Source organism: Streptomyces sp. NPDC015661 (assembly GCF_043077765.1).
Taxonomy (GTDB): domain Bacteria; phylum Actinomycetota; class Actinomycetes; order Streptomycetales; family Streptomycetaceae; genus Streptomyces.
Genome location: NZ_JBIBST010000008.1, coordinates 55719 through 112200 on the forward strand (window position 1 = coordinate 55719; position 56482 = coordinate 112200).

50 protein-coding genes, 1 tRNA gene and 2 pseudogenes (2 of these 53 only partly in view) are annotated in these 56482 nt (G+C 72.5%); 22 read left to right on the top strand and 31 right to left on the bottom strand.

Annotated features, from left to right (window positions below; genetic code table 11):
* The 6 genes from ACF07V_RS22235 to ACF07V_RS22260 form a co-directional block, all read right to left on the bottom strand.
* Window positions 1-1191, bottom strand: partial view of a multifunctional oxoglutarate decarboxylase/oxoglutarate dehydrogenase thiamine pyrophosphate-binding subunit/dihydrolipoyllysine-residue succinyltransferase subunit gene (locus tag ACF07V_RS22235; RefSeq protein ID WP_392156515.1) — the start only. It extends 2595 nt beyond the left edge of the window; the window shows 1191 of its 3786 coding nt (coding positions 1-1191); its start codon is at window positions 1189-1191; its stop codon lies off the left edge, out of view.
* 332 nt (window positions 1192-1523) lie between these two features.
* Window positions 1524-2606 carry an ATP-binding protein gene (locus ACF07V_RS22240; protein ID WP_392156516.1) on the bottom strand — a complete coding sequence of 361 codons (1083 nt, stop codon included), beginning with the start codon at window positions 2604-2606 and terminating at the stop codon, window positions 1524-1526.
* Window positions 2607-2632: 26 nt separating this feature from the next.
* A complete protein-coding gene (locus tag ACF07V_RS22245) occupies window positions 2633-3370 on the bottom strand; it encodes a response regulator transcription factor (protein ID WP_030688813.1) in 738 nt (245 codons plus the stop codon).
* 71 nt (window positions 3371-3441) lie between these two features.
* The gene (locus ACF07V_RS22250; protein WP_392156517.1) at window positions 3442-4113 is read right to left on the bottom strand and encodes a spermidine synthase; all 672 of its coding nucleotides are present in this window, start codon (window positions 4111-4113) and stop codon (window positions 3442-3444) included.
* Between the two features lie 84 nt (window positions 4114-4197).
* Entirely contained in the window at window positions 4198-5262 is a 1065-nt protein-coding gene (surE, locus tag ACF07V_RS22255) for a 5'/3'-nucleotidase SurE (RefSeq protein WP_392156519.1), read from the bottom strand.
* A 276-nt stretch (window positions 5263-5538) separates the two neighbouring features.
* Window positions 5539-7284, bottom strand: a complete 1746-nt coding sequence (locus ACF07V_RS22260) for a glycoside hydrolase family 3 protein (RefSeq protein WP_392156520.1) — start codon at window positions 7282-7284, stop codon at window positions 5539-5541.
* A 205-nt stretch (window positions 7285-7489) separates the two neighbouring features.
* On the opposite strand from ACF07V_RS22260, the gene ACF07V_RS22265 reads away from it, so the two are divergent.
* Window positions 7490-8131 carry a TetR/AcrR family transcriptional regulator gene (locus ACF07V_RS22265; RefSeq protein WP_392156522.1) on the top strand — a complete coding sequence of 214 codons (642 nt, stop codon included), beginning with the start codon at window positions 7490-7492 and terminating at the stop codon, window positions 8129-8131.
* Between the two features lie 6 nt (window positions 8132-8137).
* On the opposite strand, the gene ACF07V_RS22270 is transcribed toward ACF07V_RS22265, so the two are convergent.
* From ACF07V_RS22270 to ACF07V_RS22300, 7 genes are all read right to left on the bottom strand, one after another.
* On the bottom strand, window positions 8138-8764 hold the full coding sequence (locus tag ACF07V_RS22270) for a hypothetical protein (protein ID WP_392156524.1): 627 nt from the start codon (window positions 8762-8764) through the stop codon (window positions 8138-8140).
* A 5-nt stretch (window positions 8765-8769) separates the two neighbouring features.
* Window positions 8770-10092, bottom strand: a complete 1323-nt coding sequence (locus tag ACF07V_RS22275; protein ID WP_392156525.1) for a hypothetical protein — start codon at window positions 10090-10092, stop codon at window positions 8770-8772.
* Window positions 10089-10886, bottom strand: coding sequence for an ABC transporter ATP-binding protein (locus ACF07V_RS22280; RefSeq protein ID WP_392156526.1), 798 nt, complete (start codon window positions 10884-10886; stop codon window positions 10089-10091). The genes ACF07V_RS22275 and ACF07V_RS22280 overlap by 4 nt, the downstream gene beginning before the upstream one ends.
* Window positions 10883-11791, bottom strand: a complete 909-nt coding sequence (locus ACF07V_RS22285; RefSeq protein ID WP_392156527.1) for a zf-HC2 domain-containing protein — start codon at window positions 11789-11791, stop codon at window positions 10883-10885. The genes ACF07V_RS22280 and ACF07V_RS22285 overlap by 4 nt, the downstream gene beginning before the upstream one ends.
* Window positions 11788-12387, bottom strand: a complete 600-nt coding sequence (locus ACF07V_RS22290) for an RNA polymerase sigma factor (protein ID WP_392156529.1) — start codon at window positions 12385-12387, stop codon at window positions 11788-11790. Before ACF07V_RS22290 ends, ACF07V_RS22285 begins: the two co-directional genes overlap by 4 nt.
* 132 nt (window positions 12388-12519) lie before the next feature.
* Entirely contained in the window at window positions 12520-13053 is a 534-nt protein-coding gene (locus tag ACF07V_RS22295) for a hypothetical protein (protein WP_392156530.1), read from the bottom strand.
* 69 nt (window positions 13054-13122) lie between these two features.
* On the bottom strand, window positions 13123-13761 hold the full coding sequence (locus tag ACF07V_RS22300) for a GNAT family N-acetyltransferase (RefSeq protein ID WP_392156532.1): 639 nt from the start codon (window positions 13759-13761) through the stop codon (window positions 13123-13125).
* 131 nt (window positions 13762-13892) lie between these two features.
* Between ACF07V_RS22300 and lon the strand changes: the two genes are divergently transcribed.
* Window positions 13893-16304, top strand: a complete 2412-nt coding sequence (gene lon, locus ACF07V_RS22305; protein WP_392156533.1) for an endopeptidase La — start codon at window positions 13893-13895, stop codon at window positions 16302-16304.
* Between the two features lie 99 nt (window positions 16305-16403).
* Window positions 16404-16997 (top strand): DUF4240 domain-containing protein, encoded by a 594-nt coding sequence (locus ACF07V_RS22310; protein ID WP_392156535.1) that lies wholly within the window; start codon window positions 16404-16406, stop codon window positions 16995-16997.
* Window positions 16998-17085: 88 nt separating this feature from the next.
* Here the strand turns inward: ACF07V_RS22310 and ACF07V_RS22315 are convergent, their stop codons facing one another.
* Window positions 17086-17979, bottom strand: a complete 894-nt coding sequence (locus tag ACF07V_RS22315) for a lytic polysaccharide monooxygenase (protein WP_392156537.1) — start codon at window positions 17977-17979, stop codon at window positions 17086-17088.
* A 194-nt stretch (window positions 17980-18173) separates the two neighbouring features.
* Window positions 18174-19013, bottom strand: coding sequence for a lysozyme (locus tag ACF07V_RS22320; RefSeq protein WP_392156539.1), 840 nt, complete (start codon window positions 19011-19013; stop codon window positions 18174-18176).
* Window positions 19014-19247: 234 nt separating this feature from the next.
* Here ACF07V_RS22320 and ACF07V_RS22325 point away from each other — a divergent pair, with 234 nt between their 5' ends.
* The gene (locus tag ACF07V_RS22325; protein ID WP_392156541.1) at window positions 19248-19730 is read left to right on the top strand and encodes a MarR family winged helix-turn-helix transcriptional regulator; all 483 of its coding nucleotides are present in this window, start codon (window positions 19248-19250) and stop codon (window positions 19728-19730) included.
* A 126-nt stretch (window positions 19731-19856) separates the two neighbouring features.
* Here the strand turns inward: ACF07V_RS22325 and ACF07V_RS22330 are convergent, their stop codons facing one another.
* Window positions 19857-20648 (bottom strand): hypothetical protein, encoded by a 792-nt coding sequence (locus tag ACF07V_RS22330; protein WP_392156543.1) that lies wholly within the window; start codon window positions 20646-20648, stop codon window positions 19857-19859.
* A 372-nt stretch (window positions 20649-21020) separates the two neighbouring features.
* On the opposite strand from ACF07V_RS22330, the gene ACF07V_RS22335 reads away from it, so the two are divergent.
* The 6 genes from ACF07V_RS22335 (at window position 21021) to ACF07V_RS22360 (ending at window position 27469) form a co-directional block, all read left to right on the top strand.
* A complete protein-coding gene (locus ACF07V_RS22335) occupies window positions 21021-23933 on the top strand; it encodes a nitrate- and nitrite sensing domain-containing protein (RefSeq protein ID WP_392156544.1) in 2913 nt (970 codons plus the stop codon).
* Complete coding sequence (locus ACF07V_RS22340) at window positions 23930-24421, top strand: roadblock/LC7 domain-containing protein (protein ID WP_392156546.1); 492 nt, start codon at window positions 23930-23932, stop codon at window positions 24419-24421. Before ACF07V_RS22335 ends, ACF07V_RS22340 begins: the two co-directional genes overlap by 4 nt.
* Window positions 24422-24426: 5 nt before the next feature.
* Window positions 24427-24840 (top strand): DUF742 domain-containing protein, encoded by a 414-nt coding sequence (locus tag ACF07V_RS22345; protein ID WP_041134250.1) that lies wholly within the window; start codon window positions 24427-24429, stop codon window positions 24838-24840.
* Window positions 24821-25504 carry an ATP/GTP-binding protein gene (locus ACF07V_RS22350; protein WP_392156548.1) on the top strand — a complete coding sequence of 228 codons (684 nt, stop codon included), beginning with the start codon at window positions 24821-24823 and terminating at the stop codon, window positions 25502-25504. Before ACF07V_RS22345 ends, ACF07V_RS22350 begins: the two co-directional genes overlap by 20 nt.
* A gap of 47 nt (window positions 25505-25551) precedes the next feature.
* Entirely contained in the window at window positions 25552-26787 is a 1236-nt protein-coding gene (locus tag ACF07V_RS22355; protein ID WP_392156549.1) for a styrene monooxygenase/indole monooxygenase family protein, read from the top strand.
* 151 nt (window positions 26788-26938) lie between these two features.
* The gene (locus tag ACF07V_RS22360; protein ID WP_392156551.1) at window positions 26939-27469 is read left to right on the top strand and encodes a DUF6584 family protein; all 531 of its coding nucleotides are present in this window, start codon (window positions 26939-26941) and stop codon (window positions 27467-27469) included.
* 275 nt (window positions 27470-27744) lie between these two features.
* Here the strand turns inward: ACF07V_RS22360 and ACF07V_RS22365 are convergent.
* The 4 genes and pseudogenes from ACF07V_RS22365 to ACF07V_RS22380 all read right to left on the bottom strand — a co-directional run.
* Window positions 27745-28653, bottom strand: a pseudogene (locus tag ACF07V_RS22365) (MFS transporter); the annotation flags it as partial.
* Between the two features lie 152 nt (window positions 28654-28805).
* Entirely contained in the window at window positions 28806-30221 is a 1416-nt protein-coding gene (locus ACF07V_RS22370; protein ID WP_392156552.1) for an NlpC/P60 family protein, read from the bottom strand.
* 152 nt (window positions 30222-30373) lie between these two features.
* A complete protein-coding gene (locus ACF07V_RS22375; RefSeq protein ID WP_392156554.1) occupies window positions 30374-30652 on the bottom strand; it encodes a hypothetical protein in 279 nt (92 codons plus the stop codon).
* Window positions 30653-30679: 27 nt separating this feature from the next.
* Window positions 30680-31402, bottom strand: coding sequence for a TetR/AcrR family transcriptional regulator (locus tag ACF07V_RS22380; protein ID WP_392156556.1), 723 nt, complete (start codon window positions 31400-31402; stop codon window positions 30680-30682).
* A gap of 154 nt (window positions 31403-31556) precedes the next feature.
* Between ACF07V_RS22380 and ACF07V_RS22385 the strand changes: the two genes are divergently transcribed.
* Window positions 31557-32666, top strand: coding sequence for a ferritin-like domain-containing protein (locus tag ACF07V_RS22385; protein ID WP_392156557.1), 1110 nt, complete (start codon window positions 31557-31559; stop codon window positions 32664-32666).
* Between the two features lie 207 nt (window positions 32667-32873).
* Here ACF07V_RS22385 and ACF07V_RS22390 read toward each other — a convergent pair whose 3' ends face one another.
* The 7 genes from ACF07V_RS22390 to ligD form a co-directional block, all read right to left on the bottom strand.
* A complete protein-coding gene (locus ACF07V_RS22390) occupies window positions 32874-34352 on the bottom strand; it encodes a penicillin-binding transpeptidase domain-containing protein (protein WP_392156559.1) in 1479 nt (492 codons plus the stop codon).
* Entirely contained in the window at window positions 34349-35725 is a 1377-nt protein-coding gene (locus ACF07V_RS22395; protein WP_392156560.1) for an FtsW/RodA/SpoVE family cell cycle protein, read from the bottom strand. Before ACF07V_RS22395 ends, ACF07V_RS22390 begins: the two co-directional genes overlap by 4 nt.
* A 55-nt stretch (window positions 35726-35780) precedes the next feature.
* Complete coding sequence (locus tag ACF07V_RS22400; RefSeq protein ID WP_392156562.1) at window positions 35781-37052, bottom strand: ATP-binding protein; 1272 nt, start codon at window positions 37050-37052, stop codon at window positions 35781-35783.
* Window positions 37053-37119: 67 nt separating this feature from the next.
* Window positions 37120-37893: a hypothetical protein gene (locus tag ACF07V_RS22405; RefSeq protein ID WP_392156564.1), complete on the bottom strand. Its 774-nt coding sequence runs from the start codon at window positions 37891-37893 to the stop codon at window positions 37120-37122.
* A gap of 290 nt (window positions 37894-38183) precedes the next feature.
* Window positions 38184-40286 carry a PBS lyase gene (locus ACF07V_RS22410; protein ID WP_392156565.1) on the bottom strand — a complete coding sequence of 701 codons (2103 nt, stop codon included), beginning with the start codon at window positions 40284-40286 and terminating at the stop codon, window positions 38184-38186.
* Between the two features lie 355 nt (window positions 40287-40641).
* Window positions 40642-41619, bottom strand: a complete 978-nt coding sequence (locus ACF07V_RS22415) for a DNA ligase (RefSeq protein WP_392156567.1) — start codon at window positions 41617-41619, stop codon at window positions 40642-40644.
* 31 nt (window positions 41620-41650) lie between these two features.
* Window positions 41651-42547, bottom strand: a complete 897-nt coding sequence (ligD, locus tag ACF07V_RS22420) for a non-homologous end-joining DNA ligase (protein ID WP_392156569.1) — start codon at window positions 42545-42547, stop codon at window positions 41651-41653.
* A 50-nt stretch (window positions 42548-42597) separates the two neighbouring features.
* Here ligD and ACF07V_RS22425 point away from each other — a divergent pair, with 50 nt between their 5' ends.
* The 3 genes from ACF07V_RS22425 to ACF07V_RS22435 all read left to right on the top strand — a co-directional run bounded on the left by ACF07V_RS22425 (window position 42598) and on the right by ACF07V_RS22435 (window position 46079).
* The gene (locus ACF07V_RS22425) at window positions 42598-43617 is read left to right on the top strand and encodes a Ku protein (protein ID WP_392156571.1); all 1020 of its coding nucleotides are present in this window, start codon (window positions 42598-42600) and stop codon (window positions 43615-43617) included.
* Between the two features lie 287 nt (window positions 43618-43904).
* Window positions 43905-45515 (top strand): M4 family metallopeptidase, encoded by a 1611-nt coding sequence (locus tag ACF07V_RS22430; RefSeq protein ID WP_392156573.1) that lies wholly within the window; start codon window positions 43905-43907, stop codon window positions 45513-45515.
* A gap of 141 nt (window positions 45516-45656) precedes the next feature.
* Complete coding sequence (locus ACF07V_RS22435; RefSeq protein ID WP_392156574.1) at window positions 45657-46079, top strand: hypothetical protein; 423 nt, start codon at window positions 45657-45659, stop codon at window positions 46077-46079.
* Between the two features lie 205 nt (window positions 46080-46284).
* Here ACF07V_RS22435 and ACF07V_RS22440 read toward each other — a convergent pair whose 3' ends face one another.
* Window positions 46285-46695, bottom strand: a complete 411-nt coding sequence (locus tag ACF07V_RS22440) for a hypothetical protein (RefSeq protein WP_392156575.1) — start codon at window positions 46693-46695, stop codon at window positions 46285-46287.
* 551 nt (window positions 46696-47246) lie between these two features.
* Here ACF07V_RS22440 and ACF07V_RS22445 point away from each other — a divergent pair.
* Window positions 47247-47900, top strand: a complete 654-nt coding sequence (locus tag ACF07V_RS22445) for a hypothetical protein (protein ID WP_392156576.1) — start codon at window positions 47247-47249, stop codon at window positions 47898-47900.
* Here ACF07V_RS22445 and ACF07V_RS22450 read toward each other — a convergent pair.
* Together ACF07V_RS22450 and ACF07V_RS22455 are read right to left on the bottom strand one after the other, a co-directional pair.
* Window positions 47897-48586 (bottom strand): YdcF family protein, encoded by a 690-nt coding sequence (locus tag ACF07V_RS22450; RefSeq protein ID WP_392156578.1) that lies wholly within the window; start codon window positions 48584-48586, stop codon window positions 47897-47899. The two genes, ACF07V_RS22445 and ACF07V_RS22450, sit on opposite strands and share 4 nt — an antisense overlap.
* A pseudogene (locus ACF07V_RS22455) lies at window positions 48583-48726 on the bottom strand (GntR family transcriptional regulator); the annotation flags it as partial. The gene ACF07V_RS22450 and the pseudogene ACF07V_RS22455, both read right to left, overlap by 4 nt.
* Between ACF07V_RS22455 and ACF07V_RS22460 the strand changes: the two are divergent.
* A complete protein-coding gene (locus ACF07V_RS22460; RefSeq protein WP_392156580.1) occupies window positions 48712-49419 on the top strand; it encodes a hypothetical protein in 708 nt (235 codons plus the stop codon). The pseudogene ACF07V_RS22455 and the gene ACF07V_RS22460 overlap by 15 nt on opposite strands.
* Window positions 49420-49567: 148 nt before the next feature.
* Here ACF07V_RS22460 and ACF07V_RS22465 read toward each other — a convergent pair.
* Window positions 49568-49639, bottom strand: a tRNA-Arg gene (locus tag ACF07V_RS22465).
* Between the two features lie 190 nt (window positions 49640-49829).
* Here ACF07V_RS22465 and ACF07V_RS22470 point away from each other — a divergent pair.
* The 6 genes from ACF07V_RS22470 to thrB all read left to right on the top strand — a co-directional run.
* Entirely contained in the window at window positions 49830-50345 is a 516-nt protein-coding gene (locus ACF07V_RS22470) for a response regulator (protein WP_392156582.1), read from the top strand.
* 74 nt (window positions 50346-50419) lie between these two features.
* On the top strand, window positions 50420-51412 hold the full coding sequence (gene nrtL, locus ACF07V_RS22475) for an ArgS-related anticodon-binding protein NrtL (RefSeq protein WP_392156584.1): 993 nt from the start codon (window positions 50420-50422) through the stop codon (window positions 51410-51412).
* Between the two features lie 14 nt (window positions 51413-51426).
* A complete protein-coding gene (gene lysA, locus ACF07V_RS22480) occupies window positions 51427-52818 on the top strand; it encodes a diaminopimelate decarboxylase (protein ID WP_392156585.1) in 1392 nt (463 codons plus the stop codon).
* Between the two features lie 151 nt (window positions 52819-52969).
* Entirely contained in the window at window positions 52970-54262 is a 1293-nt protein-coding gene (locus ACF07V_RS22485) for a homoserine dehydrogenase (RefSeq protein WP_369146526.1), read from the top strand.
* A 6-nt stretch (window positions 54263-54268) separates the two neighbouring features.
* Window positions 54269-55339 carry a threonine synthase gene (thrC, locus tag ACF07V_RS22490; protein ID WP_365220422.1) on the top strand — a complete coding sequence of 357 codons (1071 nt, stop codon included), beginning with the start codon at window positions 54269-54271 and terminating at the stop codon, window positions 55337-55339.
* Between the two features lie 292 nt (window positions 55340-55631).
* On the top strand, window positions 55632-56482 hold the 5' portion of the coding sequence (gene thrB / locus ACF07V_RS22495; protein WP_392156587.1) for a homoserine kinase. Its footprint extends 67 nt past the window's final position; 851 of the gene's 918 nt are visible here — the first part of the coding sequence; it begins with the start codon at window positions 55632-55634; its stop codon lies off the right edge, out of view.

The following is a 56482-nucleotide window of genomic DNA, read 5'->3' on the forward strand; positions in this document are numbered from 1 at the left end:
GCGGACCGGCTCGTAGGGGATGCGCAGGGACTTGAAGATCTCGTCGTAGAAGCCCTCCTCGCCGAGGAGGAAGTTCGCCACGATCCGCAGGAACTCGCCGGAGGCGGCGCCCTGGATGACGCGGTGGTCGTACGTCGAGGTCAGGGTCATGACCTTGGAGATGCCCAGCTTGTTCAGGGTGTCCTGGGAGGTGCCCTGGAACTCGGCCGGGTAGTCCATCGAGCCGACGCCCATGATGACGGACTGTCCGGGCATCAGACGCGGCACGGAGTGGACGGTGCCGAGGCCGCCGGGGTTGGTCAGGGAGACCGTGACGCCGGAGAAGTCCTCCATCGTCAGCTTGCCCACGCGGGCGCGCTTGACGATGTCCTCGTAGGCCTGCCAGAACTCGAAGAAGTTGAGCGTCTCGGCCTTCTTGATGCCCGCGACGACGAGCTGGCGGTCGCCGTTGGGCTTGACCAGGTCGATCGCGAGGCCGAAGTTCACGTGCTCCGGCTTGACCAGGGTCGGCTTGCCGTCCTTCTCCGCGAAGGAGTAGTTCATCGACGGCATGGCCTTGATCGCCTGCACCATCGCGTAGCCGATGAGGTGCGTGAAGGAGATCTTCCCGCCCCGGGCGCGCTTCAGGTGGTTGTTGATCACGATCCGGTTGTCGAAGAGCAGCTTCACCGGGACGGCGCGGACGGACGTGGCCGTCGGGACGTCGAGGGAGGCGTTCATGTTCTTCGCGACCGCGGCGGCGGGGCCGCGCAGCGTGATCAGCTCCGGGCCGGCGGGGGCCTCGGTGGCCGGGGCGGCCTTGACGGCCGCCGGAGCGGCGGCGGGCTTCGCGGCGACCGGCGCGGGGGCCGCGGCCGGCTTCACGGGAGCCGGGGCCGCGACCGGGGCGGGCGCGGGGGCCGGAACGGCCGCCGGAGCCGAAGGCGTGGCCTGTGCGGGGCTCGCCTGCGGCGCGACGGGCGCGCTCTGCGTGGTGGTGGTGGCCTGGGCGGCCGGGGTCTCCGACGCTCCGGGCTTGTAGTCGGCGAAGAAGTCCCACCAGGCACGATCGACTGAATTCGGGTCCTGGAGGTACTGCTGGTAGATCTCGTCGACGAGCCACTCATTGGCACCGAAGGCGGCTGCGGGGCTCACGCCCTGCCCGTCTTGGTCGGCCGGGGAGCTCGGGGTACTGGGGGACTGAGACGACACGGCGGCAACCGCCCTCTTCCGCTTCGCAAGGTGATGGACAGCGGAAATAAAGGCTACGCCTGTCCGGCCGAGAGGTGCAGGCCAGGCACTCCAACGTTGCGCAAGTCACACTTGACAGCGTGTTTCGATGCCATGAATGGCGGGAAACAAGCGTGGTTCCGCATGTGTGAGGGTACGGGGAATCGCGAGCACGGCCCGCTTCGGCCGCACCCCTGATCACGTCCCGCTCACGGAGACGCACGTCCTGCTCACGTACACGCACGTCCCGCTCACGGAGGCGCATGTCCCGCTCACGTACACGCAGAACGTGCGCTTCCGGTTCGAACCCTACGTCAATCCCTCGGGGGAAGGCTGCCCGGAAGAGTGACTCTGATGCGGCATCCACGTGACGATTCGGCCACTCCGATCCCGCCGCCGTGCAGATCCACCGCCCAGCGGGCGATCGCGAGCCCGAGGCCCGTGCCGCCGTCGCTGCCCGGCCCCTGCCGGTCCGGAGTCGAGCCCCGGTTGAACCGCTCGAAGACCTTGTGCCGCTCCGACTCCGGGATGCCGGGACCCTCGTCCTCGACCTCCAGCTCCAGCGAGTCCGGATACGGGCCGCGCCGGGCCCGGACCGTGACCCGGCCGTGCGGCGGGGAGTGCTTCACCGCGTTGTCGATCAGGTTCGCCATCACCTGGTGCAGCCGCTCCGCGTCCGCGTGCGCGACCAGCTCCGGCGGCGACACGTCCAGGTGCAGATGCACGTCCGTACGCCGGTGCAGGCCCGAGGTGGACGAGAGGCCGCGCTGGGACGCGGCCAGGTTCGCCTCCCGCAGCACCCCCGACAGATACGGCCAGACCTCGAAACGGCTCGCCCGGAGCGTGACGACACCGTTGTCAAGACGTGACAGGTCGAGCAGGGTCTCCACCAGCCGGCCGAGCCGCTCCGTCTGCTTCAGCGCCGACCGCATCGTCTCCGGATCGGCCTCGGACACCCCGTCCACGACGTTCTCCAGGACGGCCCGCAGCGCCGCGATCGGCGTGCGCAGCTCGTGCGAGACATTGGCCACCAGCTCCTTGCGGTGCCGGTCGACGGCCTCCAGGTCGTCCGCCATGCGGTTGATCGTCGACGCGAGGTCGCCCAGCTCGTCCCGCCGGTCCGCGCCCCGCACCCGCCGGCTGAAGTCCCCACGCGAGATCGACCCGGCCACCGTGTTCATCTCGTCGAGCGGCGCCGTCAGCGACTGCGCCACGAACTGGGTGATCAGCAGGGTCGCGATCATCGCGAAGATCGTGATGTAGCGGAACTCCGTGGACGTGCGGATCGCGACCAGGGCCAGGCAGGAGGTCAGCAGGACCGCCCCGACGACCAGGGCGCCCAGCTTGGTCTTGATCGAGATCACGATCCGACGGGGCCCGCGCGGTCCCCGTCCCACGTGCGGCCTCCCGGGCCCCGGCCGGTTCACGGCGCCGGGGTCTCCAGCGCGTAACCGACGCCGTGGACCGTACGGATCCGCTCGGCCCCGATCTTCCGTCGCAGCGCCTTGATGTGGCTGTCCACGGTCCGGGTGCCCGAGGCGTCCGCCCAGTCCCACACCTCCGCGAGCAGCTGCTCACGGGAGAGGACCGCCCGCGGAGTGCTCGCCAGGCAGACGAGCAGGTCGAACTCGGTCGGGGTCAGGTGCACGTCCTCCGCGCGGACCCGGACCCGGCGCTGCGCGTGGTCGATCTCCAGCTCGCCCAGGCGCAGGATCCCGCTGCGCGGGGTGACCGCCGCGAGCGCGGCCCGCTCCACCCGGCGCAGCAGCACGTGCACCCGGGCGGCCAGCTCGCGCATCGAGAACGGCTTGGTCATGTAGTCGTCCGCGCCGACGCCGAGGCCGACCAGCATGTCGGTCTCGTCGTCGCGGGCGGTCAGCATGAGGACCGGGACGGGACGCTGGGCCTGGACCCTGCGGCACACCTCCAGGCCGTCGAAACCGGGCAGCATCACGTCCAGGACCATCAGGTCGGGCTGCCAGGCCTCGGCCGCGTCCACGGCCGCGGGACCGTCGGTCGCCGTCTGGACGAGGAAGCCCTCGGCGCGCAGCCGTGCGGAGATCGCCTCCACGATCGTGGCGTCGTCCTCGACCACCAGGACGCGCCGCTGGGCCCCCGGAGTGGCCGCCGCACCGTGGTGAGTGGTGTGTGTCTGCTCCATTGCCCCGCCTCGCGTCGCCGATGTCGGTGCAGCAGCCTAGAGGTACCGACGGCGTCCCGGCTATCCAGGAGTTATCCGGGACGGACGGCGAGGTGGACCACGTCGGGGACGCCCCGGGCAACGGGGATCTCTTCCGTCCGTACCCCGCTGAATCCGGCATTCCGCAACGACTCTTCGAAATCGGCGGAGGGCTGGGCGGACCACACGGCGAGGATCCCGCCGGGGTTCAGCCGGGCCGCGCAGGCCGCCAATCCTTCGGCCGAGTAAAGGGATTCGTTGTCCTCGGTGACCGTCCAGTCGGGGCCGTTGTCGATGTCGAGACAGAGGGCGTCGTAGGTGTCGGTGGTGGTGCCGAGGTACGCGACGAGGTCCGTGTGCAGGATCACGGTCCGCGGATCGGCGAGCGCGGCCCCGGAGATCGCGGAAAGGGGCCCCTTCCGGTGCCATTCGATGATCGCCTCCTCACGCTCCGCGACCGCGATGCGGGCCCAGCGGGGGTCGGCGGCGGCGTGGGCGAGGGAGAAGCCGACGCCGAGACCGCCGACGAGGACGGAGGCGCCGGCACGGGTCCGCTCGGGGAGGGCGGCCATCGCCGCTTCGATCAGGAGCCGCTCGGAACGCCCGTCGGAGGTGTCCATCAGGAAGGTGCCGTTGGCGATGATCTCGTGGTGCTCGCCACGGCGGCGGAGGACGACTTCTCCGTACGGCCCTTCACGGCGGTCGAGGATGACGGGGCCGGTCATGATCACTCCGTGGCTCGTGTGCGTACGGTTTGTCCCGGCCATCCTCGCGGTGCGGCGACGGCCGGGACAAACACATAACGAGCCTTACGGGCGCGGGGCTTCGTGCTCCACGTACCGCTCGATCGCGTTCAGCTCGCGGCGCGCTCCGACCTTGGTGCCGTAGGTGCGGTCCCAGGTGACCGGGGCGACCGTGACGTGGCCCTTGTCGAGCAGCCAGGTGGAGTCGGCGTCCTTCCGGCCCTCGGCGCACTCGCCCTCACCGGTGCCGTCCACGGGGCAGAGGCCGAGCGCGATGTCGAAGGAGTCGCCGCTGCCTCGCTGCTCGTAGGCGTGGTAGACGACGGCGCCGTCCCCGACGCGCGTCCAGACCGGGGTCCCGGCCCGCTGACCGGTGCTGACGTCGGGGTAGTCGACCTTGAGCGCGAAGTCGCCGGTCAGCAGGCCGCGTTCCTCGAGGCCCGCGACGAAACGGGCGCCGAACTCGGCGTTGGCACGGTAGTTGACGCGGGGGAAGTTCAGGTTGCTCTCGTCGCCGGAGGAGGAGAAGGCGATCGCGGGCACGCCCTGGTCGATCGCGGCGACGGCGGCGCCCACGGTGCCGGAGTCGTTCACGCTCGCGGAGACGTTGGGGCCGGAGTTGATGCCGGTGAGGACGAGGTCGGGTGCCTCGGCCCAGCCGGCCTTGGCCTTGAGGCCGGCGCGCAGGGCGAGCTTGACGGTGTCGGCGGGGGTGGCGGACGGGGAGTCCTTGGTGCAGGGGCCGTCGGCGAGGCAGACGCCGTAGACGGCTCCGCGGGACGGGGCCTGGGCGCAGTCGTTCTCGTAGCCGGCGGGCAGGGCGGTGCGGCGCTGGGCGGTGAGGACGCCGCCGTTGGTGACGGCGGTGCCCTTGCCGGACTGGACCTGCCAGGGCGCCATGACGACGACGTCGGCCCCGGCGGCACACATCGCGCGGCGGAGCTCGTACAGGCCGAGACCGTCGGAGTTGCTCGCCTTCGCCGCCCGCATGGAGTCGTCGTTGGAGATCAGGATCCGCATCCCCGCGAGCGGGAGGGCCTTCTCGGCGGTGCCGGGAGTGGTGGCGTAGGCGGTGGCGCCTGCGGCGGCGAGTACGGCGGCTGCCGCGGACAGCGCGAGGTGCGAGCGCATGCGTACGGTCCCTTCATGAGCATGACATGCGGGCGGAAGAAGAGGATCCGGGGCCCGGCCCCCCACGGGCGGGCCCCGGATCGTGCGCGGGGTCGTCAGATGCCCCGCGGTCTGTGGGTGGATGTCGGATCCGACATCCGTGGTGGGGATGCTGGATCCGACATCCGGTTTGGTGGCGGATGCTGGATCCAAAATCCGAAATCCAAATATTGGATCCGGGATCCGAATATTGGATCCGTGATCCCTGATCTCTGATCCGTGATTTCGGATCCCGGATCAGATCTCCAGGCTGTGCCCGTGCGCGAACACCGGATCCACCGTGTCGTTCGGGACGTCCGGTCGGGAGGCCTCCACCGCCGCCATCGAGCGCGGCAGCTCGAACGGCAGCTTCCCCGCCGCCTTCGCCCGGCCGAAGGCCACGTCGAGGAGGGCCTCGTCGCTCGCGCCGTAGTCGGCGATCAGGGCCGCCGCGTGCTCGGCGATCTCCGGCAGGACGGCCGGCCGCTCCAGGTTCACGCAGACCACCGTGGGGACGGCCCGCAGGAGGGCGAGGATCCCGTCCAGCTCCTCCTGGCCGAAGGCGAGGCTGCCGGAGTGGAAGAAGGACTCGAACCTGTTCGGCCGCTCCTCGTACGGGGTGCGGAGCCGGAGCACCGCGAGGTCGGCGTCGGCCGGGTCGGCGACGACCTCGCCGTACGCCGAGGCGACGACCGGGTCGACGTTCTCGACGTACAGCCTCGGCCGCCCCGAGAGGGGGAGCGGGCCGTCGGTGAGGACGGTGAGCGAGCGGCGCTGGGCGGCGGCGCCGGCGGCCGTGAAGTCGGCGCGGCCGACCGTCTCGGCGGCCTCGTCGGGGTCGACGTACCGGCGCTCGTCGAAGAGGCCCAGGAGGAACTTCTCCCGCAGCAGCCGCCGTACGGAGGCGTCGATCCGCGCCTCGGCGATCCGGCCCGTCGTGACGAGCTCCACGATCACCTCGGGGCACTCCTCGCCGCCGAACTGGTCCGCGCCCGCGTCCAGCGCCTTCGCGGCCCGCTCGGCCACGCTCAGGTGCTCGACGCCCCAGGCGCGGGCCACGTGCATCTCGCCGAAGATCGGGGCGTCCTCGAGGAGCCCCCAGTCGGTGCAGACGATGCCGGTGAAGCCGAGTTCCTCGCGGAGCAGGCCCGTGATGACGCCCTTGTTGAAGCCGAAGCCGACCTCTTCCCAGTCGGTGCCGATCGGCTGGCCGTAGTACGGCATCATCTGCGAGCAGCCGGCGGCGATCGCGGCCTTGAACGGCTCCAGGTGGTGGTCGCGCATGCCGCCCGGGTAGATCTGCTCCTTGCCGTGCGGGAAGTGCGGGTCCTCGCCGTCCTTCTGCGGGCCGCCGCCGGGGAAGTGCTTGACCATCGCGGCGACCGAGTCCGGGCCGAGCTCGGGGCCCTGGAGCCCGCGCACGTACGCCTGGACCAGCTCGCCCGTCAGCCTGGCGTCGGAGCCGAAGGTGCCGGACTGGCGGGACCAGCGGGGTTCGGTCGCGAGGTCGATCTGCGGGTGGAGCGCGGTGCGGAAGCCGACGGAGAGGTACTCGCGGCGGACGGTGTCGGCGAAGTCGAAGACCAGCTCCGGGTCGCCGATCGCGGCGAGGCCGAGCGCCTCGGGCCAGGCGGAGAAGGCGCCGGCGTTGAAGGAGGCGCCGATGTTGTCCGTGAAGGCGTGGCGGGGGTCGGTCGACAGGGAGACGGGGATGCCGAGCCGGGTGCTCGCGGCCATCTCCTGGACGGCGTTGTGCCAGAGGGCCATCTCGCGGGCGCCGTAGCTGCCGAGCAGGTTGAAGTGGGTCAGCCGCCGGTCCTCGATGAGCTGCGGGGTGGTGAGCTCCAGGAGGTCGCCGTCGGTCTCGGTCACCGGGGTGCCGTCGGCGTTCATCGTCAGCATCGTGTGGAAGAGCTGTCCGGCCTTCTCCTCCAGCGTCATGCGGGAGAGGAGGTCCTCGACGCGCTCGTCCACGGGGCGGGCGGGGTCCTGGTACGGGTGCATGGGTGGCTCCGGGGCTACTCGACCGAAGGGCGTGAGGAGGCTCCGCCGGTCATGGGCCGGCCGCGGTGCCGACCTCTGGCGCCCTCAGGCTAAGCGTGAAAACCGAGTACCTACTAGGTTTCGTGTTTGTGTCCTGGATCACACGGGGAAGGGGGCCTTTCCCGCCCGGTCAAGTGGCGTTTTCCTGCCCCGTTAAGGTGTCCGCATGGCGGAGAACACGGACCGGGCGACCCGCGGAAGCGCGGGCAGGGGCAGCTACGCGGTCGGTGACGCGCGCCGCCGGAAGATCCTGGACACCGCCGTCGACCACTTCGGACAGTGGGGCTTCCACGCCTCCTCCCTCGCCCGGATCGCCCACGACTGCGGGATCACCCAGGGCGGGCTGCTCCACCACTTCCGCAGCAAGGAGGACCTGCTCCTCTCCGTCCTCGCGCAGAGCGAACAGCACGACGTGGAGCGCCTGTTCGGCGTCGAACCCGAGTCGTACGCCGCCTATCTGGAGACCCTCGTCGCCCTCATCGAGGAGAACACCCGGCGCCCCGGCATCGTCCGGATGTTCAACGTCCTCGTCGGCGAGTCCGGCAACGTCGGACACCCCGCCCACGAGTACTTCAAGGAGCGCTACGCGCGCGTGCTCCGGCACACCGTCGACCTCCTGGAGAAGGCCGTGCGGAGCGGTGAGCTCCGCGCCGACATCGACTGCCAGGCCGTCGCCCAGGAGCACCTCGCCGTGATGGACGGCCTCCAGATCCAGTGGGCCCTCGACCCGTCCTCGATGGACATGCCGGCCCGGGTGGGCGCGTACCTCAAGCGTCAGTACGCGGAGATCGCGGCGCCTCGGGAGTGACGGGCCTCAGCCGTCGTTCCCCGGACGCCGCGGGCCGCGTCCCGCGTACAGCACGGTGCCGGCCGTGAAGGCGGCCGCCGCGACCGTCCACGCCCCGCCTTCCGGGCCCGGCTGCATCGCCCACGCCCACCAGGCGGCCGCACCGCCCGGTTCGGCAGGGGCCGCCAGACCGACCGCGCACAGGTAGACGGCGGGCGGGAGCCAGCTCAGACGGGCACCGACCAGCGCGGAGCCGCCCGCCGCCACGCCCACCAGGCCCAGCGTGTTGCGTACGGCGGCGGGCGCGCCGAACTCCTCCGGGTGTCCCGGCACCGTGAGGGCCAGCAGGACGCCGGCGAGCGCCGTCGCGGCCAGGAGATGGGTCAGCCGGCGGGGCCACCACGCGCGTACCGCCGTACGGTCCAGCTCGTCGCTCGGCGTGTACAGGCCGGTGCCGATCACGGCCGCCGCGAGCAGGGGGCCGAGGGCCACGACCGGCAGCCGGACCGAGGGCCCGGCCCCCGGCAGCGACTCCAGCCACCGGGCGGCCGCGGCGGCGGCCACCGCCGTACCCGCGAGGACGGCGAGGGCGCCGGGCAGGGCACGGGACCGCAGGTAGAGCCTCAACGGACTCAACGGACTCGTGCGCCTCATGGGACTCAAGGGATCGGCACCTCGTCCGGGTGGCAGGGGTTCGCCGCCAGGTAGCGGGTCAGGTAGTCGCGCTGGGCGGCGGGGGACTTGGCGTTCAGCCGGTCGATGTACGTCCGTGTGCCGGGGACGTCGGGTCCGAAGTCGTCCGGAGTGGGGGCCAGCCACTCGATGACCGCGGCGTTGACGGTCATCGCCCGCTCGGCGTCCGGGCCCGTGAGGTCGCCGGGGCGGCAGGTGTCCGAGAAGAGCTGCATCACGGCGGAGTTCCGGTACAGATCCGCGCGTTCGATCCGCCCCCGCGCCGTGTCCGCCGCGGGATCCATCAGTTCCACGTCGCCGGGGAGGGGGTCGAGAGGACCGGCGGCCCAGCGGGCCGGCGCACCCGGCAGCCCCTTGAGGCGTGCGTTCACCGGGGCGAGGGCCTCCGACACGGCCGGAAGCAGCTTCCGGTCGAGGGCCGTCACGCACACGCGTGGAGTGCCGCCGTCGCAGACCGGGCGGGTCAGGGCCGGATCGGGGCGCCACGGGCCCTCGTCCGGCGGCAGCCGCAGGATCAGCCCCGCGGCGGCGACCGCGACGGACAGCGGGATCAGCGCGAGCGCCCGCAGGCGGGCCGTGTGCGCCCCGTACGCGAGGAGCGCGGCGAGGGCGAGCCCCGCCGTCCACGCCACCGACACCGGCGCGAACCACCAGACTGCCTGGGCCCAGGGGGACCGGTACTCGACGGCCGGGCCCAGCCAGCGGGCCGTGGCCTGCGTGTACGTACCGACGGCAAGGCCCACGTATCCCACGATCCCCAGGAGCGGGGCCGTCAGCCGCCAGGGGACGAGCCGCCCGGCGAGATGGCCGAGTGCGCCGAGGCAGCCGACGGCGACCGCGTCGGCGGCGAGCAGTTCGAGGAAGGGGCGGCCGGCGGAGACGTACGGCCAGGTCGCCGACAGGCACACGGCGTCGGCGAGCAGCACCCCGGCGACGGGCCACAGCGCGGACGGGGCGACCGAGACCAGGAGCCGGCGCAGCGGGAAGCGGGGGACGGACGCCCACAGCTCCGTCGTGCCGCGCCGCCGGTCCCGGCCGCCCTGCCAGCCGCCCGCCGCGAGCGCGAGGGGCCCGCCGAGCAGCCCGACGGCCACGTGCAGCAGTCCCGTCACGTCGGTCCAACGGGTCTGCCACTGCGGGGCCTTGCCGTACATCGCCACCAGCACGGTGAGCGCCACGGCGGCACCCGTCCAGGGCCCGAGCCCGCGCCGCAGCTCGGTCCGGAGCGGGGAGACGGCCCGCACGCGCGCGGGTGCGTCCGTACGGGACGGGGTGAGGGTGCCGGTCATCGCAGCGGCTCCTTCGCCCGGCCGCCAGGGCTCCGGTGGGCGCGCAGGGCGGCGGTGTAGCCGCGTTCCGCCGCGCTCGTCGTGGCGTCGCCCGGGCCGGCCGGCTCGCCGCCGAGCGCGGCGAGTTCCGCCGTCGTGCCCTGGAAGGCGAGCCGTCCCGCCTCGATGAGGGCGACGTCGGTGCAGGCCGCCGCGACGTCCTCGACGAGGTGGGTCGAGACCACCACCGTCGCGCGCGTGCCGAGCTCCCGCAGCAGCTCCCGGAAGTCGACGCGCTGCTCCGGGTCGAGTCCGGCGGTCGGCTCGTCGAGCAGGAGCAGGTCCGGTTCGTTGACGATCGCCTGCGCGATCCCCGCCCGCCGCACCATCCCGCCCGACAGCGTCTTCATGCGCGCGTCGATCCTGTCCCCGAGCCCGACCCGCCGCACCGCCCGCTCCACGGCCGCCGGGACGCGGTCGGCCGGCAGCTCCTTGAGCCAGGCCACGTACGCGACGAACTCCCGCACCGTGAACGCCGGGTAGTAGCCGAACTCCTGCGGCAGATAGCCGAGCCGGCGCCGGATCGCGGTGCGCTCGCCGTGGCCGGCGGAGTCGGCGCCGAGCAGCTCCACCCGGCCGGCGGTGGGCGCGGCGACGGTCGCGAGGACCCGGATGAGGGAGGTTTTCCCGGCCCCGTTCGGGCCGAGCAGACCGTGCACGCCCGGCCCGAGGGAGAGGTCGAGCGCGTCGAGCGCGACGGTACGGCGGTGCCGGACGGTCAGTCCGGTCACCGCGACGGTGGCCGAGGGGTTCACCGGGTCTCCAGGTGGTCGAAGGAACGGCGCCGCAGCGCGAGGAGGGCGGCGCAGACGAGGGCGGCGGCGGCCCAGGCGCCCTGCACGGCGGGGCCGGCGAAGTACCGGGCGATGCCGCCCGTCCCCGAGGGCCCGAGGAGGGGGCCCGCCACGGCGAGCAGCCACCCGCCGCCGAGCGTCGCGGCCGCGGCCCGGCAGCCGACGAACGAGCCGAGCGCGAGCGCGGCCAGGGTCAGCGCCAGGCCCGGGAGGAGCCAGGCGGCCGCCCCGGGAAACCCGGCCACGGGGGGCAGCAGCGCCCCGCCGGCGGTCAGCAGGGGGACGCAGGCGCCGAGGACGGCGGCGGTACGGGTGAGCAGCAGCCGCAGACCGCCCGAGGGGGTGGCGGCGGTGATCTCGTACAGGGGGTCGGCGTGCCGTCCGTACGAGACGGCCACCCCGGCGAGCGGCAGGAGGGGGGAGACGGCGAGCAGCCAGCTCCGGGCACCCCGGAACCCGGCCCCGTGGGCGAGCGCGAACGCCCCGCCGAGCACGAGCACCACGGCCACCACCCAGGACCCCCGCAGCGCCGGCCCGGCGGCCCACCAGATCCGCGCCCACCGCCCGAGGGGATGCGCGACGGGGGGCCTGTCGCGGCCCGCCCTGGTCGTGGCCGCCCCGGTCGGCGCCGTACGCACGCGCGTGGTGGCCGTTTCCGGTGTGTGGCCCAGGGACGTCAGGAGTTCCGCGCGCAGGGACGCCAGGGCCGGGCCCGCCGTGGTCGCGTGGACGGCCGCCGAGACGCGTGACGCGCAGGGGCCGCAGGACTCGACGTGCTTCTCCAGGGACCAGGCGTCCGTCTCGGGGGCCGCGCCCGCCGCGTACCGGTGGGCGAGGGTGTCGGAGACGTGCCAGGGGGCCGTCATGCGGTGCCTCCGAGAGGGTGCGGGCCGAGCGCGGCGCGGAGTTCCCGGCGGGCGCGCTGGGCGCGGGTCTTGACGGTGCCCTCGGGTATGCCGAGCAGCCGGGCGGTCTCGCGGGTGGTCAGGCCGTCGACGACGGTGGCCCGCAGGACCTCGGCGAGTTCGGGCGAGATCCGGTCGAGGGCGGCGCCGACCTCCCCGTACTCCAGGCCGGCGAGCACCCGGTCCTCGGCGGAGGGTGCCGGGACGGGCGGTTCCGCGGGCCGGGCGGCGGCGGCGCGTTCGGCCCGGGCGCCGGCCCGTCGCGCGTCCACCAGGCGCCGGGCGGCGATCACCCAGAGCCAGCCGCCCGCCTCGCCCCGGCCCCGGTGGCCGCCGGCCGAGCGCCAGACGGTGACGAAGGTGTCCTGGAGGACCTCCCGTACGGTTTCCTCGTCCGGGCAGCGCCGGGCCAGCCGGGCGTACAGCCAGCCGGCGTGCCGGTCGTAGAGCACGGCCAGCGCCTCGGTGTCCCCCCGGGCGACCGCGCGCAGCAGTGCCGCGTCGTCGTCCTCGTCGCCCCCGGAGGGGCCTCCCCCTGCGGGGCGCAACAGTCTCACGCCCTCTCTATCGCCGGGAGGCACTCACCCGGTTCACGGGCTGTCGCCGGGAGGCCCCCACCCGGTTCACGGGCTGTCGCCGCGAGGCACTCGCCCGGTTCACGGGCTGTCGCCGCGAGGCACTCGCCCGGTTCACGGGCTCGTCGGCGGCCCGCCTTCCGGAAGGGCGGCGAAGACGCGCTGGAGGGCGGGCGGGCGCTCGCCGTCGCCCGCGACGACCAGGCGGTGGTGGTACGTCACGTAGTACTGGAAGCCGTCCGGGATCGGGCTGCCCGTCGGGCGCTCCGGGACCAGGGCGAACGCGGGGTCCTCCAGGGCCGCCCGCAGTTCGGCCACCTCGGCGGGGGTCTGCTTGCCGGTCCGGGGCGGCTTGGTGCCGGCGCGGCTGGTCCAGCTGCCGTCGTAGTGGACGACGAGCTGGTTGCGGACGCCGGCGAGGCCGCCGTTGACGACCACCTCGACGAGCACCTCGCTCGGCTGCGGGTTCGTCGTCGGGGTGCCGGGGGCCGTGGTGGAGCTCGGCGGGGCCGGAGCGCTCGTGCTCGACGTCGGCCCGCCGGGGGCGGACGGCACCCCGGGGCCGCAGCCGCTCACGCCGCCGGCCAGGGTTCCCGCGAGCAGCAGGGCCCCGCACCACGTCCACCTTCCCCGTACGCCTCGCACCATGGATCGAGCATGCCCCGTCGGGGGCCCCGCGCGCAGCCGGACGGGGCGGATTCCAACCCGGGGGGAGCGTCAGGGTTCTGTTCGAACGATTCCGGTGAGCGGCCCCCGGTAGCGCCAGTCCAGGGAGTCGTACAGCGCGAGGCCGTCCGTGGTCGCGGCGAGCACCCCGGTCGCGGCGCCCGCCTGGGCGGCGGCGGCCTCCAGGGTGCGCATGACGTTCGCGCCGAGGCCCCGGCGCCGGTGCGCGGGGTCCGTCTCGATCTGGTCGGCGACGGCGGTGGAGCCGGTCGGGGCGATCTGGCCGCGGGCGGCGAGGGTGCCGTCCGGGGCGAGGATCCGGACCCGGATGACACCGTCCTCGACCTGGGTGGTCCTGGCGTATCCCTCGGGCGGCGCGGGGCGGGCGCCGGGGTCCAGCGGTTTGACCATCATGAAGCCCGGGTCGTCCGGGATCGTCCACCCCTCGGTGATCCACGGCAGCACGTCCTCGGGGCCCGCCATCACCTTGAGCCAGCTGTACGGCGCGGTCAGCCGGGCGCAGAGCGCGCCGACGGAGGCCGCGTCGGGGGCGGGCAGCACGTGCCGCACGACGTGCCGGGGCAGGCCGACCTCGATCCGGTAGCCCCAGGGCTCGGCGACGGCGGCCGGGGTGCCCCGGGAGACGGTCCAGCCCGCGACCCAGGCATTGGTAATAGCTGCTATGTCCATGCAGGGATTACATCGGCTCCACCCGGGCGCGTGCGAGGGTGATCGCTCAGAGCGAACGAACGTCCGGGAACATCCTCGGGCTCACAAGCATTGAGTGCGTATAGCTCAACTTGACTGCCGAAGGGGAGATCATGGCTTCTGAGTCCATGGCGTCTGTGCCGCTCACTCTGCCTGTGCTGCCGCTCGACGACGAGGTCGTGCTGCCCGGAATGGTGGTGCCGCTGGACCTGTCCGACAACGACGTACGGGCCGCCGTCGAGGCCGCCCAGGCCGCCGCCCGCACCGCAACGGGCAAGCCCCGCGTACTGCTTGTGCCGCGGGTCGACGGAACCTACGCCGGCACCGGCGTCCTGGGCATCGTCGAGCAGGTCGGGCGCCTGTCCGACGGCGACCCCGGCGCGCTCATCCGCGGTCTCGGCCGCGTCCGCATCGGCGCCGGCACCACCGGCCCCGGCGCCGCCCTGTGGGTCGAGGGCAGCACCGTCGAGGAGACCCTGCCCGACCCGCTGCCCGGCTCCGTGACCGAACTGGTCAAGGAGTACAAGGCGCTGGCCACCAGTTGGCTCAAGAAGCGCGGCGCCTGGCAGGTCGTCGACCGCGTCCAGCAGATCGACGGCGTCGGCGCCCTCGCCGACAACTCCGGCTACTCGCCCTTCCTCAGCGTCGAGCAGAAGGTCGAACTCCTGGAGACCGCCGACCCGGTCGCCCGCCTCAAGCTCGCCACCGCCCAGCTCCGCGAGCACCTCGCCGAGCAGGACGTCGCCGAGACCATCGCCAAGGACGTCCAGGAGGGCGTCGACAAGCAGCAGCGCGAGTTCCTGCTCCGCCGCCAGCTCGAAGCCGTCCGCAAGGAACTCCGCGACCTCAACGGCGAGGCCGAGGGCGACGAGTCCGACGACTACCGCGCCCGCGTGGAGGCCGCCGACCTGCCCGAGAAGGTGCGTGAGGCCGCCCTCAAGGAGGTCGAGAAGCTGGAGCGGTCCAGCGACCAGTCCCCCGAGGGCTCCTGGATCCGCACCTGGCTGGACACCGTCCTCGAACTGCCCTGGAACGAGCGGACCGAGGACCGGTACGACATCCGGGGCGCCCGTGCCGTCCTGGACGCCGAGCACGCCGGCCTCGACGACGTGAAGGAACGGATCACCGAGTACCTCGCGGTGCGCAAGCGGCGCTCCGACCGCGGCCTCGGCGTGGTCGGCGGGCGCCGAGGCGGCGCCGTCCTCGCCCTCGTCGGCCCGCCCGGCGTCGGCAAGACCTCCCTCGGCGAGTCCGTCGCCCACGCCATGGGCCGTCAGTTCGTCCGGGTCGCCCTCGGTGGCGTACGGGACGAGGCGGAGATCCGCGGCCACCGGAGGACGTACGTCGGCGCCCTGCCCGGCCGGATCGTCCGCGCCATCAAGGAGGCCGGGTCCATGAACCCGGTGGTCCTGCTCGATGAGATCGACAAGGTCGGCTCCGACTACCGCGGCGACCCCGCGGCGGCCCTCCTCGAAGTCCTCGACCCCGCGCAGAACCACACCTTCCGCGACCACTACCTGGAGGTCGAACTCGACCTCTCCGACGTCGTCTTCCTGGCCACGGCCAACGTCCTCGAAGCCATCCCGGAGGCGCTCCTCGACCGCATGGAGCTGGTCCGCCTCGACGGCTACACGGAGGACGAGAAGGTCGTCATCGCCCGTGACCACCTGCTCCCGCGCCAGCTGGAGCGGGCCGGTCTGGAGCCGGGCGAGGTCGTCCTGGAGGAGTCCGCGCTGCGGAAGCTGGCCGGCGAGTACACCCGCGAGGCCGGCGTCCGCACCCTGGAGCGGTCGATCGCCCGGCTGCTCCGGAAGGTCGCGGCCCAGCACGAACTGGGCGACCGCGAGCTGCCGTTCACCGTCGGCCCCGAGGACCTGCGGCAGCTCATCGGGCGGCCGCACCACGTGCCGGAGTCGGCCCAGGACCCGGCGGAGCGGCGGACGGCCGTGCCCGGTGTCGCCACCGGACTCGCCGTGACCGGCGCGGGCGGTGACGTCCTCTTCGTGGAGGCCTCCCTCGCCGACCCGGAGACGGGCGCCGCCGGTCTGACCCTCACCGGTCAGCTGGGCGACGTGATGAAGGAGTCGGCGCAGATCGCGCTCTCCTTCCTCCGTTCGCACGGCGCGGAGCTGGAACTGCCGGTCACCGGCCTCAAGGACCGTGGCGTGCACATCCACTTCCCGGCGGGCGCGGTGCCCAAGGACGGGCCGAGCGCGGGCGTCACCATGACGACCGCCCTCGCCTCCCTGCTGAGCGGCCGGCTCGTCCGTACGGACGTGGCCATGACCGGCGAGGTCTCCCTCACCGGCCGGGTGCTGCCGATCGGCGGCGTGAAGCAGAAGCTCCTCGCCGCGCACCGGGCGGGCATCACGACGGTCGTGATCCCCAAGCGGAACGAGGCCGACCTGGACGACGTCCCGGCCGAGATCCTGGAGAAGCTGGAGGTCCACCCGGTGACGGACGTCCGCCAGGTCCTGGAGATCGCCCTCGCCCCGGCGGTGGTGCCGGTGGACGTGGCCGCGTAACTCCCCACCTCCCGGAGCGGGGTGCCGACACGGCACCCCGCTCCGGCGCGTACGGATCTCGTTACCAGGATGTCAGTCGGGGCTGGCATGCTCGTACGCATGAACGACGACGCCTTCTGGGCTCTCATCGACGAGTTGAGCCGCCGCCCCGGTGACCGGGACGAGCGACTGGAATGGCTGCGGACGGAGCTGATACGGCGTCCGGCGGCCGAGAGCGTGGAGTTCCAGGTGCGTCTGGAGAGGGCGACCGAGCGCGCCGACACGCGCGCGGTGTGGACGGCGGCCAACCGCGTCGAGGGCGGCGAGTGCACGGACGACGGCTTCCACTACTTCACGCTCTGGCTGGTGGGCCAGGGACGCAAGGTGTACGAGTCGGTCCTCGCCGACCCGGACGCGCTCGCCGACGCGCCCGGGGTACGGGCCCTCGTGGGCCGGCACCACGAGGAGTGGGACGACGACGAGTGGCCCGAGTGGGAGGAGCTCGACTACGTCGCCCAGGACGTGTGGGACGAGCTGACGGGCCAGGAGGGCGACGACGGCGAGGAGTTCCTCGACGCCGTCGAGGAGGCGGAGGACGCCGCGGAGGCGGCGGGGGAGTGGGAAGAGGACGAGGAGCCCCGGGGGCCTCGGCCGGAGGGGTTGGCCTTGCCCCGGCTCACCGCCCTCTTCCCGCCCGGTGCCTCCGGCTCCTAGGCGGTGAACCCCGGGAGCCGGAGGAGTCTCTGCGGCTGGGCGGTGCTCCCTGGGCCGTGCCCGGAGAGTCCCGCCCGGCCCCGGCGCCCTAGGACGCGGAGGAGTTGCGGCGGCGGCCCAGGAGCAGGCTGCCCGCCGCGAAGACGGCGAGGGCGCCCGCGCCCGTGAGGGCCGCCGGGAGCGGCGAGGAGGGGGCCTCGGCCGCCTCGGCGGAGAGGGCCGGGGGCTGCTCGTCGCCGCCGTGGCCCGCGTGGCTCACGGTGGACAGCTCGGTGCCCGCCGCGATCTTCGCCTCGGTCGGGGCCTGGGGCTGCGTCTGCGTCTGAGCGGTCGCCGTCGTCGCCGGGCCGCCGAAGGTGACGTCCGAGCAGCTGTAGAAGGCCTCGGGGCTGTCGTTGCGCTGCCAGATCTTGTAGACGATGTGGCGGCCGGTGCGGGCCGGGAAGGTACCCGTGAAGTTGTAGTAGCCGTCGGTCGCGGTGCGGGCGGTGTTGTAGACGGCGACGGGCGTCGGGTCCAGGTCCGACCACTTCAGGGGCTGGGTCGGGTCGAAGCCCGCCTTGGTGATGTAGACGGTCATCGTGCCCGAGTGCGGGGCCGTCACGCGGAACTTGAAGTCGAAGGAGCCGGCGGCGACGGCCGTCGCGGGCCAGTCGGTGCGCGCCCAGTCCAGGGCTCGGTACTTCTCGCGGTTGGCCGAGCACAGCTTGCCGTCCGGGATGAGCGCCTGGTGCTGCCCGGCGGCGTTGGCGATGTTGACCTCGTTCCAGTCGTAGAGCGGCTGGGTGCCGGAGTCGGCGACGAGGTCCTTGCACACCTGCGACTTGGGCGTCTCGGGACCTTCGGCGTAGCAGGCCGCCACCCGGCTCACCGGGTTGAAGACGGCTCCGTGGGCGCTCGCGGTGGCGGGGGTGAGGCTGACCAGGGCAGCGGCGGCGGACAGGGCTGCGACGCCGGTGGCGGTGCGGCGGGAGGACGGCATGCGGGGGCTCTCTCTCGTGCGTGGGGAGTACGGGGTGAGCAACGCGCTTCGGGCGCACGGAAGTTGGATCCCGGGCGACCGCCGTAGAGCGTCGCATTGGTCCATACCAATGGGCAAGAGGGTGGGTGGAAAAAGCCCGAGCGGCCCCCGGGGTGCCGCACACCCGGGAGGCCGCCAAGAGGGAGAGGCGCGGATCAGCCGTTCGCGAGGGCCTGCACGCGCGAGTAGTCCCCGTTGAAGTGGTTGTGGTCGCCGACCGTCGGGCCGGACGAGGTGTACTGCCAGATCGTGTAGTACGGCCAGCCGGCCGGGAGTTCGCCGACCTCGGAGGCGTACCGCGCGATCCACAGCGGGTTGGTGGAGGAGAAGGCCGCCGAGTTGCCGGTGCACTGCTTCCACCAGCTCGTGGCCGTGTAGATCACCGGGTCGCGGCCCGTGCGGTACTTGTACCGGTTCACGAAGTCCTGGATCCAGGCGACCATGCCGGACGCCGTCTTGCCGTAGCAGGTCGCGCCGTACGGGTTCCACTCGATGTCCAGCACGCCCGGCAGCGTCCTGCCGTCGCCCGACCAGCCGCCGCCGTTGTTGACGAAGTAGTCGGCCTGGGCGGCTCCGGTCGTGGTGTCCGGCGTGGCGAAGTGGTATGTGCCGCGGATCATGCCGACGTTGTAGGAGCCGTTGTACTGCTGGGTGAAGTACGTGTTCTTGTAGTACGTGCCTTCCGTCGCCTTGACGTAGGCCCACTTGACCCCGCTGTTCCACAGCGTGGACCAGGCCACGTTGCCGTTGTGGCTGGAGACGTCCACGCCTTCCGTCTGCGTGGCCAGGGTCGAGACGCCGCCGGGCTTGGCGCCCTGGCCGTCGTGCGCGATCACGCCCATGCCCATGTAGGCGGAGCCGCGCGGGGGGACCGCCTGCCGGGCGCCCGGGTCCTGGGCTGCCGTGGCGGTGCCGGAGAGGCCGAGGGGGAGGAGGAGGGCCAGGGCCGCGAGGGCGGCGCCGGCGAAGGTCGTTCCGGATCTGTGCACACGCATTGCGTGCCTCCGAAAGGCTCGGTGGGGGAGCGGTGGCGGCAGGCGTCGCGACAAGTCCTGGAATGGACATGTCATTCAGCTGCCGGGGAAGACGCTACGCACGTAGACCCGCCCGGCGGAAGGGGGCCTGGTTGCCGCCGTTGGTCTACGCCTGCGAAATACTGAAGGAGCTGCGGCGATGCACGCCGCGGGAAGAAACTTTCAGCGACCGGAAAGCGCGCGGGAGGTGCTGACGTGCACGGAAGCGGTACGGGAAACGAAGGCCGGGCCACCGTCGGGGGTGGTGTGGACCAGGAATTCCTCGCCCTCGAACGGGAACTGGCGGTCTTCCTCCGCCGCGCCCGGGCCCAGTCCGGCGAGATGGCCCGCGAGGTCCACCCCGAACTGGAGCCCGCCGCCTACGGCCTCTTCGTGCGCCTCGACGACGCCGGACCCCAGCGGGCCACCGAACTCGCCGGGTACTTCGGCGTCGGCAAGGCCACCATGAGCCGCCAGCTCCGGGCCCTGGAGGACCTCGGACTCGTCGCCCGCGACCCCGACCCCGCCGACGGCCGCGCCTCGCTCGTCCGCCTCACCGAGGAGGGCCGCAGCCGCTTCCGCAGCGTCCGCGACGCCCGGCGCGAACGCTACGTCCGCAAACTCGCCGACTGGGACCGCGCCGAGGTCGCCGAACTCGCCCGCCTCCTCAACCACTTCAACGTCCGCTCGGAGGGCTGACCGCCGGGCGGGGGACCGCAGGGATCAGCGGTCCCACGGCCCCGTGTGCACCGAGGGATCAGTGCTCCGACAGCTCCGCGTGCACCGAGGGATCAGCGCTCCGACAGCTCCGCGTGCACCGAGGGATCAGCGGTCCGACAGCTCCGCGTACACCGCCGTCGCGTCGTCGTGCAGCTTCCAGCGGCGCGCCCCGCCGGCCCGCGCGTCGGCCGCCTCCAGGGCCCGCACCCGGCGGAGCAGGCCCGCAGGCCCCTCCTCGCGCAGGACGCCGAAGCAGTCCGCCCAGTCGCCCTCGCCGAACAGCTCCACCCAGCGGCTCGCCCCGTCCGTGAGCGCCGCCAGGGCCCGTACCTCCGTCCGCGGGGTCGTCCCCGTCACCGCCCGCACCGCGACCGCCGGGTCCGCCGCCGCCGTGAAGAAGCCGCCCTCCCGGTTCCGCAGCCGGTCCGTCGCCGCCAGGGAGCGCCGCACCTCGTCCGGCACCCGGTCGAGCCGGTCGTCGAGCACGGCCCGCACCGCCCCGTCCGGGGCCTCCAGGAGGAGGACGGAGTCGGAGAGGACGAGGTGCTCGACCGACTCCTCGTCCCAGCGGGCGAGCACCACGGTCGCCTGAGGCGTTCGCACGTGAGAAAGGTCACAGGTGTCGCGGTGGGCGTCCGCGGTGCGCCGGATTGCCAGCGAAAGGATCTCGGACAGGGGCATGTCCCGGCGGGAACCGGACAGTTCGGTCAAAGCCCCGCCCAGTCGCGCGGTGAACCACGGGACCGTGTGCACACAACCGTCAGAACCGGCGGGAGGTGTGACGCCGTCGAGCAGCACGACCGTCCCCCCGCTCCCCGACGCGGGCAGAGAGGCGGCCACCCAGTCCTCGTTGGGGCGTTCGGGGCTGCCGGGAAGGGCGGCGACTTCGCTGCGCATGCCCTCCAGTGTGCCCGTCCGGCCGCATTTCCCGGGGAACTCCTTCACTGGACCTGCAAATGACCGGAAATGGCCTGTACCAACCCGGCAGAAGCGGCGCGAGAGGCGGAACGGCCACCTCCGGGAAGCTGCGGGCGGGCATCCTGCCAAAGCCCGCCCGGAAGATCCAACCGGCGCCCCGTACGGGCCCCCTTCGGCCGCCGCCGGAAGTTGTTCGCCAACTACTGAGTGTTGTTCACTCGTTCGGGTGGCGGAGCGGCCGATGCCCGTCCCCTTGCCGGAAGCGCTGGAATGGTCGGAAGCCGTACCAGGGGTGGGGGCGCTCCATGTGACCGGCCGTCACCTCTGCTTCATCGGCGGACGAAAACAAGAATGCGAGCACCGGTGCAGAAGAAGCGGCCTCGGAGCAAGAACGGCACGCAGAGCCAGACCCCCGGTGAGCCGCAGGCCCCCGCCGGCCGGCCCAAGCGCGTCCGCAACCGGCTGGTCGCCGGCGTCGCCCTCGTAGGCGTCACCGTCCTCGCCGCCGGAGCCCCCGCGATCCTCGCCGCCTCGACCGAGCTCACCGAGTCCCAGCGCCTCGTCACCCTCGCCGAACTCGACCGGCAGGCCGTCACCCTCGCCCACTCCCTCGCCGACGAGCGCGACGAGGTCGTCGCGTACATCGCCGCGGGCCGCGACGCACAGACCGGCGACGCCAAGCACAAGCGGCGGATCACCGAAGCGCGCTCCATCCGGGTCGACCGCCAGATCGACGAGATCCGGCCCGCCGCCCCCACCGAACTCCGCCGCGACCTCGCCACGGTCCCCTCCGTCCGCCGCACCGCCCTGACCGGCAAGGGCACGGCCCTGGAGGCCCACAAGGCGTACTCGGACATCATCGGCAAGCTCCAGGCCCTCGCCGACGAACTCGCCGACAAGACCCCGGCCCGCGCCTCCGACGCCGCCCTGACCGAGGCCACCCGCGCCCCCGCCGCCCTCGGCCGCGCCGTCGAACAGGCCTCCGCCACCCGCGGCCTGCTGCTCGCCGCGCTCTCCGTGCCGCAGCCCGAGCCCACCGGGGACGTCCACTACGACCCCCAGACCGGCACCTACGTCGCCGACGAGCCCGAGGGTGCTGCCGAGGCCGAGCGCGCCCGCGACGGCCTCACCGCCGCCGCCCAGCAGGCCCGCGTCCGCGAACTCGCCGCCCTCGGCGACTTCGACCAGGCCGCCGGCGCCACCGCCCGCGACTCCCTCGCGGCCACCGTCACCGGCCCCGACGTCAAGACGGCCGAGCTCGCCCTCGCCTCCCTCACCGACCAGCCCAGGCTGACCGAGGCCGAGCGCGGCACCGACCCGGCAGCCCTGGAGGCGGCCCTCTCCGCCCGCATCGAGCAGATGCGCGGCGTCGAGTCCGCCCTCGCCACCGAGCGGGTCGAAGGCCTCGCCGCGCTCCGCGACGACGACGTCGAAGCCCTCGAACTGCGCATCGCCTTCCTCGGCGGCTGCCTCCTCGTCGCGATCGGCATTTCCACCTACGTCGCCCGCACCCTCACCCGGCCGCTCGCCGTGCTCCGCCTCGGCGCCGCCCGGCTCGCCGCCGCGCCCGAGCCGCATGCCGAGGAAGCGATCCGCTTCACCGGCCGCAACGACGAGTTCGCGCAGGTCGTCCGCTCCCTCAACGCCCTGCAGGGCAAGCTCGCCGGCCTCGCCGCGCAGACCGAGCGGCTCAGCGACGAGCGCGCCGACCTGGCCGCCGCGAAGGAGGCCGTCGGTGCCGAACTCGCCGCCCAGCGCGCCGAGCTCCAGGGCCGGGTCGCCCTCCTGACCGCCGACCTCGAACGGCTCAGGAACTCCGTCCACCACACCTTCGTCAACCTGTCGCTGCGCAGCCTCGGGCTCGTCGAGCGGCAGCTCGGCGTCATCGAGAAGCTGGAGGAGCGCGAGCAGGACCCGGACCGCCTCGCGACCCTCTTCAAGCTCGACCACATGGCGACCGTGATGCGCCGCCACAGCGAGAACCTCCTCGTCCTCGCCGGCCACGAGCACGTCCACGGCCACGCCGGGCCCGTCCCGCTCGTCGACGTGCTGCGCGCCGCCGTCAGCGAGATCGAGCGGTACGAGCGGGTCACCATCCAGTCCCTGCCGCCGCACGCCCAGGTCGCCGGCTTCGCCGCGGACGACCTGAGCCACCTGGTCGCGGAACTCCTGGAGAACGCCACCTCCTTCTCGCCGCCCGACGCCGAGGTCCAGCTCTCCGGCTGGCTCCTGGAGAGCGGCGAGGTGATGCTCTCCGTGCAGGACGCGGGCATCGGCATGACCCCGGCCCGCTTCGCCGAGCTCAACGCGCGCCTCGCCGAGGCCGACCCGGAGGCCTTCGAGGGCGAGGGGCTCGGCATGCGGGTCGTCGCCCTGCTCGCCGCCCGCCACGGCGTCCGCGTCGAACTGCGCGAGCAGAAGCCGGGCGGCACCGCGGCCGTCGTGGTCCTTCCGCTGCCCCTGCTGCCCACCACCCCGCCGACGGCCGTGTCGGAGCCCGTACGGGTCGCGGGCGCCGCGCCCGTGCTCCACCTGCCCGGCTCGGCCGCCGAGGCCAACTCCAACACCCTGCCGTCCCGGCACCGCGACCCGCTCGTGGAGGCGGCGGAGGCCGCGTTCCTGGCGGCGGAGACGGAGCGGGAATCGGCGGAGGAGCACGCCCCCGAGCCGGAGCCGGAGCCGGAGCCGGAGCTGGAAGCGGCCTCGTACGCCCCCGAGCCCGAGCTCGAAGAAGCCCTGTACGAGCCCGAGCTCGAAGAAGCCCTGTACGAGCCGGAGCTCGACGCAGCCCCGTACGCCCCCGAGCCCGAAACGCAGCTCGAAGCAGCCCCGCACGAGCCGGAGCCGGCGCTCGAAGGAGCCCCGCACGAGTCCGTCTCCGAGACCACGCTCCAGGTCCGGCTGCCCGACCCGCCGCCGGAGCCGGACACCCACGAGCGCGCCGCGGACGAGAACACCGCCCCCGAACCGGCCGGCGACGGGGCGGTCCCCGGACCGCGCCCCGCGCAGTGGGAGCGGGTCACCGACAAGGGCCTGCCCAAGCGGACCCCGCAGGTGGTCCGTCAGCCCGCCGCCGCCACCACGCCCCGTCGGGGCGGCGTGGACGCGGAGGCCCTGCGCCGCCGGCTCGGCGGCTTCCACCAGGGCGCCAAGGCCGGGCGCCGGGACGTGGAGGCGGAGCTGGACACGGCACGCATAGAAGCCGCGAGGACTGCACGTACAGAGGAGATGACGGGGGACACAGTCGAGGAGGCACGCAGTTGACTGCGACGGGAACGTTCGGACTGAGCACGGAAGCCCGCAACCTGCAATGGCTGCTGGGGAATCTGGTGGAGGAGGTCCCGGGTGTCCGCTCGGTGACGGTCGTCTCCTCCGACGGCCTGATGCTGCTCTCGTCGGACCCCGCCACCCAGCAGGCCGCGACGGGCGACGCCGAGGCCGGCCGTCCCGGCGGGCCGCGCGGCTCCAGCGCCGATCTGGCGACCATCGTCTCCGGCATCGGCAGCCTCACCGTCGGCGCCGCACGGCTGATGGACGGCGGCGGGGTCAAGCAGACGATGGTGGCCATGGAGGAGGGCAGCGTCTTCGTCATGTCGATCAGCGACGGCTCGCTGCTCGGCGTGCACGCCACGCCCGACTGCGACATGAGCGTCGTGGCGTACCACATGGCGCTCTTCGTGGGCCGCGCCGGTCACGTACTCACTCCCGAAGTCCGCAGTGAGCTGCGCAAATCGATGGAGAGCACCCAGTGACGTCGATGTCGTCGGCTCATCACGCCTTCAAGCTGCCGGTACGGGGAGAGGGGCGGCGCCCCGCGCGCGTGCGCCCGTACTCGCTGACCGGCGGCCGTACCCGCTTCGGGCACATCCTGCTCGTCGAGACCTTCGTGGCCGCGCTCGAAGCGCCCGCCGCCCGCAAGGTCCTCACGGACGGCGGCCCCGCCGCCCGCGGGCTGATGCCGGAGATGCGGGCCATCGTCGAGATCTGCCGCCGGATGCGGACGGTCGCGGAGATCTCGGCGCTTCTGAAGATGCCGTTGGGGGTCGTCCGGGTGCTGCTCAGCGACCTGGCCGACCAGGGAAAGATCCGTGTGTACGGGACCGGTCACGGCACCGGCCAGCCCGACCGCGCGCTCCTCGAAAGGGTGCTGAGTGGACTCCGTCGTCTCTGACGCCACCGCCGTCTCCGAAACCCCGGCGCTCGCCGGCATCCCCGCACAGCCGGGGCCCGAGGATCCGGTCCTGGACACCGAAGAAGGCGCCCAGGACTGGCAGCTCGACCACTCGCGCGCCCCGATCGCGACGAAGATCGTCGTCGCGGGCGGCTTCGGCGTGGGCAAGACCACCTTCGTCCGCGCCGTCTCGGAGATCACCCCGCTCCAGACCGAGGCGCTGATGACCCGGGCGAGCGAGGACACCGACGACCTCACGGCCACCCCGGACAAGCTCACCACCACGGTGGCGATGGACTTCGGCCGGATCACCCTCGACAACGACCTGGTGCTGTACGTCTTCGGCACGCCGGGGCAGCAGCGCTTCTGGTTCATGTGGGACGACCTGGTGCGCGGCGCGATCGGGGCGATCGTCCTCGCCGACACCCGCCGGCTCACCGACTGCTTCCCGGCGCTCGACTACTTCGAGAGCTGCGGGCTGCCGTACATCGTGGCCGTCAACCACTTCGAGGGCACGGAGCTGTTCGAGGCGGACGACGTCAGGGAGGCCCTGACCGTACCCGCGCACGTACCCGTGGTCATCATGGACGCGCGCAAGCGGTACAGCGTCGTCGAGAGCCTGCTCGCGATGGTCGCGCACGCCCTCGACGCCACGCCCGAATAGCCCGCCCTCCCCGAACAGTTCGACCCGTCACGCCAGGAGCCCCGCCCATGCGGAAGATACTCATAGTCGGCGCCGGCCAGTCCGGCCTGCAGCTCGCCCTCGGCCTCCAGTCGCAGGGGTACGAGGTCACCCTCATGTCGAACCGGACCGCGGACGAGATCCGCAACGGCCGGGTCATGTCCACCCAGTGCATGTTCGACACCGCCCTCCAGCACGAGCGGGACCTCGGGCTCAACTTCTGGGAGTCCCAGGCCCCCCGCATCGAGGGCCTCGGCGTCTCCGTCGCCGGCCCCGACTCCGCCCGCCTGATCGACTGGGTCGGCCGGCTCGACGGATACGCGCAGTCCGTCGACCAGCGCGTGAAGATGGCCGGCTGGATGGACACCTTCGCGCAGCGCGGCGGCCAGCTGGTGATACACGGCGCGGCCGTCGGCGACCTGGACTACTTCTCCCGCAGCTACGACCTGGTGCTCGTCGCGGCCGGGAAGGGCGAGCTGGTCTCCATGTTCGGCCGGGACGCCTCCCGTTCGCCGTACAGCGAGCCCCAGCGCGCACTGGCCGTCGCGTACGTCCACGGCCTCGGCCCGCGCCCCGAGCACCCGGACTTCGACGCGGTCCGCTGCAACATCGTCCCGGGCGTCGGCGAGCTCTTCGTCATGCCGACCCTCACCACCGGCGGGCGCGCCGACATCCTCTTCTGGGAGGGCGTCCCCGGCGGCCCCGTCGACGCCTTCCAGGGCGTCAAGGACCCCTCCGAGCACCTCGCCCTGACGCTGGAGCTCATGGAGAAGTTCCTGCCCTGGGAGTACGCGCGGGCGACGAGGGTCGAGCTGACCGACGCGGGGGGCACCCTCGCCGGCCGGTACGCGCCGACCGTCCGCAACCCCATCGGCCGGCTCCCCGGCGGCGGCCTGGTCCTCGGTGTCGCCGACGTCGTCGTCGCCAACGACCCGATCACCGGCCAGGGCTCCAACTCGGCGTCCAAGTGCGCCGCCGCGTACCTGGCCGCCATCGTCGAGCAGGGCGACAAGCCCTTCGACGAGGAGTGGATGCAGGGCGCCTTCGACCGCTACTGGCAGACGGCCCAGCCCGTCACCAAGTGGACGAACGCGATGCTGTCGCCCCCGCCGGAGCACGTCCTGAACCTGCTCGGCGCGGCCGGCCAGCTCCAGCCCGTCGCCGACCGCTTCGCGAACGGCTTCAACGACCCGGCCGACTTCGAGAACTTCTTCTTCGACCCGGAGAAGACGTCGGCGTACCTGGCCGAGGTGTCCGCCGGCTAGTGCGCCGTCGGCGGCCGGTGCTCGGCGGCCGGTGCTCGGCGGCCGGTGTTCGGGAGCTGGTGCTCGGCGGCCGGTGCTCGGGAATCGGTGCTCGGCGGCCGGTCGTCGAAATTCGGTCGATGGGGCGTGTCCTCTGCTTGATCATGGGGGCATGCCCCTGTCACAGACCCTCGCGCGCGTGGACGCGGATCTGGCTGCCGGCCGCGTGCCGATGGCGCGCCAGCGCCTGCGCGGTCTCGTCTCCTCCTTCCCGCACGACCTGACCCTCCGCCGCCGCCTCGCCGAGGTGTACCGGCTGTACGGGGACGCGGCGGAGGCCGGGCGCTGGATGTACCTCGAAGAGGACCGGCGTACGGAGGAGACCACGGCCTTCGAGGAGCGGTACGGGTCTCCCGGGTGGCGCATGAAGGCCCTCGCGTGGCGTGGCCCCGAGGCGCTGGCCGCCACCCCGTTCGCCGAGCGGCAGCTGGCGGCGGCCCGGACGGCCCGCGCCGAGGAGCTGGGGCGGCCGGTCGACTGGGACGACCCCGCCTCCTACGACGAGGACGCGGACGAGGAGCCCACGCCGGACACCGGCGGGTGGTCCGTCGGCGGCTTCCTCGTGGGTGCCGGCTGTGTGACGGGGACGATCGTCTTCGGAGGGGTCTGGGTGCTCGGGGTCATCTCCCTGTTCAGCGACTGACGGCCCTCCTCCGCCCGCCGGACGGCGAGCGGGGTCAGGAGGCCCGTCAGGGCGAACAGGGCGCCCACGGCGAACCAGCCGGGCCGGCCCCAGCCGATGCAGAGGGCGATGAGGAGGCCGGGCCCGAGGGCCTCGGAGAGACCCGCGCCCAGGCCGAAGACGCCGAGGTACTGACCGGTGGCGTGGGGCGGTGCGAGGGCGTACGACACCTCGAAGCCACCCGCCGCGTGCCACAGTTCGCCGACCGTGTGGACGACCACGGCGGTCAGCAGCAGCACGACCGCCACCGCGACGGGCGTCCCGGCGGAGAGCGAGACGAGGGCGCAGGAGACGAGGAAGGCCGCTCCGGCGCGCCGGTAGGCGCGCCCGCCGGCCCGGGGCGAGTCGACGCCGCGGCTCGCCCGCACCTGGAGGCCGACGACGAGCACGGTGTTGGCGAGCATGGTGCCGGAGACGAGCCAGTGCGGGGCGGTGGTGGACCCCACCAGCCAGAGCGGGATCGCGACCGTGAGCACCTTGAACTGGATCGCCATGACGCCGTCGAGCGCGGTGAGCGCCAGGTACGGCCGGTCCCGCAGCGCGATCCACCGGGGGCCGCGGGCCGGAGGCGCGGGCGCGACGGGCGGCAGCAGGAACAGGACGGCGGCGGAGGCCGCGAACGCGCAGGCGTTCCCGGCGACGAGGACCTGATAGGCGCCGAGCGTGCCGACCTGCACCGCCCATCCCGCGAGGAGCGCGCCCAGCGAGATGCCGACATTGGTCACCGCCCGCAGATAGGCGCGGAACTCCTGCGGCCTGTCCCCTCCGTGGTGCCGGACGAGCGGCGCCCGGGCGGCGAGACCGGCCGCCTTCGCGCCGGTGGCCGTGGAGACGGCGAGGACGAACGGCCAGAAGCTGTCCGCGAGGACGAAGGCCGCCGTGGCGAGCGCCTGCACCGCCAGCGTCGTCACGTAGACCCCGCGCGCCCCGCGCCGGTCGGCGAGGTGGCCGACGGCGATCCCCGCGGCCAGCGAGAGGAGCCCGGCGATGCCGAGCCCGAGCCCCACGGTGGCGGCCGGGAGGCGCACGGCCTGGGTGAAGTACAGGACGCCGGCGGTCAGGAAGAGTCCGCTGCCGACGGCGTTGACGAAGTTGGAGGCGGCGAGGGCGCGCTGGGGCCGGGTGTCCGGCAGCAGTCTGGGCATGACGGGGCTCCGTGTCCGGGAGAGACGATCGGCCTTCGGCCTTCGGCCATCGGTCGTCGGCCGTCAGCCGTGGGGCTGCGGCCTTTGGTAAGGACCCGTCAAGCTTGTTGCATATTACGTGCAGGAGCAAGAGGTGTGCGGGAGGTGGGAGTTCAGCTGCCGTCGAAGCCCTCGTCCCCGCCGTCCCTGGCGCCCGCCGGGAGCGGGGGCGGGGTGTACGCCTTCAGGGCCGCCCCTCCCGGATCGGGCCGTACGGCCCCGAGCAGCGGGTTCGCGGCGAGCGGTGACACCTTCACCTTCCCGCCGGGGCGCGGGGCCTGCACCACCAGGCCGTCGCCCAGATAGAGGGCCACATGCGTCGCGCCCGGGAAGTAGACCACCAGATCGCCGGGGCGGAGTTCGGCGAGCGGCACCCGGGGCAGCGTCGCCCACTGCTCCTGACTGGTCCTCGGCAGCTCCCGGCCGGCCGCCGCCCAGGCCTGCTGCGTCAGCCCCGAGCAGTCGTACGCCTCCGGGCCCTCCGCCCCCCACTCGTACGGCTTGCCGATCTGACCCACCGCGAAGCGCAGCGCCTCCGCGCCCGCCCGGGACGGGGTGCGCGCGCCGTCCAGGACGCCGGAGTCGAGGAGCTCGCGCTGCGCGCCGGCGGTCTGGACGTGTTCGAGCGCGGTCAGCCGGGCCAGCTGGTCCGGCGACAGGGCGGCGAGCAGCTTCTCCACCTCGGCCAGCTTGGCCCGCACCTCGTCGCGCCGCTTGCGCTGCGCGGCCGCGAGCCCCTGCTGCCGGTCCAGGGCCTTGCGGGAGGCGCTCGCGAGACTGCCCGCCTGCCGCTCGGCGCTCGCGAGCCGGGTCAGGGCGGTGGTCCGGTCGCGGGCCGCCCGCGCCATCAGATGTCCCTCGTCCAGGGCCGACTGGGGGTCCGTGGCGAAGAGCAGCCCCAGGGAGGAGGGGAACGACGAGAGCGCGGACCTGCCCTGGTACTGGTCCCGGGCGATCCGGCCGGCCGCGGCGCGGCCCTGCGCGAGGGCGGTCCTGGCGGCGGTGAGACGGGCGGTGACCTTCTTGGTGTCGGCCGCCTGGAGCTTCAGCTTCTCCTCGGCGGCGTTGTACCGCTCGGTCGCCTCCTCGGTCTGCTGGTAGAGCGTCCGCAGCCGGGTGAGCAGGCCACTGACGGAGTCGCCGCCGGGTGGTGGGAGCGCGGAGGCGTCGTCCTCCCCGACGGGGGGAGTGGGTGGTGGCTTCGGGAGGGCGGGGTCAGCGGGGTCGGCGACCGGGTCGGCGGCAGTCGGCGGGGCGACCGGGTCCGCGGCAGTCGCCGGGGCGGCCGGGGTGGCCGGGTCGGCCGGATCCGTGGTCGGTACCGGCGGGGCCGCGAGTGCGCCCGGTTCGGTGGCCGGATCCACCGGGCCCACCGGTTCCGCTGCCGGGTCCGCCCAGGCGATCGGGGCCTCCGTGGGCGGGTCGGCGGGCGGGTCCGGGGCGGCGCCCGCCGCCGGGAGCACCCCCGTGAGCGCCGTCGCCGCGGCGAGCGCCCCCGTGCAGACCGTGCGCAGCAGCCTTCGCGACACGTCACCACCTCCACGGGGATGATGACGGGTCACTTCATCCGATTACCGTACGAATGGGGGGCGTGCCGAGCCCTGTCACTCGTTCGGCCGCGCTGAAGGCTTCTGCGCCGGCTTGCGCCGTCGGCTTCTGCGTCGGCTTCTGCGTCGGCTTGCTACGTCGGCTTCTGTGTCGGCTTCGACCACGGCCACTTCAGCTCCCGCCGCTCCCGTCCCTCGGGGGCGTACACGTACACCCAGCCGCGCTGGAGCCCGAGCCGCTTCGTGTAGCCCGAGGGCTCGCGCCGGTACGTGTGCAGGGTCGGCGGGTGCCCGTCGTGCGCCGGCACCGGGATCTCGTACCACTTCGGGGGATGACCGGTCGCGCCGACCAGGATCGGCAGGGCCCGGCCGTCGAGGGGTCCGCCGCGGAAGGGGGTGTTCTCGCTTCTCACCCCCACAGTCTCTCCCGGCTCACCGCCTCACAGCAGGTGGGCCGCCTCACCCACCACCGGGATCACCCGTCGGGCCAGCGTCCCCACCGGCCCCTCGGGGGTCTCCTGCGCGAGCAGCCGCTTCACGACCTCCGCCGTCTCCTCGTCGCTCGCCGTGGTCGCCGCGAGCAGGGCGACGAGATGGTCGACGAGCCAGTCCCGCAGCTCCCGCGCCGGCGGCCGCTTCTCCTCGTCGAGCCAGATGAGCGAGGCGGCCTCGACGGCGGCGATCCACGTCCGGACGAGCATGCCGAGCCGGGGGCCCGGCCGCTCCGCCCCGAGGTGGACGAGGATCTGCTCGGCGGCGGCCCGCCGCACCTCGTCCACGATCGCGGAGGTCCGGGAGGTCTCGGCGACGCTCCCGCCCCGCAGCAGCGCGCTGAACCCGGCGTCGTGCTCGTCGACGAAGGCCAGATAGCGGTCGAGGACCCGGCCGAGCCGCTCGGTGGGCGGCCCGAGCGGGGGCTCGGTGAAGCAGCGGTTCAGGGCGTCGGCGGAGGAGCGCAGGGCCGCCTCGTACAGCTGCTGCTTGCCGCCGGGGAAGTAGCGGTAGACGAGGGGTCGCGAGACGCCCGCCGCCTCGGCGACGTCGTCGAGCGAGACGTCCTCGGGCGCCCGGTGGGCGAAGAGTCCCTGGGCGGTCTCCAGGAGCTGCCCGCGCCGCTCCTCGACGCTGAGCCTGCGGTACGCGGGGGTGGCGGCGCTCGTCATGCACCGCAGCGTAACCGCGCCGCGTGAACCCCGTCCGCCGGGCCCACCCGGCATGACCCTCCGTCAGGTCTTGCCGCAATCCCTCGCGTCCGACTTGTTGACGATCCGTCTACCAACGTGTGAGCCTGCTGGAAACGGACGGAAGGAGTCGTCAGTGTCGACGCGCGACCTCTATGTGAACGCCCCCGCCGGACCCGTCTGGGAGGTCCCCGCCACCGGAGCCGCCCGCTTCTCCTGGGACTACGACGACGGCCGCGAGCGCCTCCTCGCCCTCTACCAGAAGGGCAAGGACAAGCAGTGGGACGGTGCCACCCGGATCGACTGGGGCATCGAGGTCGACCCGTACGACCCGCTCGGCACCCCCGACGAGGTCCTCACCCTCCACGGCACCCGCCACTGGGCGAAGATGACCGAGAAGGACAGGGGCGATCTGCGCCGGCACTACGCCTCCTGGCAGTTCAGCCAGTTCCTCCACGGCGAGCAGGGCGCCATGATCTGCGCCGCCCGGATCGTCGAGTCCGTCCCCGACCTGGACGCCAAGTTCTACTCGGCCACCCAGACGATGGACGAGGCCCGGCACGCCGAGATCTACGGCCGCTTCCTCCAGGACAAGATCGGGATGCTCTACCCGATCAACGACAACCTCAAGGGCCTCCTCGACGACACCCTGCGCGACTCCCGCTGGGACATGCCCTACCTCGGCATGCAGGTCCTCATCGAAGGGCTCGCCCTCGCCGCCTTCGGCATGATCCGCGACACCACCGACAAGCCGCTGCCCAAGCAGATCCTCGCGTACGTGATGCAGGACGAGGCCCGGCACGTCGCCTTCGGCCGGATGGCACTGCGCGACTACTACAAGCAGCTCACGGACGCGGAGCTCCGCGAACGCGAGGAGTTCGTCATCGAGGGCTGCTACCTGATGCGCGACCGGTTGCGCGGGGTCGAGGTCCTGGAGAACTTCGGCATCCCGAAGAAGGAGGCGGAGGAGCTCAGCGAGCAGAGCGAGTTCCTGCACCTCTTCCGCAAGCTCCTCTTCAGCCGGATCGTCCCCTGCGTCAAGGACATCGGCCTGTGGGGCGAACGCCTCCAGAAGGCCTACCTGGACATGGGCGTCTTCGACCTCGGCGACTCCAACCTGGACCTCCTGATGAGCCAGGACGAGGAGATCGCGGAGGCGCTGGACCGCGAACGGTTCGCGACGGAGGAGGCGGAGCGGGTCGCGGAGGTGGCGCAGGCCATCGCGGAGGGCGGGGCGGCGTCGTGAGGAGGTAGGGGATCCATGATCCGGGATCCAATATCCCGGATCCAGGCTGCGGGATATTGGATCTCGGGTCCAACATCCCGGATCCAGCGCCCCGGCTCCCGGATTTTGGATCCTGGATCCAGCATCCTGGATCCAGCACCCCGGCTCCCGGCTCCCGGATTTTGGATCCCGGATCCAGCATCCCGGCTCCCGGATCCAACATCCTGGCTACCGATTCCGTGTCTCCGCCTCCAGGCGCAGCGCCTCCTCCATCACCGCCCTCGCGATCGGCGCCGCGCTGCCGCCCCCACTGATGTCCGTGCGGGAGGCCTCCGCGTCCTCGACGACGACCGCCACCGCGACCGCCGGCTGGGCCGCGTCGTCCGCCTGGGCCCAGGCGATGAACCAGGCGTAGGGGGTGCCCGTGTTGCCGAAGCCGTGCTGGGCGGTGCCCGTCTTGCCGCCGACCAGGGCCCCGGGGATCGCCGCGTTCGTCCCCGTGCCCTCCTCCACGGCCCGCACCATCAGCCGCTGGAGCTGCATCGCCGTCGAGGGGTTCATCGCCTGCCGGTAGCTGCGGCGGCCGGTGCGGTCCAGGGTCGTGCCGCCGGAGGTCGTGGTGCGGTCGACGAGGTACGGGTGGGCGATCTCCCCGTTGTTGGCGACGGCCGCGGCGACCATCGCCATCTGGAGCGGGGTCGCCGTCGTGTCGAACTGTCCGATCGACGAAAGGGCCAGCTGGTCCGGGCTCATCTCCCGGTCGAAGTTGGACTTGGCCACCCAGGACGGCACCCGGAGCCCGGTGTCGTTGAAGCCGAACCGTTCCGCCGCGTCGACCATCCCCGTCAGCCCCACCTTCACCCCGAGTCCGGCCATCACGGTGTTGCAGGACCACTGGATCGCGGACGCGAGGGACGCGTCGCCGCAGCCGGTGGCCTCGTTGGGCAGCACCTGCCGGGTGCCGGGCAGCACGAAGGGGTCCGGGGTGTCCGTCGGCGCCTCCACGTCCCGCACCGCCCCCGCGTCCAGGGCCGCCGCCGCCGTCACGATCTTGAAGGTGGAGCCCGGCGGGTACGTCTGCCGCAGCGCCCGGTTCAGCATCGGCTGGTTCGGCGAGGTGTTCAGGCGCCGCCAGGCGTCCTTGACCTTCTGCCCCGTCCCGGAGAGCACACCCGGGTCGTACGAGGGCGAGCTGACGAGCGCCAGGATCCGGCCGCTCGACGGCTCGACCGCCACGACCGCGCCCCGCTTCCCGTCGAGGCCCCGGAAGGCCGCCTCCTGCATGGAGGCGCGGATCGTGGTCACCACGTCGCCGCCGGGCTGCCGGCCCCGGGTGAGGTCGTTCCAGAGGGGCAGCGGCGCCAGCATCGGGTCGGTGCCGGCGAGGATCTCGTCCTCGGCGTGCTCGACGAGCGTCGTGCCGTACGTCTGGGAGGCGTAGCCGGTCACCGGGGCGTACAACGGACCCTGTTTGTAGGTCCGTTCCCAGCGCAGCTGCTGCCCGCTGTCCCGGGAGGCGGTCACCGGCTTCCCGTCGACGACGATCTCGCCGCGCGGCTGCGCGTACCGGTCGATCGCGATCCGTCGGTTGGCCGGGTTGTCGTCGAGGGACTCGGCCTCGAAGACCATCACGCGGGCGGCGTTGACGAGCAGCGCGACGAGCAGGATCAGACAGAGGGCGGCGGCCCTGCGGATGTACCGGATCACCGCGGACCCGCCTTCGCGAGCTCCCCGGTGTCCGCGCCGTCCGGCTGGGGCGCGCGGGCCGAGTCGCTGACCCGGATGAGCAGGGCGACGATCACCCAGTTGGTCACCACGGACGAACCTCCCTGCGCAAGGAACGGCATCGCCATGCCGGTCAGCGGGATCAGCCCCATCACCCCGCCCGCGATCACGAAGACCTGGAGCGCCACGATCGAGGCGAGGCCGATCGCGAGCAGCCGCCCGAAGGGGTCGCGCAGCGAGAGGCCGGCGCGGTAGCCGCGGGCGACGAGCAGTGCGTACAGCAGGAACAGCGCGGTGAGGCCGAGCAGGCCCAGCTCCTCGCCGGCCGTCGCCAGGATGAAGTCGGACTTGGTGGCGAAGCCGATGAGGACGGAATGGCCGAGACCGAGCCCGGTGCCGAGCATCCCGCCGGCGGCGAAGGCGAAGAGCGACTGGGCGAGCTGGCCCGGTCCCTCGCCCGCGCGGATCGAGGCGAAGGGGTCGAGCCAGTCCTGCACCCGGCTGTGGACGTGCGGTTCGAGCGAGCCGACGAGGAAGGCGCCGGCGGAGGCCAGCACGAGTCCGACCGCGATCCAGCCGGTCCGGCCGGTCGCCACGTACAGCATGATCACGAAGAGGCCGAAGAAGAGCAGCGAGGTGCCCAGGTCCCGTTCCAGGACGAGGACGCCGACGCTCAGCAGCCAGATCGCCACGATCGGCCCGAGGACCCGGCCCGTCGGGAACTGGAACTTCCAGATCCGGCGGCCGGTGTACGCGAGCGCGTTGCGGTTGGCGGCGAGGTACGCGGCGAAGAACACCGCGAGCAGGATCTTGGCGAACTCGCCGGGCTGGAAGGACAGTCCGCCGATCCTGATCCAGATCTTGGCGCCGTTCACCGCCGGGAAGAAGATCGGCAGGATCATCAGGGCGAGCGCGGCGGCCACCGACACGTACGCGTACCCCTGGAGCGCCCGATGGTCGCGGAGCAGCAGCACGACCACGATGAAGAGCGCCACCCCGAGCGTCGACCAGACCAGCTGCGTCGCCGCCGCCTGGTCCTTCGGCGTCTCCAGGTCGAGGCGGTAGATCAGCACCAGGCCGAGGCCGTTGAGCAGGACCGCGATCGGCAGCAGCAGCGGATCGGCGTACGGGGCGCGGAAGCGGACCGCGAGGTGGGCGACGAGCGCGAGCAGCCCGAGCCCGGCCCCGTAGCGGGCGGCGTCGGGCGGCACGGCGCCGCTGCGGGCGAGGCCGACCTCCGCGTACCCGAGGACGGAGATCAGGACCGCGCCGATCAGGAGCGACAGCTCCACGCCGCGCCGCTTGGGGACACGGATGCCGGGCGGGGGTGCGTCCGGGCGCCGTGGTGCGGTCATGGCCGCAACGTAGCAAGCGGTATGCCCTATGTCCCTTTTGTGTGACGGTGTGCCGTCAGCCCTCCGTATCGGACGCGGTGAAGCGCACGTACTCCGGCAGCCGCAGCCGGGCCTCGGCGCCCCCGTCCGGGGCGGCGGCGAAGACCAGCTCGGCGCCGATCACCTCCGCCTGCCCGACCGCGATCGTCAGCCCGAGACCGTGCCCCTTGCCCCCGCTCTCGGTACGGAACCGCTGCGGCCCCGACTCCAGGAGGTACGCCGGATACCCCGGCCCGTGGTCCCGCACGGACACCACCGGGCCGTCCACCGTCACCACCACCGGCGGCGCCCCGTGCTTGTGCGCGTTGGCCACCAGATTGCCGAGCACCCGCTCCACGCGCCGCCGGTCCGTCTCCACCGTGGCGTCCCGGACGATCCGCACCTCCGTGTCCGTGCCCGAGGCGCGCACCACCCGCTCGGCGAGCGGCCCGAGCTCGTGCACGGCCAGGTCCACGGTCTCGGTACGGGCGTCGAGCCGCGAGATCTCCAGAAGGTCCTCGGTGAGCCCGCGCATCGCCCGCACCCTGTCCCGTACGAGCTCCGAGGGCCGCCCCTCCGGCAGCAGCTCGGCCGCGGCCGAGAGGCCCGTCAGCGGGGTCCGCAGCTCGTGCGCCACATCGGCGGTGAACCGCTGCTCCGTCTGCAGCTTCCGCTGGAGCGAGGAGGCCATCGTGTCGAGCGCCCCGGAGACCGTGGCCACCTCGTCCTGCGGCCGCGAGGGGTCCTTCGTACGGGGATCGTCCACGCGCGCGTCGAGGTCGCCCGCGCTGATCCGGCGGGCCACCTGCGCCGTCAGGTGCAGCCGGCGGGTGACCCGGGTGACGGCGAAGACGCCGACGAGCAGGGTCGCGCCGATCGCCAGGACGGAGGAGCCGAGGATCGAGCGGTCGAGGGCGTCGATGGTCTCGGCGCTCTGGGTGTAGTCGAGGCGTACGGCGAGGGCGCGGCCGTCCGCCGGGCCCGCCGCCCACATCCTCGGCCGGCCCTCGTACTCCGCGACCACCGTGCCGCTCTCCCCGCGCACGGCGAGCGCCCGCAGCGAGGCGGGGAGTCCGGGCGGATCGACGCCGGCGAACCGGGGGAGCGGCTCGCCCGCCTCGTAGAGCCCGCTGACCTCGTTGAGCCGCGTCAGGGCCTTGTCCCGGGAGTCGCTCACGGTCTGGCCCGTCACCGAGACGTGGACGAGGACGCCGAGCAGCGCGGCGAGGGCGCAGCACATCACGGCGATGAAGACCGCGGCCTTCCAGGTGAGGGTCGCGGTCCAGGCGGGCAGGCGCGGCGCCCTCACGGTGTCGCCTCAGGGGGCAGGGGTACGGGCCTCACGGCGTGGCTTCCGGGCGGAGGGGTTCGGGGCCTCACGGCGTGGCCTCCGGGGGTACGGGCGCGGGGGTGTCGGTCGGTGTCGGCGTCGGGCTCACCAGGTGGGGCGCGGGCACCGTCGAGGGGCCGGTGCCGGGCGGCTTCACCCGGACGATCTCGTCCCGGGTGGGCAGCATGCTGCGCTGCTCCTCGTCCCAGGTCCAGGCGGTCCGGTACTCGTACCCGGGGATGCCGGCCGATCCGACGCGCAGGATCAGGTCCCGGCCCGCCAGCTCCACGCTGATGACCTGGTCGACGGTGGACATGATCCGGGTCAGGCCGCCGTTCTCGGCGAGGTAGACCCGCACCCCGACCTGCTGGTCCGGCATCCGGATCCCGACGATCAGCTCGTCGCGGCCGTTGCCGGTGAGGTCGCGGTAGTACGGCCGCAGGATCGGACAGGCGGCCGGTGCCGTGCCGCAGGCCTCGATCGCGTGGGCGGTCTGCTCGTAGAGACCGTCCGTGCCGGTGTACGTGTCGGGGTGGGCGCGCACCTCGGCGCGGACCACCGCCACCGGGTCGAGGGAGTGGACGTCGTTGTCGGCGACCTTGACGCCGGGGACGCGCTGGGTGTCGGACTCGCCGTAGTCGATCGGCGGGTTCGTGGCGGGCGGCAGATCGGGCCAGAGCCGGACGGGACCCACGGCGGTGGGCGTGGGTCCGGCACTCTTGAGCGCACCCTCACGGCCGTCGCAGCCGGTGAGCACGAGCGCGAGACCGGCGGCGCCCAGGGCGACGCCGGCGGCGCTGCGCACTCCACGCGGTCTCACAGGGCTCCTCGGTCGGCAGGGGGGCTCCCCGGGGAGGGGAGCGGCTCACCGTAGACCTTATGCGGAGTGAAGTCCTTTTTGTCTCATCATCGGTTCGCCGGGACCTCTCGGGGGACGCTCCGGGCCGATCGGGGGATGCCCCGGGTCCGTCGAGGCTCAAGCCCGGTCGGGGCCCAGGCCGGTCGGGGCCCAGGCCGTCGGGGCCCAGGCCGGTCGGGGCCCAGCCCGTCGGGGCCCAGTCCGTCGGGGCCCAGGCCAGTCGGCGGATGCTCCATCGTGGTCGGGCCGTCCTAGAACATCCCCCGCTCCATCCGGGCCAGCGCCGCCCGGCACAGGGTCAGCAGCTTCTCGTCGAGGTGGATGTCGTGGCTGCCGGAGCCGTCCTCGCGGGCGTTGTGGCGGCGTCTGCGGGTCAGCTCCGTGAGGATCACCAACTGGGCGCCCGAGGCCGCCGGACCCATCTCCGCCAGGCACTCCGCGATGTCCACGCGCGCGTGGCGGTTCTCCTCCCAGGCCGCGAGCAGCACCGGGAGCGACGCCGACGACTCGCCGGACACCCGCCAGAGCGCCGCGGCACTGCGGACCCGCACCCACAGGTCCCGCGCGACCAGGCCCGACCGGAGGACAGGGGCCGCCGCGGCCGCGGCCGGGCCGATCTCGCCGAGGACCTGCGCGGCGGCGCACCAGTCTCCGCCCGGTGTGCCCGGCCGGAGCCACCGCTCCAGGGCCGGGAGCACGTCCCCCCGGTCCCCCTCGGCCGCCCACAGGGCGCGGGCCGCCGCCGTGGCCACCGAGGCCGACTCGGCACCCAGGAGTTCCCGCATGTCCGGCACCGCCTCCCCGGCGGCGGGCCCGAAGGCCGCAAGGGTCCGCAGGGCGGCCTCCCGCACCCAGTCGCGTCGGTTCGCCGGCGCCCCGCGCAGCACCCGCAGCACCTCCGGCAGGGCCTGACCGCCCCGCACGGCCGCCAGCGCGTACAGCAGCGGCGCCGCCCGGTCGTACAGCCGCTCGTCGAGCTCGACCTCGGCGAGCCGGCGCCGGAGCAGCGGGGCGAGCATCGCCGCCGAGGGGCCGAGCCCGTCCATGGCGTACAGCAGCTCGCGCCGTACCTCGGGCTCCTCCAGGGCGCGGGCGAGCAGCGGCACCGCGCGGCTGTCCCCGGCGCGCGCCAGCGCGAGCAGGGCCCCGTCCCGCCCGGACCGGCCCACGAAAGCCTGACCGGAGCCCGAGGAGGCGCCGCCCGGGCCCCCGGCGAGACGGGCCGCGAGCGCGTCGGCGGCCGGCACTCCGAGCTCGAAGAGCCGCTCGAGGAAGGACGTGGCCGCCTCGCGGAGCCGGGGCTCGGGGTCCCGGAGCTGCGCGCCGATGAGGCCGACGACCTCCTCGTACCGCCCGCGCCAGACGCGTATCAAACCGCCGCACAACCAGATCGCGTCCGAACGCTGCCCCCAGTCCGGGCTGCGCAGCTGCGCGAGGATCAGCGCGATCCGGTCGTCGACCCGGTCGTCGAGCGCGGCGTGCAGGGTCCGCAGCAGCTCCTCGGTCCACGGGGCGGGCCGGCCGGCGGCGTGCTCCTCAAGGAGCTCGCGGACCTGCCCGATGAGGGTCGGCGTCGCGGCCCGCTCCGAGCCAGGGTCGGCCGGCCGGTTCGCCGAGGTCCTGATCTCCTCCAGAAGCCCCGTCACCCACGGCACCACGTCGTCCGGGATGTCGCCGGGCGCGCAGCGGGCACGCTGGGCGAGCGCCGCCAGCCGGAGCCCGGGGTCGTGGGCGGCACGGGCGAGCCAGCCGAGCCAATCGACGGTCTCGGTGCGCAGCGAGGCGTGCCGCAGGGCGATCCGCCCGACGGCGGCCACCAGGGCGAGCCGCACCTCGGTGTCCCGCTCGACGGTGAGCCGCTCGCGCAGCAGGGTCAGCACCCGGGCGGGCTCGGGGTGCAGCGAGGCGAGCGCGCACGGCGCGGCGAGCCGCACCTCGGGGTCGGGGTCGGAGACGAGCCCGAGGAAGACGTCGGCACCGGCGGCGATGGCGGCGGCGGCCATCGCGTAGTTGGCGGCGGGGATGAACTCCTCGTCCTCGGAGGCGAATTCGTCCAGTTCCTCGTCGTCGTCATCGAGCTCGATCCCGCCGATGCTGGTGAGCAGCTCGACGATGCAGCCCCGGTCCTGGACGTCCGGGTCGGCGACGAGTTCGAGGAGGAAGGGGATGCAGGCGAGCGTCGAGTCGTACACGTCGCCCTGGTGGTGCACCGCGCCGTACATGCCGTCGAGTGCGGTCTCCCGCTCGGCGGGGTCGGCGGAGGCGAGTCCGCGGAGCAGCTCCGGCACGTCGTCCGCGGGGCCGTACGCGTGCCCCAGCGAGGCCCAGTCGACCTCCTCGATCCCCGTCAGCATTGCCAGGCCGCCTTCCCCGTGAGCGCTGTGCCAGGCAGCAAGTGTGCACCACAGGACGGACAACAAAGCCGAACCGGCGACACCTGCCGCGCCCGAAGCGCCGGTTGCGGTCTCTTTGCGCCATGTACGGTACGGAGCAAGGCAGTTGCGCACGGTGTCCGTACGGGGGACACGCCGAGGCGCGCGAGGGGGCGGCCGCGGGCCGAGTCCGCCGGAGGCGGTACGGCCTCAGCCCCCACCCCCCCAACCCCTCACCCTCACCCTTCACCCCCCCAACCCCTCACCCTCACCCTTCACCCCCCAACCCCTCACCCTCACCCCCCCACCCCCATCCCATCCCTCCACCCCCCAACGCCTACCCCTCCGACCGGATGCGGACGAACGCCGCCGTCTCGTGCCGCCCCGCGACCTGACGCAGCTCGACCGGGAGCGGCGGGTCGACCCACCGCACCGGCCCGTGCTCCGGGTCCTGCGCGAGGGGCCCCGCGAGCCCGCGCGCCAGCTCGCCGACCTGGCGGGACTGGGCCGGGGTCAGCCGGGGCGAGGTGGTCAGGGTGCGGCGGTCGGGGAGCCGTACGACCAGGGCCCGGGGCCGCTCCGGCGGGCCGACGAGGCCGAGCAGCAGGGCGTCGCTCGTGTCGGCGTGCCGGATCTTGCGCCAGGCCCAGGTGGAGCCGCTCCGGTAGGGCGAGCCGAGCAGCTTCGCGACGACGCCCTCGACGCCCGCCTCCCGCAGGTCGCGGAACCAGCCCCGCGCGGTCTCCTCGTCCGAGGTGGCCAGGACCCGCTGGAGCGGCGGCTCGGCCTCCCGCAGGGCCACGCCGAGGAGCTCCCACCGGTCGCGGAGCGGCAGCGCCCGCACGTCGCGGCCGGGCACGGCGAGCAGGTCGAAGGCGACGTACGAGACGGGCACCCCGGCCCGTACCCGGTCGGCGTGCGAACGGAGCAGGTCGGTGAAGGTCAGCCGGCCGTCCCGGTAGGCGCACAGCTCGCCGTCCAGGACGATCCCCGGCGGCAGCTGCTCGCGCAGGTGCGCGGCGATGTCGGGGAACTCCGGCGCGAGGTCACGGCGGGAGCGGGACTGCAGGACGACCTTCCCGCCGTCGAGGACGAAGGCGAGGGCGCGGAACCCGTCGAGTTTGAGGGAGTACTGGAGCTCCCGGGGCGGCTCCGCCTGTGCGGGGATCTCGTCGGCGGCGCGGGGCCGCATGACGTCGACGGGCGGCAGCAGTACGGCCGCTCCGGTCCCGGGGGCCGGGTTCGCGGCGCGGTTCCCGTGGGCCGCGGGGGCGGGTTCACCGCGGCTCCGGCCCGTCGCGGGGGCCGGGTTCATGGCGTGGCTCCGGCCCGCCGCGGGGCCTCGCTCACGGCACGGCTCCCGCCCGTTCGGGCGCGAAGAGGGGCGCCAGGAGGTCCCCGTACCGCTCCAGACGTGGCGCGATGTCGCCCATCAGAAGGGCGAGCTCCTCGGGGTCCCCGGCGGGGGCGGCGCAGCCCTCGACCTCCTCCCAGGTGACGGGCGCCGAGACGGTGGGCCGGGCGCGGGCCCGCAGGGTGTAGGGGGTGGCCGTGGTCTTGGCGGCGGCGTTCTGGCTGTGGTCGACGAAGACCTTCCCGGGCCGCAGGGCCTTCGCCATCCGGTGCGTGACGAGCCCCGGCAGCTCCGCCTCCGCCTCGACGGCGAGCCGCTTCGCGTACGCCGAGACGTCCGGGGACGGCGTGGGCACGACGGGGACGAGCAGGTGCAGCCCCTTGGACCCGGAGGTCTTGGCGAAGGCCTCCAGGCCGTCGGCGGCGAGCCGCTCGCGCAGGTGGAGGGCGACCCGGCAGCAGTGGGCGACGCCGGCGGGCGGCCCGGGGTCGAGGTCGAACACGAGCCGGTCGGCGACGGCGGGGGAGGAGGCCCGCCACTGGGGCGTGTGGAACTCCACGACGAGGTTCGCGGCCCACATGAGCGAGGGCAGGTCCTCGATCACCACCTGCCGGGCGCGGGGGTCCTCGGAGCGGGGCACGGGGGTGGTCCTCACCCAGGAGGGTGTGCCGGGCGGCGGATTCTTGGTGAAGAAGAGCTGCCCGTCGGGACCGTCCGGGTAGCGCAGGAAGGACACCGGGCGGTCACGCAGATGCGGCAGGATCACGGCCCCGACGGTCGCGTAGTAGTGGAGGACCTCGCCCTTGGTGGTGCCGGCGAGCGGATGGAGGACCTTGTCCAGGTTGCTGAGCGCCAGGCGCCGCCCCTCCACCTCTGTGATCGGCGTCATACGATGAGAATCCCACGTTTCAGGACATATCGGATCGAAAGGCAGGGAACGTGCGATCCATCTGGAACGGAGCCATATCCTTCGGCCTGGTCAGCATCCCGATCAAGCTGGTGAACGCCACCGAGAGCCGGTCCGTCTCCTTCCGTCAGATCCACACCGAGGACGGCGGCCGGGTCCGCTACAAGAAGGTGTGCGAGCTCGACGGGGAGGAGGTGCCCCAGGCGGAGATCGGCAAGGCGTACGAGGACGCCGACGGGACCATGATCCCGATCACCGACGAGGATCTGGCCGCGCTGCCGCTGCCCACCGCGAAGACGATCGAGATCGTCGCGTTCGTGCCGGCGGGCGAGATCGATCCGCTCCAGATGGACGCCGCGTACTACCTCTCCGCGAACGGTGTGCCGGCGGCCAAGCCGTACACCCTGCTCCGGGAGGCGCTCAAGCGCAGCGACAAGGTGGCGCTCGCGAAGTACGCCCTGCGGGGGAGGGAGCGGCTCGGCATGCTCCGGGTCGTGGACGACGTGATCGCCATGCACGGCCTGCTCTGGCCGGACGAGATCCGGGCTCCCGAGGGAGTCGCGCCCGAGACCGCGGTCACGGTCCGTGAGGCCGAACTGGACCTGGCGGACGCCCTGATGGCCACGCTGGGCGAGGTGGACATGAGCACGCTCCACGACGACTACCGGACGGCGGTCGAGGAGATGATCGCGGCGAAGGCGGAGGGCGGCGAGGGCGTCGCGCCCCCGGCCCCGGGGGAGGAGGCGGGCGGAGGGCAGGTCATCGACCTGATGGCGGCCCTGGAGAGCAGCGTCCGGGCCGCGAGGGAGGCGCGCGGGGAGGACGCGGTGGTGACGGAACTCAAGCCGAGGGGGGCGGCGAAGGCGGAAGCGAAGCCTCCGGCGAAGAAGGCGGCGTCGAAGCGGGCGCCGGCGAAGCAGACCTCGGCGAAGCAGACCTCGGCGAAGCAGGCCCCGGCGAAGAAGACGGCGGCGAAGAAGGCGACGGCCAAGAAGGCGGCGGCGAAGAAGACCCCTGCGAAGAAGGCAAGTCCACGCAAACGCACGGCCTGACCCCAACTCCCGCAAGAATCCCCCAAGTCCCTCATCAACCCCTAAGCGTCACAAAAAGCACAAGCCCCCCGGTGATCCCGCCGGGGGGCTTATTGCTGCCCGATTCTGGGCAGAGAGGGTCGCGACTTGACCTGAACTCCCCGCATAGCGAACAGAGTTATCTGTCCTTCGGACAACACATGGTCAAATCCTTGTTGCAGACCTGTCAAACAGGCGACTTCGCTGGCACGCTCACACCCGCAACACCCACCCCCACAATCCCCACGCTTTTCAGCGAAGGAGCCCGCGTGACCCGCCAGCAGTCCTCGCACCGCCGCACCACCGCCCGCGCCGCCGCCCTCATCGCCTCGGCCACCATGGTCGTCGTCGGCGTCCAGACCGGATCCGCCAACGCCGACGCCCAGCGCGAGGCCGGCGCCACGGCGATCCAGCTGACCGGCACCCAGCGCGCCGCCGCCATCCACGAGGCGCAGGGCGAGGCCGCCGCCACCGCCAAGGCCATCGGCCTGGCCGCCCAGGAGAAGCTGGTCGTCCGCGACGTCGTCAAGGACGCGGACGGCACCGTGCACACGCGCTACGAGCGCACCTACCAGGGCCTCCCGGTCCTCGGTGGCGACCTCGTCGTCCACGAGAAGAAGTCGGGCGCCCGCTCCACCACCAAGGCGACCGAGGCCCGGATATCCGTGGCCACCACGACGCCCGCCGTCTCGTCGGCCGCCGCCGGCAAGGCCGCGCTGGCCTCCGCCGCGAACACGGACGAGGCCGTCTCCTCCGCCCGCAAGGTGATCTGGGCGGCCACCGGCAAGCCGGTCCTCGCCTGGGAGACCACCGTCACCGGCGTCCAGCAGGACGGCACCCCGAGCCGCCGCCAGGTCGTCACCGACGCCGCCACCGGCAAGGAGCTCTTCTCCACCGAGACGATCGAGACGGGCGTCGGCAACACGATGTACGCCGGCCAGGTCACCCTCGGCACCTCGGGCTCGTACACCCTCACCGACGCCACGCGCGGCGGCCACAAGACGTACGACCTGAACGGCGGCACGTCCGGCCAGGGCACGCTCTTCACCAACTCCACCGACACCTGGGGCAACGGCCTCGCGAGCAACCGCGAGACGGCGGCCGCGGACGCCCACTACGGCGCGGCCGTCACCTGGGACTTCTACAAGAACGAGCTCGGCCGCCTCGGCATCCGTGGCGACGGCGTCGGCGCCTACTCCCGCGTCCACTACGGCAGCGCGTACGTCAACGCCTTCTGGGACGACTCCTGCTTCTGCATGACCTACGGCGACGGCATCAACAACACCCACCCGCTCACGTCCCTCGACGTGGCCGGCCACGAGATGTCCCACGGCCTGACCTCCTCCACCGCCAACCTCCGCTACAGCGGCGAGTCCGGCGGCCTGAACGAGGCGACCTCCGACATCCTCGGCACCTCGGTCGAGTGGTACGCCAACAACTCCACCGACGCCGGTGACTACCTCATCGGCGAGAAGATCGACATCAACGGCAACGGCACGCCGCTCCGTTACATGGACAAGCCCAGCAAGGACGGCAAGTCCGCCGACTACTGGTCGAAGTCGGTCGGCCGCCTGAACGTCCACTACTCCTCGGGCCCGGCGAACCACTTCTTCTACCTGCTCTCCGAGGGCAGCGGCTCGAAGACCATCAACGGCGTCGCCTACAACTCGCCGACGTACGACGGCTCCACGGTGACGGGCATCGGCCGCCAGGCCGCGTACAAGATCTGGTACAAGGCCCTCTCCACCTACATGACCTCCTCCACCAGCTACGCGGGCGCCCGCACGGCCACCCTCTCGGCCGCCGCGGACCTCTACGGCACGGGCAGCACGCAGTACAACGCGGTCGCGGCCGCGTGGACCGCGATCAACGTGAAGTAACCCCAAAGCTCCGAAGAACGACCCCGCCCCCGCCCTCGCACGGGGGCGGGGTCTTCCGCGTCTCTACGCCCCGGCGCCGCTGTCAGCCCCGCCCCCTACGCTCCACCCTCACGGGAACAACTCACCGAGGAGGAGCCAGACATGGGCGGCAACGCGTGGACGTGGACGGGCCCGTACCAGCGAGATCTGGAGGCCGCGTTCCAGCAGGCCCGAGCGGAGACGCTCGCGCGGGACGACCACGGCTTCGGGGAACGGACGATCGAGGAGCTGTGGAGGGACCCGGCCTGGCACGAGTACATCTTCACCGGCGGCACGGCCACCGTGCTGGACTTCCCCTGCATGATCGACGCCACGGACACGGACGACGGCCCGTTCATGCGCCCCCTGACGGCCGCCGAGATCCACGCCTGGTCCCCCACGGGCCAACCCACCCAAGAAGAATGGGACGAGGCCCTCGCCTCGGGCCGCCTGGACTTCCCGGCCCGCGCCCAGGGCAACTGCACCCCTCTCTACAGCGACGGCGAACCCACGCGGATCGGCTACTGGGGAGTGACAGCCGACTAGCGACACACGACGCCCGCGCGGCCACCACTCCTGATCCACCAGAGCCGACTCACCACCGGCCAGAGCGGCACACACGTTCGCCCTCGTCCGTCACCCTCTGGGGGCGGCCCGGAGACTCATCCGGGACCTGACCGACCGTCGGGCTTCGTCGATGGCCAGGAGGTGACCTGCCGGCGCCGGCCGCGCACCGCCTTGGTTGGAGCACCTACCGATCGCGCCACTTGTCCGTGAGCTCATACCGTCCGAGCCCGTGCCGGGCGGTCAGCGCCGCCACATCGACGCCGTGCTCAGACAAGGCCTCGTCGATGTAGGCGCACAACGCCTCGCGTTCATCCGTTTCGTAGCCGGAGTGGACGTCGTCGACAGCGTTCAAGGCCACAACGACGCGCTCCACCACGGCGAAGACCTGGACGTCCTTCGCGCTGTCCAGTTCGGCTACCTCCGCATCGAAGGAGCCGAGGACGGTACCGGTCGCCGTCAGGAGCTCATCCGGGTACAGGTCAACCATGCAAGCGCAGCCAGGATCCAGGGCGCCGACGGCAAGTTGCTCCGCCTCACGGGCTATGCCCTCGCGCCAGCTCGTTGTCGGTCTTCTACGGTCCGCGCTGGCGCTCATCCCTGACTCCCGTCCCGTCTGCCTGGGTCGACGGCAGAAGGGATGGGAGTCCCCACCGCCACACCCATCTGCCGGCACTCGCATACGGGCCCGTCGATCCCGGAGCCTGAGCGCCCCCGCCGGAGGCATCGTCCTGGGCTGTACTCGCGTACCGCCGCGGGCCACCTTGTGGGTCGCCACCCATCAACCCAAGCTGTCAGGCGCGCGGACGGCGGCCAGGCTGGAGCGGGGCGCAGACAGGAGCGCAGGCTCGGGCGACGGGCCGCGCGCGCCGCGCCGTGCGCGGCGGGGTGCCTCGATGAGGCAGAGAAATCTGTAACAGCTTCCGACGGCCCAACGTTCTATAGACCGCTCGGTCGATCACGTGAAAGTTCGTTGTGCGTGATTCCAACTGACCCCACAGGGGTGGATCCTCATGCAGTGATGGCTGTGGGAAACCGGGGAACCGGGGAACCGGGGTGCTGTGCGGCGCGTCGTGCCGTGTGGCGGCAGGCTGAGGAGTCGGGGGCGACGGCATGCGAAGAGCGAGGATCCAGCTGGTGGCGGGGTGCGTGGCCGTACTGTCGATCACATCCTGTGCGATTTCGGAGAGCCCGGAGGGGGCGCCATTGCCGACGAGCGGCGGTGAGGGCGTGTCCGCGACAGTGACTCCCAGTCCCTCCGCTGTCGAGCCGACGAGCAACGAGAAGGCCGTCGCCTGGGCGACCGACCAAATGAACGCCGCCGCCTCCGGCGCCAACTCTCCAGCAGCGCCAGGGCTCCTGGTCGCCGCCGAGTCGGACAAGGGGGCCCTTTTCGTTTGGGAGACGGCCGATGACCGATTTTGTCACGGTGTCGCGTTCATGCCGGAGATGACGACCGTCGCTTGTTCTTCCCGCCCCAATTCGCCTCCGGTGGAGGGAAAGCCGCGGCTCGTGCCGCTGGTGCGCATGATGGCGACGGGATGGAACGTGGTCTTCGGGGTAGAGCACGAGGCGGTGGAGTCCGTCACCTGCAACGGCAGATCGCTGCAGGTGCGGGACGTGGGGGTCATGGCGAACGGACGTCGCGCGATCCACGCCATCGAGTTCCCTGACCTCACGGTGGGCAAGGTGAGCGTGCAGGTGAGGAGGGGAACACGTGTGGTAACGGAATACCTCGAACTGGAGAGGTTCGAGAAGGTGGGTTCCCAGGACTTGGCGAGCTGCAGCCCCGTCAACCGCTAGAACTCCTGGTGGGAGCCTGTCAGAATCTGCCCCTCGGCGCCTCGGAGAAGGCGGCTCGTGAATCCGCTCTGACACAGGCGGTCGTACGAGGCGATCACTTCAGCGGGCACCTTCTGGCTGATCACGAAGCCCTGCTCCGGGTAGACCAGCAGTCGCTGGAGGGCTCCCACGAGCATGTCGACGACCAAGCGGGCGTCTCCGATGGAGTCGACGTAGTCCTGAAGCGTCATCCGGCTGGAGGCACTGACGATCTCGACTCCGGGCCACAGCTTCCGTGCCGTGGCGTACGACCGTCGTTCCTCGTAGGGCTTGCTGATCAGCAGGACGGAGGACACGGTGATGCCGGCCTCGTTCAGGAGGTCCCGGGAGAAGCGGATGTTCTCGCCGGTGTTCCGGGCCCGAGGATCCACCATCACCTCTGAGGCTGGAACGCCCAGTCCGATCGCCCGCTCTTGGTAGTGCACGGTTTCGCCGTGGGGCATGCGTTCGCGTGTGGTTGGGCTGCTCGCCCCGGTGAACACGAGGAGTGGCGCCATGCCGCGCTTGTACAGGGCGACGGCGGCGTCGGCCACACCTAGGTCGTGGCTGCCTTGTCCGATCGCCACCGAGTACGGCCGGGGGGTGTGGCCCATCTGGTGGTAGTCCCAGAGGCGTTGGGGGTCGGCCCAGTCCTGCGGAGGGATCACTGCTGAGCTTCCTTGTCCTTTGCCGAGTCGGGAACCTTGAAGTCGTACTCCCAGGCAAAGCGGGAGGCGGCATGGATGCCGATGGCGAACTCGACCACGGTGCCGTCAGCCGTGTACGTCGTCCGGTGCAGCTCGACCACTACATCGGCGGATACCGACGTGCCCGGGGCCGACGCCTGGTCGGCCTGTTCGTGGGCACGTACTTCGGAGGGTCCCGGCCCGCCGAAGCCGTGGACCTGGCAGCACCGGATCTCTCACAGCCCGACTCCGGATGGGGCTCCGCACTGCTACACCGGACTCGCCCGAGCGTCGGGAAGCAGTGGACCGACACGGGCGAGAGCCATGACGACCGCGGGTTGAAGGACCTCCCGACCGAGGACGTCCGCCGGGTGCCGATCCCGCCCCACCTCGCGGCCGTCTTGCGGGAGCACATCGAGACGTTCGGGACGGCCGAGGACGGGCGTCTGTTCTTCAGCGAGAACGGGGGAATGGTCTCCTCCGCGACGTATTACCGGGCGTGTCGGGAAGCTCGGGAGCTTGCGCTTTCGCCGGCCGCGGTCGCCTCACCGCTCGCCCGGCGCCCCTACGACCTCCGGCACTCGGCCCTCTCGACGTGGCTGAACGCGGGGGTGGACGCCACCGAGGTCGCCGAGCGCGCTGACAACAGCGTGGAGGTGCTGCTGAGCCGGTACGCGAAGTGCCTCGACGGCCGTCAGGAAATGGCGAATCGGCGCATCGGAGGACCCGCTGCGCGAGTACGAGTGAGAGCCCCTGAGTACGTGGCTCCACGGCCCCTGGACCTGCCCGGGGGCCTTCGTCGTTCCCTGGATTGACCTGCGCCGATGCCCCGAGAATCTGTCCACGAATGGTCCACGGGCCCCGACGTACGATCGCCCAGCGCGGCAAACGCCTGCACATACAACAAGACCCCGCGTCCAGCGTTTCCGCTGATCACGGGGTCTTTTGGCACTTCCTGCGAAGTGCCCCCGGCAGGATTCGAACCTGCGCACACGGCTCCGGAGGCCGTTGCTCTATCCCCTGAGCTACGGGGGCGTCCGCCGTGTTTCTCGGCGACGGGTAGAACCCTACCAGCTCTCCGGGCGTGCCTGTGAACAGGTATTTCCGGGGCGTCACCAGGGGCCGGGTCCCCCGCACGGGTCAGAAGTGGGTAAAACCCGGACGCAGCCGTTCTGGGCGTCCTACTCTCGTTCGTGTGTCAGGCGTGTCCGGTCGGGTGCTCGTTGTGGACGACAACAAGGTGATCCGGCAGTTGATCAGGGTCAATCTCGAACTCGAGGGGTTCGAGGTGGTGACCGCGGCCGATGGTGCCGAGTGTCTGGATGTCGTACATCAGGTCTGTCCCGATGTCGTCACCCTGGACGTCGTCATGCCCCGCTTGGACGGGATCAAGACCGCCGAGCGGCTGCGGGCCGATCCCCGGACCAGTCATCTGCCCGTGGCGATCATCAGTGCCTGCGGCGAGCACGAGGTCGGCGGGGTCTCCTCCGGTGTCGACGCCTTCCTCGCCAAGCCCTTCGAGCCCTCCGAGCTCGTGCGGGTGGTGCGGCAGTTGATGCACCGCGAGCGGCGGGAGCGTCCCGAGGCCCCCGGGTCCGAAGGGCTGGACGCGGGAGAGGAGCCGGCCGCAGTCGACGGAGCGCAGGAGCAGGACTCCCGGCCTTCGCACGACGTCCCGCTGCGGGATTCCCGGCCGCCGCACGACCCCCGTCGGGCCGGAAGCGCGCGTGGGGTCGTCTGAGGGTTCGCCCTCAAGGTGCCCGCATGCCGAAACCGGTTCGCGTTTCGACCCCCCTCCTCCCCTAGGCTTGTCCCGTGACCCCCGCGGACCTCTCCCTCACCGTGCAGCACGCCGTGCGCCGTGCGGTCGACGACGGTGCGCTGCGGGTCGACGTCCCCCCGCGCGTCAAGGTCGAACGGGCCCGGCCCGGGGGTACCGGTGAGTACGCCAGCAGCGTCGCGCTCAGCCTTGCCCGGCCCGCCGGGCGCACCCCTCTCGATGTCGCCGGGGTTCTGAAGGAGCGGCTCCAGGGAGTTCCCGGAATCCTCGCCGTCGACATCACCGGTCCCGGGTTTCTGAACTTCACCCTCCGTCCCGATGCCGGCGGTGACCTCGTTCGGGCGATCCGGGACGAGGGAGCCGCGTACGGGCACGGCACCGCCCTCGCCGGGACCACCGTCCGGTTCGCCGAGGTGACGGAGTCCCGCGGGCAGGTCGTCACCGGGGTTGTCCTCCGGCTGCTGCGGAGCCAGGGGGCCGATGCCTCCTTCGGCGGTGGCGAGCGGATGCATGTGCGGCCCGCCGCCTATCTGCCCGACGTCCTCGGTGTCGACGCCGCGCGCTGGGCCCTGCTGCGCGCCGCCCCCTCGGACCGCGCCCTCGACGGGCCTCCGCTTCTCCTCCAGCACGAGCGCAACTCCCTCTTCCGCGTCCGGTACGCCCACGCGCGCGTACAGCGGCTGCTGGTCAATGGGCTGCAGCTCGGGTTCACCCCCTCCTATGCCTACGGGATTCCGTCCGAGACCTCGTACGAGTCCGACCTTCTTGCTTCCGAGCTTCTCGGCGTCCTCGGCGATCACCCCCTCGTCCTCCTCGCCGCCGCCCGCCACCGCGCCCCCGACCGGGTCGCCCGGCACCTCGAAGCCACCGCCGACGCGCTGCTCGCGTTCCAGCACACCGTTCTGCCGCTCGGCGACGAGAAACCCTCGGCCGCCCACCGTTCCCGGCTCGCGCTCGCCGAAGCCGCCGGGACGGTGCTCGCCGGTGGCCTCGCCCTGCTCGGCATCAGCGCACCCGACCAGATCTGAAAGAGCCAGTCGCCATGAGCCGTTCCGCCCATCCCGCCGGGCCCCGCCACGCCGACGTCCTGCCCGAGGGGCACTACTCCGCCCCGCCCGCCGACCTCAACCACCTCGACCCCAAGGTCTGGGCCCGGACCGTGAGCCGGGACGAGCGTGGGGTCGCCACCGTCGGCGGAATCGCCGTCGACGCGCTCGCCGAGGAGTTCGGCACGCCCGCCTACTTCCTCGACGAGACGGACTTCCGCGCCCGCTGCCGCGCCTGGGCCGAGGCCTTCGGCAAGGACGCCGACGTCTTCTACGCCGGGAAGGCCTTCCTCTCCCGCGCCATCGTGCGGTGGCTCAAGGAGGAGGGGCTCAATCTCGACGTGTGCTCCGGCGGGGAACTGAGCACTGCCCTTTCCGCCGGAATGCCCGCCGAGCGGATCGCCTTCCACGGGAACAACAAGAGCGAGGACGAGATCCGGCGGGCCGTCGAGGCCGGCGTCGGACGGATCGTGCTCGACTCCTTCCAGGAGATCGTCCGGGTCGCCCACATCGCGCAGTCCCTCGGGAAGCGGCAGCGCGTGCAGATCCGGGTGACCGTGGGCGTGGAGGCGCACACGCACGAGTTCATCGCCACCGCCCACGAGGACCAGAAGTTCGGCATCGCCCTCGCCGGCGGCCAGGCCGCCGAGGCCGTGCGCCGGGCGCTGAAGCTGGACGGCCTGGAGCTCATCGGCATCCACTCCCACATCGGGTCGCAGATCTTCGACATGGCCGGGTTCGAGGTCTCCGCGCGGCGCGTCGTCCAGCTGCTCGCCGAGGTGCGGGACGAGCACGGGGTGGAGCTGCCCGAGATCGACCTCGGGGGTGGGCTCGGTATCGCGTACACCTCCGAGGACGACCCGCGCGAGCCGCACGAGATCGCCAAGGCGCTCAGCGAGATCGTCACGCGGGAGTGCGAGGCCGCGGGGCTGCGGACCCCCCGTATCTCCGTCGAGCCCGGGCGGGCCGTCGTCGGCCCCACGGCCTTCACCCTCTACCGCGTCGGCACCGTCAAGCCCCTCGAAGGGCTGCGGACGTACGTGAGCGTCGACGGCGGCATGTCGGACAACATCCGCACCGCCCTCTACGACGCCGAGTACAGCGTCAGCCTCGTCTCGCGGACCAGCGAGGCCGAGCCGATGCTCTCCCGCGTCGTCGGCAAGCACTGCGAGAGCGGCGACATCGTCGTACGGGACGCCTTCCTGCCCTCGGACCTGGCGCCCGGCGACCTCATCGCCGTGCCGGCCACCGGTGCGTACTGCCGCTCCATGGCCAGCAACTACAACCACGCCCTCCGGCCGCCCGTCGTCGCCGTCCGCGACGGTGAGGCGCGTGTCATCGTCCGGCGCGAGACGGAGGAAGATCTCCTGCGTCTCGACGTGGGCTGATGAAATAGTCGCGTGGTGAAATAGTCGAGTGATGAAATCGATGTCTCAGGATCCGGACAGGGGGAGGAATCCCTCGTCCGGTGAGTGAGACTGGTTCTCCGTAGAGATACGAAACCGTAGAGATACGAAGTAGTACGAGAAACGAGGTCGGATGATGCGTACGCGTCCGCTGAAGGTGGCGCTGCTGGGCTGTGGAGTGGTCGGCTCAGAGGTGGCGCGCATCATGACGACGCACGCCGACGACCTCGCCGCGCGCATCGGCGCGCCGGTCGAGCTCGCCGGCGTGGCCGTCCGCCGGCCCGACAAGGTCCGCGGGGGAGTCCCCGCCGAGCTGATCACCACCGACGCGACCGCCCTCGTCAAACGCGGGGACATCGACGTCGTCGTCGAGGTCATCGGCGGCATCGAGCCGGCCCGCACCCTCATCACCACCGCCTTCGAGCACGGCGCCTCCGTCGTCTCCGCGAACAAGGCGCTGCTCGCCCAGGACGGCGCGAGCCTCTACGCCGCCGCCGAGCAGCACGGGCAGGACCTGTACTACGAGGCCGCCGTCGCGGGTGCCATCCCGCTCATCCGGCCGCTGCGCGAGTCCCTCGCCGGCGACAAGATCAACCGTGTGATGGGCATCGTCAACGGCACGACGAACTTCATCCTCGACAAGATGGACTCCACCGGCGCCGGCTACCAGGAGGCCCTGGACGAGGCCACCGCCCTCGGGTACGCCGAGGCCGACCCGACCGCCGACGTCGAGGCCTTCGACGCCGCCGCCAAGGCCGCCATCCTCGCCGGTATCGCCTTCCACACGCGCGTGCGTCTCGACGACGTCTACCGCGAGGGCATGACCGAGGTCACCGCCGCCGACTTCGCCTCCGCCAAGGAGATGGGCTGCACCATCAAGCTGCTCGCGATCTGCGAGCGGGCCGCCGACGGCGAGTCCGTCACCGCGCGCGTGCACCCCGCGATGATCCCGCTCAGCCACCCGCTCGCCTCCGTCCGCGAGGCGTACAACGCGGTCTTCGTCGAGGCGGAGGCCGCCGGGCAGCTCATGTTCTACGGCCCCGGGGCGGGCGGCTCGCCGACCGCCTCGGCCGTGCTCGGCGACGTCGTCGCCGTCTGCCGCAACCGTCTCAACGAGGCGACGGGCCCCGGCGAGTCCGCGTACACCCAGCTGCCCGTGAGCTCCATGGGCGAGGTCGTCACGCGGTACCACATCAGCCTCGACGTGGCCGACAAGCCGGGCGTCCTCGCCCAGGTCGCGACGGTCTTCGCCGAGCACGGCGTATCCATCGATACGGTGCGCCAGCAGGGCAAGGACGGCGAGGCCTCCCTCGTCGTCGTCACCCACCGCGCGCCCGACGCCGCCCTCTCCGGGACCGTCGAGGCGCTGCGCAAGCTCGACACCGTGCGCGGTGTCGCCAGCATCATGCGTGTTGAAGGGGAGTAAGGACCCATGACCCACAAGGGCACCCACCAGTGGCGCGGCATCATCGAGGAGTACCGGGACCGCCTTCCGGTCACGGACACGACGCCGGTCGTCACGCTCCGTGAGGGCGGCACGCCGCTCGTCCCCGCTCAGGTCCTCTCCGAGCGCACGGGCTGCGAGGTGCACCTCAAGGTCGAGGGCGCCAACCCCACCGGTTCCTTCAAGGACCGGGGCATGACCATGGCCATCTCGAAGGCCAAGGAGGAGGGCGCGCAGGCCGTCATCTGCGCGTCCACCGGCAACACCTCCGCCTCCGCGGCCGCCTACGCGGTCCGCGCCGGGATGGTCTCCGCCGTCCTGGTGCCGCAGGGCAAGATCGCGCTCGGCAAGATGGGCCAGGCGCTCGTTCACGGCGCGAAGATCCTCCAGGTCGACGGCAACTTCGACGACTGCCTGACCCTGGCCCGCAGCCTCTCCGAGAACTACCCGGTGGCGCTGGTCAATTCGGTCAACCCGGTCCGCATCGAGGGCCAGAAGACCGCCGCCTTCGAGATCGTGGACATGCTGGGCGACGCCCCCGACATCCACGTGCTGCCCGTCGGCAACGCCGGCAACATCACGGCGTACTGGAAGGGGTACCGCGAGTACGCCGCCGACGGTCTCGCCACCCACCGCCCGCGCATGTGGGGCTTCCAGGCCTCCGGCTCCGCCCCGCTCGTGCGCGGCGAGGTCGTCAAGGACCCGTCGACGATCGCCACCGCGATCCGCATCGGCAACCCGGCCTCGTGGGACTACGCGATCGCCGCGCGCGACGAGTCGGGCGGCTTCATCGACGAGGTGACGGACCGTGAGATCCTGCAGGCATACCGCCTGTTGGCCGCTCAGGAGGGCGTCTTCGTCGAGCCCGCCTCGGCCGCCTCGGTCGCCGGTCTGCTGAAGGCCGCCGCGCAGGGCAAGGTCGACCCCGGCCAGACGATCGTCTGCACCGTCACCGGCAACGGCCTCAAGGACCCCGACTGGGCCGTCGCCGGCGCGCCGCAGCCGGTCACCGTCCCGGTCGACGCCGCGGCCGCCGCCGAGCGCCTCGGTCTGGCCTGAAAACAAGCAAGGCCCGCCGGTTCCTGATCGGGTGAAACCCGATCAGGAACCTACATAGGCGCACAGGATGGCTCGCGACACGCATCGTGCGCCTCCTGTGCGCCCTATGTCGCCACAGAACCTTCCTTCGATAGGCTGTACCGAACCCGCCCCGACGCATATGCGCGGTGTCGTTGCCGTTGTCGCCTCCGAGGCCGAAACGGCCCCCCGGGGTCCGGGTCCCCGAGTGCTTCTCTTGTCATACCCGTTGTCCGAAACACCGTTTTCGCAATACAAGGAGAGTCAACGAGCGATGGCCGGTCCAGCGTTCCGCGCCGCCGCCGTACGGGTGCGCGTCCCCGCCACCAGCGCCAACCTCGGCCCGGGCTTCGATGCCTTCGGCCTGTCGCTGGGGCTCTACGACGACGTCGTCGTCCGGGTCGCCGACTCCGGGCTGCACGTCGACATCGCCGGTGAGGGCGCCGAGACGCTCCCGCGCGACGAGAGCCACCTGCTCGTACGCTCCCTGCGCACGGCCTTCGACCTGCTCGGCGGGCAGCCGCGCGGCCTCGAGGTCGTCTGCGCCAACCGCATCCCGCACGGCCGCGGCCTCGGCTCCTCCTCCGCCGCCATCTGTGCCGGCATCGTCGCCGCCCGCGCCGTGACCATAGGCGGGGACGCCAGGCTCGACGAGGCCGCCCTCCTGGAGCTGGCCACCGAGATCGAGGGCCACCCCGACAACGTCGCCGCCTGTCTGCTCGGCGGATTCACGCTCGCCTGGACCGAGTCCGGTGCCGCGCGGGCGATCAGGATGGATCCCTCGGATTCCATCGTTCCGGTGGTTTTCGTCCCCGGAAAGCCCGTACTGACCGAGACCGCCCGCGGACTCCTGCCGCGCACCGTCCCGCACGTGGACGCCGCCGCCAACGCCGGCCGTGCCGCCCTCCTCGTCGAGGCCCTGACCCGGCGCCCCGAGCTGCTGCTCCCGGCCACCGAGGACCGGCTGCACCAGGAGTACCGGGCCCCCGCGATGCCGGAGAGCATCGCCCTGGTGAACCGGCTGCGCGCGGACGGCGTCCCCGCGGTCATCTCCGGCGCGGGCCCCACGGTCCTCGCGCTGGCCGAACACGGGACGGCCGACAAGGTCGCCCGCCTCGCGGGCGA

What these genes read in the sequence shown, in the direction of transcription:
- ACF07V_RS22245 (WP_030688813.1), bottom strand. Translation starts at nt 3,370, where the DNA reads ATGGAGCAGACACACACCACTCACCACGGTGCGGCGGCCACTCCGGGG.
- ACF07V_RS22250 (WP_392156517.1), bottom strand. Translation starts at nt 4,113, where the DNA reads ATGACCGGCCCCGTCATCCTCGACCGCCGTGAAGGGCCGTACGGAGAA.
- surE (WP_392156519.1), bottom strand. Translation starts at nt 5,262, where the DNA reads ATGCGCTCGCACCTCGCGCTGTCCGCGGCAGCCGCCGTACTCGCCGCC.
- ACF07V_RS22260 (WP_392156520.1), bottom strand. Translation starts at nt 7,284, where the DNA reads ATGCACCCGTACCAGGACCCCGCCCGCCCCGTGGACGAGCGCGTCGAG.
- ACF07V_RS22265 (WP_392156522.1), top strand. Translation starts at nt 7,490, where the DNA reads ATGGCGGAGAACACGGACCGGGCGACCCGCGGAAGCGCGGGCAGGGGC.
- ACF07V_RS22270 (WP_392156524.1), bottom strand. Translation starts at nt 8,764, where the DNA reads ATGAGGCGCACGAGTCCGTTGAGTCCGTTGAGGCTCTACCTGCGGTCC.
- ACF07V_RS22275 (WP_392156525.1), bottom strand. Translation starts at nt 10,092, where the DNA reads ATGACCGGCACCCTCACCCCGTCCCGTACGGACGCACCCGCGCGCGTG.
- ACF07V_RS22285 (WP_392156527.1), bottom strand. Translation starts at nt 11,791, where the DNA reads ATGACGGCCCCCTGGCACGTCTCCGACACCCTCGCCCACCGGTACGCG.
- ACF07V_RS22295 (WP_392156530.1), bottom strand. Translation starts at nt 13,053, where the DNA reads ATGGTGCGAGGCGTACGGGGAAGGTGGACGTGGTGCGGGGCCCTGCTG.
- ACF07V_RS22300 (WP_392156532.1), bottom strand. Translation starts at nt 13,761, where the DNA reads ATGGACATAGCAGCTATTACCAATGCCTGGGTCGCGGGCTGGACCGTC.
- lon (WP_392156533.1), top strand. Translation starts at nt 13,893, where the DNA reads ATGGCTTCTGAGTCCATGGCGTCTGTGCCGCTCACTCTGCCTGTGCTG.
- ACF07V_RS22310 (WP_392156535.1), top strand. Translation starts at nt 16,404, where the DNA reads ATGAACGACGACGCCTTCTGGGCTCTCATCGACGAGTTGAGCCGCCGC.
- ACF07V_RS22315 (WP_392156537.1), bottom strand. Translation starts at nt 17,979, where the DNA reads ATGCCGTCCTCCCGCCGCACCGCCACCGGCGTCGCAGCCCTGTCCGCC.
- ACF07V_RS22320 (WP_392156539.1), bottom strand. Translation starts at nt 19,013, where the DNA reads ATGCGTGTGCACAGATCCGGAACGACCTTCGCCGGCGCCGCCCTCGCG.
- ACF07V_RS22330 (WP_392156543.1), bottom strand. Translation starts at nt 20,648, where the DNA reads ATGCGCAGCGAAGTCGCCGCCCTTCCCGGCAGCCCCGAACGCCCCAAC.
- ACF07V_RS22335 (WP_392156544.1), top strand. Translation starts at nt 21,021, where the DNA reads ATGCGAGCACCGGTGCAGAAGAAGCGGCCTCGGAGCAAGAACGGCACG.
- ACF07V_RS22345 (WP_041134250.1), top strand. Translation starts at nt 24,427, where the DNA reads ATGTCGTCGGCTCATCACGCCTTCAAGCTGCCGGTACGGGGAGAGGGG.
- ACF07V_RS22355 (WP_392156549.1), top strand. Translation starts at nt 25,552, where the DNA reads ATGCGGAAGATACTCATAGTCGGCGCCGGCCAGTCCGGCCTGCAGCTC.
- ACF07V_RS22360 (WP_392156551.1), top strand. Translation starts at nt 26,939, where the DNA reads ATGCCCCTGTCACAGACCCTCGCGCGCGTGGACGCGGATCTGGCTGCC.
- ACF07V_RS22380 (WP_392156556.1), bottom strand. Translation starts at nt 31,402, where the DNA reads ATGACGAGCGCCGCCACCCCCGCGTACCGCAGGCTCAGCGTCGAGGAG.
- ACF07V_RS22395 (WP_392156560.1), bottom strand. Translation starts at nt 35,725, where the DNA reads ATGACCGCACCACGGCGCCCGGACGCACCCCCGCCCGGCATCCGTGTC.
- ACF07V_RS22410 (WP_392156565.1), bottom strand. Translation starts at nt 40,286, where the DNA reads ATGCTGACGGGGATCGAGGAGGTCGACTGGGCCTCGCTGGGGCACGCG.
- ACF07V_RS22415 (WP_392156567.1), bottom strand. Translation starts at nt 41,619, where the DNA reads ATGAACCCGGCCCCCGCGACGGGCCGGAGCCGCGGTGAACCCGCCCCC.
- ligD (WP_392156569.1), bottom strand. Translation starts at nt 42,547, where the DNA reads ATGACGCCGATCACAGAGGTGGAGGGGCGGCGCCTGGCGCTCAGCAAC.
- ACF07V_RS22435 (WP_392156574.1), top strand. Translation starts at nt 45,657, where the DNA reads ATGGGCGGCAACGCGTGGACGTGGACGGGCCCGTACCAGCGAGATCTG.
- ACF07V_RS22440 (WP_392156575.1), bottom strand. Translation starts at nt 46,695, where the DNA reads ATGAGCGCCAGCGCGGACCGTAGAAGACCGACAACGAGCTGGCGCGAG.
- lysA (WP_392156585.1), top strand. Translation starts at nt 51,427, where the DNA reads ATGAGCCGTTCCGCCCATCCCGCCGGGCCCCGCCACGCCGACGTCCTG.
- ACF07V_RS22485 (WP_369146526.1), top strand. Translation starts at nt 52,970, where the DNA reads ATGATGCGTACGCGTCCGCTGAAGGTGGCGCTGCTGGGCTGTGGAGTG.
- thrC (WP_365220422.1), top strand. Translation starts at nt 54,269, where the DNA reads ATGACCCACAAGGGCACCCACCAGTGGCGCGGCATCATCGAGGAGTAC.